The sequence below is a fragment of the Parafrankia sp. EUN1f genome (assembly GCF_000177675.1).
Lineage (GTDB): Bacteria > Actinomycetota > Actinomycetes > Frankiales > Frankiaceae > Parafrankia.
On the sequence record NZ_ADGX01000016.1, the window covers coordinates 1 to 56,330 of the forward strand.

General features: G+C 72.2%; 51 protein-coding genes and 1 pseudogene (1 of these 52 running past the window's edge). 30 read left to right on the plus strand and 22 right to left on the minus strand.

Annotated features, from left to right (window positions below; translation table 11 throughout):
- Positions 1-1,109: hypothetical protein (locus FREUN1FDRAFT_RS39535; RefSeq protein WP_006539231.1), on the plus strand; the 1,109-nt coding region annotated here is incomplete at its 5' end.
- Between the two features lie 209 nt (positions 1,110-1,318).
- Positions 1,319-2,086 carry a hypothetical protein gene (locus FREUN1FDRAFT_RS06750; protein ID WP_006539232.1) on the plus strand — a complete coding sequence of 256 codons (768 nt, stop codon included), beginning with the start codon at positions 1,319-1,321 and terminating at the stop codon, positions 2,084-2,086.
- Between the two features lie 398 nt (positions 2,087-2,484).
- On the opposite strand, the gene FREUN1FDRAFT_RS06755 is transcribed toward FREUN1FDRAFT_RS06750, so the two are convergent.
- A complete protein-coding gene (locus tag FREUN1FDRAFT_RS06755; RefSeq protein ID WP_006539233.1) occupies positions 2,485-3,126 on the minus strand; it encodes a response regulator transcription factor in 642 nt (213 codons plus the stop codon).
- A gap of 208 nt (positions 3,127-3,334) precedes the next feature.
- Positions 3,335-4,705: an aminotransferase class V-fold PLP-dependent enzyme gene (locus tag FREUN1FDRAFT_RS06760; protein ID WP_006539234.1), complete on the minus strand. Its 1,371-nt coding sequence runs from the start codon at positions 4,703-4,705 to the stop codon at positions 3,335-3,337.
- Between the two features lie 234 nt (positions 4,706-4,939).
- On the opposite strand from FREUN1FDRAFT_RS06760, the gene FREUN1FDRAFT_RS06765 reads away from it, so the two are divergent.
- Positions 4,940-6,052, plus strand: a complete 1,113-nt coding sequence (locus FREUN1FDRAFT_RS06765; RefSeq protein ID WP_006539235.1) for a 2-dehydropantoate 2-reductase — start codon at positions 4,940-4,942, stop codon at positions 6,050-6,052.
- Here the strand turns inward: FREUN1FDRAFT_RS06765 and FREUN1FDRAFT_RS06770 are convergent.
- Both FREUN1FDRAFT_RS06770 and FREUN1FDRAFT_RS06775 read right to left on the minus strand, forming a co-directional pair.
- On the minus strand, positions 5,978-7,261 hold the full coding sequence (locus FREUN1FDRAFT_RS06770) for an L-2-hydroxyglutarate oxidase (protein WP_006539236.1): 1,284 nt from the start codon (positions 7,259-7,261) through the stop codon (positions 5,978-5,980). The genes FREUN1FDRAFT_RS06765 and FREUN1FDRAFT_RS06770 overlap by 75 nt on opposite strands.
- A 199-nt stretch (positions 7,262-7,460) precedes the next feature.
- Complete coding sequence (locus FREUN1FDRAFT_RS06775; RefSeq protein ID WP_006539237.1) at positions 7,461-9,350, minus strand: glycoside hydrolase family 15 protein; 1,890 nt, start codon at positions 9,348-9,350, stop codon at positions 7,461-7,463.
- 212 nt (positions 9,351-9,562) lie between these two features.
- Between FREUN1FDRAFT_RS06775 and FREUN1FDRAFT_RS06780 the strand changes: the two genes are divergently transcribed.
- Positions 9,563-9,964: a hypothetical protein gene (locus FREUN1FDRAFT_RS06780; RefSeq protein WP_006539238.1), complete on the plus strand. Its 402-nt coding sequence runs from the start codon at positions 9,563-9,565 to the stop codon at positions 9,962-9,964.
- Here the strand turns inward: FREUN1FDRAFT_RS06780 and FREUN1FDRAFT_RS06785 are convergent.
- The gene (locus FREUN1FDRAFT_RS06785) at positions 9,958-10,488 is read right to left on the minus strand and encodes a PGPGW domain-containing protein (RefSeq protein WP_050795765.1); all 531 of its coding nucleotides are present in this window, start codon (positions 10,486-10,488) and stop codon (positions 9,958-9,960) included. The two genes, FREUN1FDRAFT_RS06780 and FREUN1FDRAFT_RS06785, sit on opposite strands and share 7 nt — an antisense overlap.
- A 438-nt stretch (positions 10,489-10,926) precedes the next feature.
- On the opposite strand from FREUN1FDRAFT_RS06785, the gene FREUN1FDRAFT_RS06790 reads away from it, so the two are divergent.
- The 3 genes from FREUN1FDRAFT_RS06790 to fabI all read left to right on the plus strand — a co-directional run bounded on the left by FREUN1FDRAFT_RS06790 (position 10,927) and on the right by fabI (position 13,489).
- Positions 10,927-11,409, plus strand: a complete 483-nt coding sequence (locus FREUN1FDRAFT_RS06790; protein WP_006539240.1) for a cation:proton antiporter regulatory subunit — start codon at positions 10,927-10,929, stop codon at positions 11,407-11,409.
- A gap of 23 nt (positions 11,410-11,432) precedes the next feature.
- Positions 11,433-12,647, plus strand: a complete 1,215-nt coding sequence (locus FREUN1FDRAFT_RS06795) for a cation:proton antiporter (protein WP_006539241.1) — start codon at positions 11,433-11,435, stop codon at positions 12,645-12,647.
- A 68-nt stretch (positions 12,648-12,715) separates the two neighbouring features.
- Positions 12,716-13,489 carry an enoyl-ACP reductase FabI gene (fabI, locus tag FREUN1FDRAFT_RS06800; RefSeq protein WP_006539242.1) on the plus strand — a complete coding sequence of 258 codons (774 nt, stop codon included), beginning with the start codon at positions 12,716-12,718 and terminating at the stop codon, positions 13,487-13,489.
- Positions 13,490-13,622: 133 nt separating this feature from the next.
- Here the strand turns inward: fabI and FREUN1FDRAFT_RS06805 are convergent, their stop codons facing one another.
- From FREUN1FDRAFT_RS06805 to FREUN1FDRAFT_RS06815, 3 genes are all read right to left on the minus strand, one after another.
- A complete protein-coding gene (locus FREUN1FDRAFT_RS06805; RefSeq protein ID WP_006539243.1) occupies positions 13,623-14,348 on the minus strand; it encodes a DUF5701 family protein in 726 nt (241 codons plus the stop codon).
- 228 nt (positions 14,349-14,576) lie between these two features.
- Positions 14,577-17,513, minus strand: coding sequence for a hypothetical protein (locus FREUN1FDRAFT_RS06810; RefSeq protein ID WP_006539244.1), 2,937 nt, complete (start codon positions 17,511-17,513; stop codon positions 14,577-14,579).
- Between the two features lie 30 nt (positions 17,514-17,543).
- Entirely contained in the window at positions 17,544-17,852 is a 309-nt protein-coding gene (locus FREUN1FDRAFT_RS06815) for a DUF167 domain-containing protein (RefSeq protein WP_035950451.1), read from the minus strand.
- 96 nt (positions 17,853-17,948) lie between these two features.
- Here FREUN1FDRAFT_RS06815 and fabG point away from each other — a divergent pair, with 96 nt between their 5' ends.
- The 4 genes from fabG (at position 17,949) to FREUN1FDRAFT_RS06835 (ending at position 21,283) form a co-directional block, all read left to right on the plus strand.
- Positions 17,949-18,665: a 3-oxoacyl-ACP reductase FabG gene (gene fabG / locus FREUN1FDRAFT_RS06820; protein WP_006539246.1), complete on the plus strand. Its 717-nt coding sequence runs from the start codon at positions 17,949-17,951 to the stop codon at positions 18,663-18,665.
- 368 nt (positions 18,666-19,033) lie between these two features.
- On the plus strand, positions 19,034-19,339 hold the full coding sequence (locus FREUN1FDRAFT_RS06825) for a hypothetical protein (RefSeq protein ID WP_006539247.1): 306 nt from the start codon (positions 19,034-19,036) through the stop codon (positions 19,337-19,339).
- A 42-nt stretch (positions 19,340-19,381) separates the two neighbouring features.
- Positions 19,382-20,749, plus strand: a complete 1,368-nt coding sequence (locus FREUN1FDRAFT_RS06830; RefSeq protein WP_006539248.1) for a ferrochelatase — start codon at positions 19,382-19,384, stop codon at positions 20,747-20,749.
- An 18-nt stretch (positions 20,750-20,767) separates the two neighbouring features.
- Positions 20,768-21,283 (plus strand): DUF3090 family protein, encoded by a 516-nt coding sequence (locus FREUN1FDRAFT_RS06835; RefSeq protein ID WP_006539249.1) that lies wholly within the window; start codon positions 20,768-20,770, stop codon positions 21,281-21,283.
- A 7-nt stretch (positions 21,284-21,290) separates the two neighbouring features.
- Here the strand turns inward: FREUN1FDRAFT_RS06835 and FREUN1FDRAFT_RS06840 are convergent, their stop codons facing one another.
- The 4 genes from FREUN1FDRAFT_RS06840 to FREUN1FDRAFT_RS06855 are packed head-to-tail and all read right to left on the minus strand — an operon-like array spanning position 21,291 to position 25,411.
- Entirely contained in the window at positions 21,291-22,058 is a 768-nt protein-coding gene (locus FREUN1FDRAFT_RS06840; RefSeq protein ID WP_006539250.1) for a hypothetical protein, read from the minus strand.
- 30 nt (positions 22,059-22,088) lie between these two features.
- Positions 22,089-23,057 carry an SGNH/GDSL hydrolase family protein gene (locus FREUN1FDRAFT_RS06845; RefSeq protein ID WP_006539251.1) on the minus strand — a complete coding sequence of 323 codons (969 nt, stop codon included), beginning with the start codon at positions 23,055-23,057 and terminating at the stop codon, positions 22,089-22,091.
- 12 nt (positions 23,058-23,069) lie between these two features.
- Positions 23,070-24,257, minus strand: a complete 1,188-nt coding sequence (locus FREUN1FDRAFT_RS06850) for a glycosyltransferase (protein WP_006539252.1) — start codon at positions 24,255-24,257, stop codon at positions 23,070-23,072.
- Positions 24,254-25,411, minus strand: coding sequence for a glycosyltransferase family 1 protein (locus tag FREUN1FDRAFT_RS06855; protein ID WP_198144256.1), 1,158 nt, complete (start codon positions 25,409-25,411; stop codon positions 24,254-24,256). Before FREUN1FDRAFT_RS06855 ends, FREUN1FDRAFT_RS06850 begins: the two co-directional genes overlap by 4 nt.
- Before the next feature lie 308 nt (positions 25,412-25,719).
- On the opposite strand from FREUN1FDRAFT_RS06855, the gene FREUN1FDRAFT_RS45940 reads away from it, so the two are divergent.
- Both FREUN1FDRAFT_RS45940 and FREUN1FDRAFT_RS06865 read left to right on the plus strand, forming a co-directional pair.
- Positions 25,720-26,334, plus strand: a complete 615-nt coding sequence (locus FREUN1FDRAFT_RS45940) for a DUF3099 domain-containing protein (RefSeq protein ID WP_006539254.1) — start codon at positions 25,720-25,722, stop codon at positions 26,332-26,334.
- A 356-nt stretch (positions 26,335-26,690) separates the two neighbouring features.
- A complete protein-coding gene (locus FREUN1FDRAFT_RS06865; RefSeq protein WP_006539255.1) occupies positions 26,691-27,872 on the plus strand; it encodes a CaiB/BaiF CoA-transferase family protein in 1,182 nt (393 codons plus the stop codon).
- A 120-nt stretch (positions 27,873-27,992) separates the two neighbouring features.
- Here the strand turns inward: FREUN1FDRAFT_RS06865 and pucL are convergent, their stop codons facing one another.
- Positions 27,993-28,901: a factor-independent urate hydroxylase gene (gene pucL, locus FREUN1FDRAFT_RS06870; protein WP_006539256.1), complete on the minus strand. Its 909-nt coding sequence runs from the start codon at positions 28,899-28,901 to the stop codon at positions 27,993-27,995.
- An 840-nt stretch (positions 28,902-29,741) separates the two neighbouring features.
- On the opposite strand from pucL, the gene FREUN1FDRAFT_RS06875 reads away from it, so the two are divergent.
- From FREUN1FDRAFT_RS06875 to FREUN1FDRAFT_RS06900, 7 genes are all read left to right on the plus strand, one after another.
- Entirely contained in the window at positions 29,742-31,076 is a 1,335-nt protein-coding gene (locus FREUN1FDRAFT_RS06875) for an Ig-like domain-containing protein (protein ID WP_006539258.1), read from the plus strand.
- A 235-nt stretch (positions 31,077-31,311) separates the two neighbouring features.
- Positions 31,312-32,349 (plus strand): phosphatase PAP2 family protein, encoded by a 1,038-nt coding sequence (locus FREUN1FDRAFT_RS06880; protein WP_006539259.1) that lies wholly within the window; start codon positions 31,312-31,314, stop codon positions 32,347-32,349.
- Between the two features lie 149 nt (positions 32,350-32,498).
- A complete protein-coding gene (locus FREUN1FDRAFT_RS06885) occupies positions 32,499-33,728 on the plus strand; it encodes an OmpA family protein (protein WP_006539260.1) in 1,230 nt (409 codons plus the stop codon).
- A gap of 563 nt (positions 33,729-34,291) precedes the next feature.
- Positions 34,292-34,486, plus strand: coding sequence for a bacterioferritin-associated ferredoxin (locus FREUN1FDRAFT_RS41135; protein WP_076830741.1), 195 nt, complete (start codon positions 34,292-34,294; stop codon positions 34,484-34,486).
- A 181-nt stretch (positions 34,487-34,667) separates the two neighbouring features.
- Positions 34,668-35,147 (plus strand): bacterioferritin, encoded by a 480-nt coding sequence (gene bfr, locus FREUN1FDRAFT_RS06890; protein ID WP_006539261.1) that lies wholly within the window; start codon positions 34,668-34,670, stop codon positions 35,145-35,147.
- 199 nt (positions 35,148-35,346) lie between these two features.
- Positions 35,347-37,908 carry an MMPL family transporter gene (locus FREUN1FDRAFT_RS06895; protein WP_006539262.1) on the plus strand — a complete coding sequence of 854 codons (2,562 nt, stop codon included), beginning with the start codon at positions 35,347-35,349 and terminating at the stop codon, positions 37,906-37,908.
- A gap of 115 nt (positions 37,909-38,023) precedes the next feature.
- The gene (locus FREUN1FDRAFT_RS06900; RefSeq protein ID WP_006539263.1) at positions 38,024-38,269 is read left to right on the plus strand and encodes a DUF2630 family protein; all 246 of its coding nucleotides are present in this window, start codon (positions 38,024-38,026) and stop codon (positions 38,267-38,269) included.
- 31 nt (positions 38,270-38,300) lie between these two features.
- Here the strand turns inward: FREUN1FDRAFT_RS06900 and FREUN1FDRAFT_RS06905 are convergent, their stop codons facing one another.
- Positions 38,301-39,758: an MFS transporter gene (locus FREUN1FDRAFT_RS06905; protein ID WP_006539264.1), complete on the minus strand. Its 1,458-nt coding sequence runs from the start codon at positions 39,756-39,758 to the stop codon at positions 38,301-38,303.
- Positions 39,759-39,869: 111 nt separating this feature from the next.
- Here FREUN1FDRAFT_RS06905 and FREUN1FDRAFT_RS06910 point away from each other — a divergent pair, with 111 nt between their 5' ends.
- Positions 39,870-40,280, plus strand: a complete 411-nt coding sequence (locus FREUN1FDRAFT_RS06910) for a helix-turn-helix domain-containing protein (RefSeq protein ID WP_006539265.1) — start codon at positions 39,870-39,872, stop codon at positions 40,278-40,280.
- Positions 40,281-40,300: 20 nt separating this feature from the next.
- Here FREUN1FDRAFT_RS06910 and FREUN1FDRAFT_RS06915 read toward each other — a convergent pair whose 3' ends face one another.
- The 3 genes from FREUN1FDRAFT_RS06915 to FREUN1FDRAFT_RS06925 all read right to left on the minus strand — a co-directional run bounded on the left by FREUN1FDRAFT_RS06915 (position 40,301) and on the right by FREUN1FDRAFT_RS06925 (position 44,330).
- Positions 40,301-41,764 (minus strand): ATP-binding protein, encoded by a 1,464-nt coding sequence (locus FREUN1FDRAFT_RS06915; protein ID WP_006539266.1) that lies wholly within the window; start codon positions 41,762-41,764, stop codon positions 40,301-40,303.
- A 20-nt stretch (positions 41,765-41,784) separates the two neighbouring features.
- Positions 41,785-43,431, minus strand: a complete 1,647-nt coding sequence (locus FREUN1FDRAFT_RS06920; protein ID WP_006539267.1) for an FAD-dependent oxidoreductase — start codon at positions 43,429-43,431, stop codon at positions 41,785-41,787.
- Between the two features lie 269 nt (positions 43,432-43,700).
- The gene (locus tag FREUN1FDRAFT_RS06925; RefSeq protein ID WP_006539268.1) at positions 43,701-44,330 is read right to left on the minus strand and encodes a hypothetical protein; all 630 of its coding nucleotides are present in this window, start codon (positions 44,328-44,330) and stop codon (positions 43,701-43,703) included.
- 206 nt (positions 44,331-44,536) lie between these two features.
- Between FREUN1FDRAFT_RS06925 and FREUN1FDRAFT_RS41140 the strand changes: the two genes are divergently transcribed.
- The 4 genes from FREUN1FDRAFT_RS41140 to FREUN1FDRAFT_RS06945 all read left to right on the plus strand — a co-directional run bounded on the left by FREUN1FDRAFT_RS41140 (position 44,537) and on the right by FREUN1FDRAFT_RS06945 (position 47,038).
- On the plus strand, positions 44,537-45,139 hold the full coding sequence (locus FREUN1FDRAFT_RS41140) for a MerR family transcriptional regulator (RefSeq protein WP_006539269.1): 603 nt from the start codon (positions 44,537-44,539) through the stop codon (positions 45,137-45,139).
- 202 nt (positions 45,140-45,341) lie between these two features.
- Positions 45,342-45,716 (plus strand): co-chaperone YbbN, encoded by a 375-nt coding sequence (locus FREUN1FDRAFT_RS06935; protein WP_006539270.1) that lies wholly within the window; start codon positions 45,342-45,344, stop codon positions 45,714-45,716.
- 141 nt (positions 45,717-45,857) lie between these two features.
- Complete coding sequence (locus tag FREUN1FDRAFT_RS06940) at positions 45,858-46,568, plus strand: MBL fold metallo-hydrolase (protein WP_006539271.1); 711 nt, start codon at positions 45,858-45,860, stop codon at positions 46,566-46,568.
- Between the two features lie 134 nt (positions 46,569-46,702).
- Positions 46,703-47,038 (plus strand): SelT/SelW/SelH family protein, encoded by a 336-nt coding sequence (locus FREUN1FDRAFT_RS06945; RefSeq protein WP_369809774.1) that lies wholly within the window; start codon positions 46,703-46,705, stop codon positions 47,036-47,038.
- Positions 47,039-47,130: 92 nt separating this feature from the next.
- On the opposite strand, the gene FREUN1FDRAFT_RS06950 is transcribed toward FREUN1FDRAFT_RS06945, so the two are convergent.
- From FREUN1FDRAFT_RS06950 to modA, 4 genes are all read right to left on the minus strand, one after another.
- Entirely contained in the window at positions 47,131-47,922 is a 792-nt protein-coding gene (locus FREUN1FDRAFT_RS06950; protein ID WP_006539273.1) for a CAP domain-containing protein, read from the minus strand.
- A gap of 109 nt (positions 47,923-48,031) precedes the next feature.
- Entirely contained in the window at positions 48,032-49,168 is a 1,137-nt protein-coding gene (locus FREUN1FDRAFT_RS06955) for an ABC transporter ATP-binding protein (protein ID WP_006539274.1), read from the minus strand.
- Positions 49,165-49,986: an ABC transporter permease gene (locus FREUN1FDRAFT_RS06960; protein ID WP_006539275.1), complete on the minus strand. Its 822-nt coding sequence runs from the start codon at positions 49,984-49,986 to the stop codon at positions 49,165-49,167. Before FREUN1FDRAFT_RS06960 ends, FREUN1FDRAFT_RS06955 begins: the two co-directional genes overlap by 4 nt.
- A 41-nt stretch (positions 49,987-50,027) precedes the next feature.
- Positions 50,028-50,855 carry a molybdate ABC transporter substrate-binding protein gene (gene modA / locus FREUN1FDRAFT_RS06965; protein WP_006539276.1) on the minus strand — a complete coding sequence of 276 codons (828 nt, stop codon included), beginning with the start codon at positions 50,853-50,855 and terminating at the stop codon, positions 50,028-50,030.
- Between the two features lie 105 nt (positions 50,856-50,960).
- Here modA and FREUN1FDRAFT_RS45950 point away from each other — a divergent pair.
- The 5 genes and pseudogenes from FREUN1FDRAFT_RS45950 to FREUN1FDRAFT_RS06985 form a co-directional block, all read left to right on the plus strand.
- Positions 50,961-51,086: pseudogene (locus tag FREUN1FDRAFT_RS45950) on the plus strand (pyridoxamine 5'-phosphate oxidase family protein); the annotation flags it as partial.
- Positions 51,087-51,335: 249 nt separating this feature from the next.
- The gene (locus FREUN1FDRAFT_RS45955; RefSeq protein WP_232295076.1) at positions 51,336-51,527 is read left to right on the plus strand and encodes a hypothetical protein; all 192 of its coding nucleotides are present in this window, start codon (positions 51,336-51,338) and stop codon (positions 51,525-51,527) included.
- Positions 51,528-51,742: 215 nt separating this feature from the next.
- A complete protein-coding gene (locus tag FREUN1FDRAFT_RS06975; protein ID WP_006539278.1) occupies positions 51,743-53,656 on the plus strand; it encodes a bifunctional diguanylate cyclase/phosphodiesterase in 1,914 nt (637 codons plus the stop codon).
- A 251-nt stretch (positions 53,657-53,907) separates the two neighbouring features.
- Entirely contained in the window at positions 53,908-55,074 is a 1,167-nt protein-coding gene (locus FREUN1FDRAFT_RS06980; protein WP_006539279.1) for a serine aminopeptidase domain-containing protein, read from the plus strand.
- 435 nt (positions 55,075-55,509) lie between these two features.
- Positions 55,510-55,890, plus strand: coding sequence for a hypothetical protein (locus tag FREUN1FDRAFT_RS06985; RefSeq protein ID WP_232295074.1), 381 nt, complete (start codon positions 55,510-55,512; stop codon positions 55,888-55,890).
- Here the strand turns inward: FREUN1FDRAFT_RS06985 and FREUN1FDRAFT_RS06990 are convergent.
- Positions 55,836-56,330 carry the 3' portion of a hypothetical protein gene (locus FREUN1FDRAFT_RS06990; protein WP_006539281.1) on the minus strand. 144 nt of this gene lie beyond the right edge of the window, so the window shows 495 of its 639 coding nt (coding positions 145-639); its start codon lies beyond the right edge, outside the window; the stop codon is at positions 55,836-55,838. The two genes, FREUN1FDRAFT_RS06985 and FREUN1FDRAFT_RS06990, sit on opposite strands and share 55 nt — an antisense overlap.

Here is a 56,330-nt window from a genome sequence, read left to right on the forward strand (position 1 = left end):
CGTGGTTCGAGCGCACCGGTACGGGCACGCCCGGCGCGGCAGCGGGTGCGGGCGCGGGCGCGGCACATAATCGGCCGCCAGCGGCGTCGGGTGGCGGCAGGCCGGCGCCCGCGGCGGAGCCCGGGTCGGCACCGCTGCCCGGGGCCAGTGCGGTCGACCCTCCGACGATGCGGGTGGACCTGCGTCGCGTCAGCGCCCGCCGCCCGGATGCCACGCCCGCCGCTGTCGAGCCGGGTGCGGTCCCGGTACCCGAACAGCCCGGCATCGGCGCCAGCAGGGGCGGCGCCGGCAACGGCGGCGGGAGCGGCGCTGGCGAGACGGGTGCGGACGCGCCGCCCACGACCGGCGTTCCACGTGCCGTCGTCAGCCGGGACGCTGTTGCCCATTCGTGGCATCACACCGAGGCGACCGCGGCCGATCCCGTCCCGTCGCGGCCCGTCGAGCAGCCGCGGCCCGTAGAGCAACTGCGGACCGTGGAGCGGCCGCGGCCGGTGGAGCGGCCGGCGGTTCGGACGCGACCCGATCCGACCACGAAGACCGCCGACGCCTTCGACGATCCATCCGAGTCCGCCGAGGTAGAGCCGCGTTCCGACCAGACCCGTCCGGGGCCGGCCCACGCCAGGACCTCGCCACCACCGTCCCGGCGGCGAGAAGGGGGCCTGCTGCTTCTCGCCGGTGGCGCGTCCGCCGTGGCGGCGTTTCTGCCGTGGAGCACCCTGACGGGCGGCGACGAGACGCGAACCTTCGACGGTGTGACGGCCGGTGACGGCCGGCTTTCCCTCGTCGCGGGGCTTGTGCTCATCGCTGTCGGTGTCAGCTGGCTGCGCGGCGCTGCGCGTCAGGGGACGGGACGTCCGGGGGCGGGATGGCTGGGCGACGGGAGTTCGGCCGGAACCGCGATGGCCCGGTTGGCGGCCCTGCTGATCGTCGCTGTGTCCGGTTTTGACCTGGCGTTCGGCCCGCCGCCGTTGGCGTCCTTCCGGGGGATATCGGCTGATGTGTTTGAGCTCCGCCCGGAACTGGGCGTGGGTGTCACGCTGGTTGCCGGTCTTGTCGCACTGTTCGCGTCGACCCGCCGCGGTCGAGGCGGGCGCGCGAAGCGTCGCTGACCCACTCGTCCATCGCGCCGGCGTCTGGTCGCGTTACGTGGTACCACCATCGCGGGCGGTGGAGCCGCCCGGCCGGTCGCGGCCGGGGGCCGCGGCCGATCCACGGTCGCGCCCGGGTGCTCACTGCGCTGCGGGGTGATTCGGGGTCGGAACCGGTTGAGATAGCCGCCTGGCGGGCACGCCGGTTCCGCGTCGATGGGGGAGGAACGGTGGGTGAGCAGCAGCAGGCGAGTCCCTGGGCCCGCCCGGCCGGGGCACAGCGGGCGGTTCCGATGGAGGCGGCTCAGGTGGGGGAGGCGCCGGAGAGCGACGGTCGCCTGGCCGCCTGGCGAGCCGCGGCGGCCGCCACGGCCGATCCCCGGTGGGCGAAACAACCGGGTGAGCCTGAGCTCTCGCTCCCTGAGTGGGAGTGGCAGCCGGCGGGCGATGACCGCCGTCCCGGCGCAGCGCACGTTTCCGAAGGAGAGCGCGGAGCACCGGTCGGGGACGAGATCGATCCGGCGCCGGTCCGGTCCGCTCACCGGGCGAGACACACCTTCGCGGCGCTGTGCCCGCCGCTGGTCGTTGTCGCCGGTGGAGCGGCGGTCATCGGCTCGACGATGACCTGGGCGACGGTGCACGCGTTCGGCCTGATGGAGTTCGCCGTCCGGGGGACGGATCCGGACCAGCATGGCCACCTCACGATTCTGCTGGGCATCCTCGCGATGGCGGCGGGCCTGCTGCTGGCCGGGCGGCGGGTCGACTGGGGGCGGATGCTGGCCGCGGTCGCGGGTCTGATGCTGGCGGTCACCGCCGTCGTCGACGTGGCCCGGCTGCGCGCGGGCGGGGTGCTCGTCGGCTCGGGGATCGACGCCACCGTCGATCTGGGCCCGGGTCTGTTCGTGGTCGGTGCCAGCGGGGTGGTGCTGGTCCTCGCGGGGGTGTTGGTGCGTTACACGGCGCTGGTACGCAGGGCCGACGCGCCGACCGACAACTGACCGGCCGCGTGCGCGCAGGGGAACCCGGGGCCGCGCACCCAGGGTTGCCCCCACCCGCATGACCCCCGAACAGGGGTCCGGTGGGGGCCGGATTTGGGTCATGACGGCGTGGGGCTGATCGGGAAGACTTCATATCAAGGCACACGGGTGACGGGGGAATCGGAGTTTCGGGCCTGGGGGGGATTCGGGCTCTGATCACACTCGTGGGCCTCGGGCGCGCACTCTGTCGGGCAGAGGGGGGCGCGAGGCATGCGCCGGACGCGGGGATCCGGCGTGCGCCAGGTGGTGGGCACCGGCTGCCCGAGCCGGTGCCCAGCACACATCCACCTGCACGTGGACACGTCTGCACGTTGACAACGCAGAGCCAACGAGGTCGGCTGAGGCTGGGGGCTGGCTGGTCAGGTTCCGTCGAGGTGACCGTCCTCGACCGCGAGGCGGTAGAGATCGACCTTCGTGTCGGCGTGGCGGCCGGCCCGGCGATACTTCATCCGTACCCGGTCGATGTACTGCTTCGCGGTCTCCGGGGAGACGTCCATCTTGCGGGCGACGGTCTTGAGCGGCATCCCGGTGGCGTAGAGCCGGAGGGCCTCCAGTTCCTGCGGTGAGAGCTGCGGCCGATCGGGTGCCTTGTCGGTGAGCAGCATGAAGGCCAGCTGGGGCGAGACCCAGCCATTGCCCTCGCTGGCCGCGCGGATCGCCGTTCCTAGTTCCTCGACGTCATCGGTCTTCGTCACGAAGCCGCACGCGCCGGCGCGCATCGCGGCGCGGACGCCGTCCGGATCGGCCAGCGCGCTGAAGACGATCACCGCGGTGCCGGCCTGGATGAGGCGCCGGATGTTGTCAGGTGCCTGCGACCCGTCGCCCAGATCGAGGTCGAGCAGGACGACGGCGGCGTCGCGGCCGGGGCCCGCCAGCAGCGCGCGGATCGACGTCGCCGTTGCCACGAGCTCCAGGCCCTCGACGCCCGCGAGGACGTCGGCGAGGCCGCGCAGCACGATGGGGTGATCGTCGACCGCCGCGACGGGGACGATCGTGCTCACCGCGCCGCCGCTTCCTGCTTCGCCGCTCTGTGGATCACGATCCCTCCATGGTTCTACCCGATCGCGGCATTAGGCATGACGTGTCCGCACCCCCCCACAGAGGTCCGCCACCGGACACCATGTCCGTAGGGGAGTCATTTCAGCAGATCTCCGCTGGATGCCGCCAGCAGGTTCCTGGGCGCCATCGCTGCCGAGACGGTTTGAAATGCTACGGGGAGATTTGTCGCACGGAGGTTGTCTCCAGGGTGGCTTCCCGGTCGCTGTCCGGGCGGCCCCACCGGTCGAGCGCCTCGGCGAGCTGATCGATCTCGGCGGGAATGGTGTCGACATGGGCGCTGATCCGCAGCACGGGCCCGGTCAGCTCCGGCGCCCGGCCGACCGGGATCGGGCCGGTCAGTATCCGTGCCCGGCGGTACAGAGCCTGCGAGGTGGCGAGTGGGTCCGCGTTCGGCGGCGGCCGCAGCGTGACGATCCCGCAGGGGGAGTCGGCCTCCTCCCCGAGCCGCCAGCCGGCGACCCCGTCCAGTGCCCGGCGTGCGTGCCGGGCGAGCGCGGCGATCCGGGTGCGCATCGCCGAAAGGTCCTCGGTGAACAGCTCCGAGAGCGCGGTGGCCAGCCCGACCCGGCTCGCCACCGAGGCCTCCCCCACCGAGAGCCTGGCCATGCCCGCCAACGGACGCCCGGCTGCCTCGGGGCGCCCGCCGGGATCCCACAGGTCCACCGGGTGCGCGGAGTACAGGCTGGGGGCTCCGACGCCCAGCCGTTCGACGACCTCGGGTCGCACCGCGACGAAGCCCGCGCCACGCGGGCCGCACAGCCATTTGCGCGAGGTGCCCGTCCAGGCTGACGCCGCGATCCCGGTGACATCGACCTGGCCGAGTGACTGCGCGACATCGAGAACCAGATCGACTCCGGCCGCCGCGCAGCGGGCCGCCACCTCCGCCGCCGGCTGGACCACCCCACGCTGGCTGGGAACCTGCGGGAACGTCACCAGGGCAAGATCCTCGAGGCCGGCACGCCAGCGACCGGCGGCACCGCCGCCCGGCGGGTGCAGCCCCGCGCGGTCGAGCCGGCCGAGGTCGATCCGCCCCAGCTCGTCGACCGGCAGCTCGAGCAGCTCCAGCCCGTCCCGGGCTGCCCGGGACGCGAGCAGCAGCAGGTTGGCGCCGTAGTCACCGGGCACGACGCCGATCCGTGATCCGGGCGGCAGCGGCCACGCGGCGAGCAGTGCCCCGAAACCCGTCGTGGCCGAATACTGGAAGGCCACATCGTCGGCCGTGAGCCCGGGCCCCAGCAGCGCGGCGAGGCGGGCACGTGCCCCCGCCAGGGCCTCGGCGGCCTCCATCTCGGCGACATACGCGCCGGCCAGGACCTCCCGGCGCAGATGGTCCACCTGGGCGGTGATCGTGGCGATGCTCGGCCGGCTGGCCGCCGCCGCATCCAGGTGGACGACGCCATCCTGCGCCCGGGCGGCACGCCATCGCCGGCCGAGCTCTGCCTGCGGCACCAGCGGCGTCGCGCTGTCCGGCCGGCCGGTCGGGGCAGCCGCGACGTCCGGTTCGGGTGGCGTCTGATCCACCCCGTCAGTCTCGCAGCCGTCCGCGTGGCCGCAAAGCCATTACGTCGGCGCTGTCCGTGGCGGCCGGTGGGTTCGCCACCCAGGTCGCCCGCGGGCGACGGCGCGGGCGAATCGGAGCCCGGAGCTCCGTTATTCTGCGCGGATGTCTGTCTGTGTCCGGCCCGGATCGCCGTACCGCCTCGGGGCGGAGACCACCACGCCGCCGGCGGGGCTCCTCGGGCGGGGGCGGGCGGTATGACAGCGACGGCGCCAGGGCGGGACGCCGCCGTGTTCCAGGGGCGGGTGGTGCCGGGCGACCGGCCGGGAAACGGGCCGGAGCGCCCGCAGGAGGAGCGTCTGAAGGCGAAGCGGCCGCGGCCGGCGCGGGTGGCGGTCGTGGGGGCCGGTGCGGTCGGCACCTACCTCGCCGCACGCGCCAGCGAGGCCGGCGCCCAGGTGGTGCTCTGTGCCCGCCGCGGTGGCTTCGAGCGGATTCAGGTCGTCAGCGCGCCGGGCGGCCCGGCCGCCGAGCGGCCGATGAGGGTGATCACGGATCCCGCCGAGCTGGGCCAAACGGTCGACTGGGTGGTGGTGGCGACCAAGGCGCACCAGACCCCCGCCGCCCTGGGCTGGCTGCACGCGGCCCTGGAGCTTCGTCGCGACGTCGGCGTGGTCGTCGCGCAGAACGGTGTGCGCCAGGCCGATCAGGTCAGCCCGCCGGTGCCCCACGACTGCGTGTTGCCCGCCGTGGTCTACATCAACGCGGAGCTGGCCGGGCCGGGCGTCGTGCGGCATCTGGCGTACGGCGTGCTCCAGGTGCCCGACTGCGCGCTCGGTGAGCGGTTCGCCCGGGTCCTGCCGGTGGGCGACGTCCGCCTCGTCGACGATGTCGTCACCGCCGCCTGGTCGAAGCTGCTCAGCAACAGCGCGGCCAACTCCCTGACCGCCCTGACCAGCCGTGGCCTGGAGGTGATGCGGCGTCCCGACGTCGGCGCGCTCGCGCTGGCGGTGATGCGGGAGACCGCCGCGGTGGGCCGCGCGGACGGCGCACGGCTGCCCGCGGACGCCCCCGAACGCACCCTGGACCGGATCTGCAACCAGCCGGCGGGCGCGGGGACCTCGATGCTGCGTGACCGGCTGGCGGGGCGCCCGCTGGAGCATGAGGCGCTGATCGGCGCCGTCGTCCGCATCGGTGAGGAGGTCGGGGTGGCGACCCCGACCTGCTCCACGTTGCTGCCCCTGCTCGCCGCCATCAACGTGGCCGCCAGCCCCGACGTCAGGCGGGGAGAGGCGTCAGGAGGCGCGCTCGGGGACGGCGTCGGCGACGATGTGCTCGGCGATGGCCAGCGACGCGGTGGCGCCCGGTGACGGCGCGTTGCGCACGTGGACGACGCGCCCGCGCACCGCGAGCACGAAGTCGTCGACGAGGCTGCCGTCCCGCGCGACCGCCTGGGCACGGACGCCGGCGGGCCCGCGCACCACGTCGGCGGACCGCAGCTCGGGCACGTACCGCCGTGCTTCGGCGACGAACGCCCGCTTGCTCGCGGTGCGCAGCATCTCCTTGGCGCCGGTGCGCCAGTGCGTCCGCGCCATCTTCTGGAAGCCCGGCCACGCCAGGGTCTGGCGCAGGTCGCCCCGGTCGAAGGTGCCCAGGGTGTAGCCCTCCCGGGCGGTGGCGAGGACGGCGTTCGGGCCGACCAGGATCTCCCCGTCCACCCGCTTGGTCAGGTGGATGCCCAGGAACGGGTAGCGCGGATCGGGCACCGGGTAGATCAGGCCACGCACCAGGCCACGACGCTCGGGCCGCAGCAGCCAGTAGTCACCCCGGAAGGGAATGATCCGCGGCGAGCTGTCCTCGCCGGTGAGCGCGGCGACCTCGTCCGAGTGCAGGCCCGCGCACGAGATCAGCAGGTCGAACGGCCCGACCGACTCGGAGACCGTCTCAACCAGGCCGTTGTCGGTGGTGGCCGTGTGCCGGGTGCCGTTCGGCCTGATCGACGCCTTGCCCCGGACCCGCACCCGCAGCCGCACACCGGCCGCGCCGTCGTCGACGCCGATCACCTCCGCGCCGGTGCGGACCGTGCCACCGGCGTCGAGGATGTCCGCGCGCAGGGCCCGCGCGACGGCCGGGTAGTCGACGATCGCGGTGGTGGGGGAGTGCAGCGCGGCGACGCCCCGGGCATGCGGCTCGATCGCGCGCAGCTCGGCCGCGTCCAGCATGCGGGTGTCGGGCACACCGTTCGCCTCCGCGCGCCCGGCGATGTCCGCGAGCCGGTCGAGCTCGCTGTCATCGACAGCGACCACGACCTTGCCGCACTCGTCGTAGCGGATGCCGCGGGACTCGCAGTACTCGCGAAGCATCCCCACCCCGCGCCGGCACAGCGTCGCCTTGAGCGAGCCCGGCTTGTAGTACAGGCCGGCGTGCACGACGCCGCTGTTGCGCCCGGTCTGGTGCTGGGCGACGTCGTGCTCCTTCTCGAACACGGTGACCGTCGATCCGGGCACGACCTGCCCGAGCCGGCGGGCAACTGCCAGGCCCAGGATCCCGCCGCCGATGACCGCGATCCGCTCCGCCACCCGTGCCGCCTCCACTCGTCCCACTCACTGCCACTGCCGCTGCCATGCCACCGCCCGGTGCCCCGGTGCCGGGCCCGACCTCGGTCCAGTATCGCGGTGCACCCTGCGTGACCGTCCCCGGCTGCCGCCTCCGTGAGGCTTTTTCGTCTCACGGCCCACCGCAGACACGCCGGGGGTCCGAGCCGACGGCGGAGAAGGCTCAGCCGAAGAAGTGGCCCGGCGGGTGCGCGCGGTCGGCGCGGGAACGGGGCCGCCCGCGCAGCGCCTCGGTGAGCGTCCGCGCGGTGTTGACCAGCGGGACGTGGCTGAACGCCTGGGGGAAGTTGCCGGTCATGCGCCCCAGCTTCGGGTCGTACTCCTCGGCGAGCAGCCCGACGTCGTTGCGCAGCGACAGCAGGCGCTCGAACAGCTCCTGGGCCTCGTGCACCCGGCCGGACAGGGCGTAGTTGTCGGCGAGCCAGAAGGTGCAGGCGAGGAAGGCCCCCTCGCCGGCGGGCAGGCCGTCCACGGCACCGTCCTCGGCGGTCGGGTAGCGCATCACGAACCCGTCCTCCATCAGCTCACGCTCGATCGCCGCGACGGTGCCGACGACCCGCGGGTCGGTCGCCGGCAGGAAGCCGACCAGCGACATGTAGAGCAGCGCGGCGTCGAGCTCCTGCGAGCCGTAGTACTGGGTGAAGGTGTTGCGGTCGCTGTCGAAGCCGCGTGCGCACACCTCGTGGTGGATCTCGTCGCGCAGCGCGGACCAGCGGTCGACCGGCCCGGGCAGCCCGGACTCGATGATCCCCCGCACCGCGCGGTCGGCGGCGACCCAGGCCATGATCTTCGAGTGGACGAAGTGCCGGCGGGGCCCCCGCACCTCCCAGATGCCCTCGTCGGTCTTGCGCCAACCGGTCTCCAGGAAGTCCATGAGCTTGGTCTGCAGCTGCCAGGAGTCGTCCCGGCCGTTCTCCTCGGGTGAGTGGATCCCGGAGAGGAACAGGTCCCGGGCGGAGCCCGGCCGGCGGTTGGCGACCGCCATCCGGGCCACGTGCAGGGCGTCCAGGACCTCCCCGTAGACGTCCAGCTGGAACTGGTCGACGGCGGCGTTGCCCACCCGCACGGGGGAGGAGTTCTCGTAGCCCGGCAGCCACGGGACCTCGTACTCGGGCAGCCGGCGCTCGCCCGCGACCCCGTACATGATCTGCACCCGCGACGGATCGCCGGCCACCGCCCGCAGCAGCCACTCCCGCCAGGCGGTCGCCTCGCTGGTGAAACCGGCGTCGAGCAGCGCGAGCAGGGTGATCGTGGCGTCGCGCAGCCAGCAGTAGCGGTAGTCCCAGTTGCGGACGCCGCCGATGTGCTCGGGCAGCGAGGTGGTGACCGCGGCGACGATCCCCCCGGTGGGCGCGTAGGTGAGCGCCTTGAGCGTGATCAGCGACCGGCGCACGGCCGGCTGCCACTGGCCGTCGTAGGTGCAGCCTGCCATCCAGTCCGACCACCAGGCCTCGGTCTGGCTGATCATTCGCCGGATGTCCTGCGGCGCGGGCGCCGGTTCGTGCGAGGGCCGCCAGGTCAGCGAGAACGGGACGGACTGCCCCGCCGACACGCTGAACTCGGCGTAGGTGGCCATGTCGTGCCCCTCCATCGGGGCGGTGGTCCACAGCGTCACCGAATCGGGCCCGGCGATGGCGGCGACGGAGTGCTCGTCGAGCCGGCGCACCCAGGGCACGATCGAGCCGTAGTCGAACCGGAAACGCGTCTCCGAACGCATCCGGACGGTGCCCTCCAGGCACTCCACCAGGCGCAGGACGACGTGCGCGCCCGCCCGGGGGAACATCGCGTCGACGATGCGGACCGTGCCCGACGCCGTGGTCATGTCGGTTTCCAGCACCAGCGTGTCGCCCCGGTAGCGACGGCTGATCCCCAGCACCGGCTCGGCCGGCGCGATCCGCCAGTGGCCGGACTCGTTGTCACCGAGCAGCGCCGCGAAGCAGGCCGGTGAGTCGAACCGAGGCAGGCACAGCCAGTCGATCGAGCCGTCGCGCGAGACCAGCGCCGCCGAATGTGTGTCTCCTATCAGCGCGTAATCCTCGATCAGGGATGGCACGGCTTGTTCTCCTAGCTCGGGTCGGTACCTCGGTTGTCTGACGGTCGTGACCGGGTTACGCCAGGTGGGGGGAACTGGCTGCCAGTGCTACGCCGCACAAGGTCGTTCACCTTACGGACCCCGCGCACGGTTTACGTTGGGGGTACCGGTGTCCGCCACCGAGAGACTTCACCGGACCAGAATTCGTGCCCCGTGGTGACAGGAACCGCCTGATGACGACGACCTCCCGTCCGACCTGGATTCGCCAGACGCTGGACTATCTGGCGGACCCGCGCCGCCGAACGGCGGTGGTGCTGGGCGCGCTGGCAACCGCCGGCCTGGTGGCCTTCGGTGTCTACGCCGTCGTGGCCGGCCCGCCGCCGCAGGTGGAGGCGGTCGTCGTCTTCGACCCGGAGGCGACCACCGCGGAGAAGGAGGCCGTGCGGGCCGCCTGCCCGACGGTGGGCAAGGCGATCCAGGAGCCACCGGACAGGAACGGTCTCGCGACCAGCCGGGTCTATCCGCTGCGCTATGACATCTCACAGGCCTCCTCGGTGGACCGCGCGGCGATCTACCGCTGTGTGCAGGCGCAGCCGAAGGTGACGGGTATGAGCGAGTTCACGCAGGGTCAGTAGCCGGCCCGCCCGCCGGCCCGCCCGCCGGCCGGCTCGTGGCCGTGCCTGGTCTCGTGCTCGGCCTGCTCTCGTTCCCGCTCGCGCTGGTCGAGCAGCTCGGCGGGGGTCGGCAGCCCGGCCTCCCGGGCCTGCCTGGCCTGCCAGAGGCTCACGATCATGGTCGCCAGCACCACCAGGCCGGAGAAGATCAGGCTGCCGCCCGACCAGGGTGACGAGGCGGGCAGCGTGTCGACGGCGATCCAGGCGACCCCCGCGGCGACCATGCCGAGCCCGAACACGATGGTGAAGGCGCTGGACAGCGCGTTGGCGGCGGCCTGGTCCGCCAGGTCGGCCGCCTTCTGGCGCGCCTGCTCGAACCGGTGCCGGGCCCATTCGTACTCGAGGCTGAGGATGAAGAAGCCGAGGGCGATGATGAGGAAGCCGGGGCCGGGCAGCGCGAGCATCGCCACACCGAGCCCGAGAACCGCCAGACCGACCACCGTCAGGACGATCCGCCGGATCAGCCGGCCGCTTCGATTGAGCACGATGGCGTCCCCTTCGGCCCGGGTGACGGGCCTGTGTCTCACGCCCGCGTGCGCGGGCTCCCCGGATCAACGGCTCGTCCCGGGTGCGGCGTTCCCGCATCCTGGCTGGTTGCCGGGTTGTCCTCAGTGAAGTGTGCGCGATGGCGCCCCCTGGCGGGGAGTGGATTCGGTCGCGCGGCTTGTCGGTCGCGCGACTGCGGCGCTGCGTCCGGTGGGTCCGCCAACCCGGTTCGCCGGACCCACCGGGCTAATCTGACGGCGGGTGGAACTCACGGCCATGGTGTCTGCGTCACTCATGCAGAGGTGCCCGTGATGTCACCGGTGTCGTGGATGCCTTGAAGGTCGTGGACGCCCGCGCGACGGTGGAGCGGGGGCCGGACATCGCCCCGGGCATCGGGTGCACCCGGAGCCCAACGTCAGTGCTGACGGAGGAAATGAGTGGACGTCGAGGAGACCCCGCTGCCGGGAATCGGGCTGCGGCACGACTTCAGTACCCGATCGGGGCGCCGGCTCGGTGTCGTGACTCGCCATGACGGGCGTCGTGACCTGGTCATCTACGATGCCGAGGACCCGGACGCATCCCGCGAATCGATCACGCTCACCGCGGAGGAGGGAGACGTTCTCTCCGAGCTGCTCGGCGCCCCGCACATCGTGGAGAAGCTCGCGGACATCTCGCGGGCGTTCGCCGGGCTCGTCGGTGACCAGATCCAGATCCTCGCCGGCTCGCCGTACGCCAACCGCCTCCTGGGCGACACGCAGGCACGAACCCGAACCGGTGCGTCCATCGTCGCCGTCGTCCGGGACCACCAGGTGCTCGCCTCCCCGCGCCCGGACTTCCGGTTCAGCGTGGGGGACGTGGTGGTCGTCGTCGGCACCCCGGAGAACACCACGGCCGTCGGCCGACTGCTACGCGAGGGCTGACCGAAGGGAGCAACCGCAGACCCGTGCACGACACCGCGACGACCTTCCTGGAGCTGGGCGCCGTCCTGTTCGTGCTCGGAGTGCTGGGTCACCTCGCGTCCCGCTTCAGCATCTCGCCGATCCCGCTCTACCTCGTCGCCGGCCTGGCGTTCGGGCACGGCGGCCTGCTGCCGCTGGGCGCGAGCGAGGAGTTCATCGAGATCGGCGCCGAGCTCGGCGTCATCCTGCTGCTGCTCACCCTCGGGCTGGAGTACACCGCCGAGGAACTGCTGTACGGCCTGCGCAGACAGGCCTCCGCCGGGGTGCTGGACCTGACGGTCAACGCCGTGCCCGGTGTGGTCGCGGCATTCGTGCTCGGCTGGGGGCCGCTGGCCGCGGTGGTCATGGGCGGGGTGACCGCGATCTCGTCGTCCGGGATCATCGCCAAGGTGCTGGGAGACCTCGGCCGCATCGGTAACCGGGAGACGCCGGTGGTGCTCTCGGTGCTGGTGCTGGAGGACCTGGCCATGGCCGCGTACCTGCCGGTGCTCACCGCGCTGCTGGCCCATCACACGCTCGCCCGCGGCTCGCTGACCGTCGCGGTGGCGCTCGGCGCCCTCGTCGCCGTCCTCTACATCGCGCTGCGGCACAGCGAGAAGGTGACCCTGCTGGTCTACAGCGCGCGGTCCGACCGCAACGACGAGGTGCTGCTGCTGCGGTCGCTGGGCCTGACCATGTTCGTGGCTGGGGTCGCCCAGCGGATGCAGGTCTCGGCCGCGGTCGGGGCGTTCCTGGTGGGTATCGCGCTGTCCGGGCCGGTCGCCGAGGGCGCCCGGGAGGTGCTGACACCGCTGCGTGACCTGTTCGCCGCGGTCTTCTTCGTCTTCTTCGGCCTGCAGACCGACCCGGCGCACATCCCGTCGGCGCTGCCCGCCGCCTCGCTGCTCGCCGTGTCCGGCGTGATCACCAAGGTCGCCACCGGCTGGTGGGCGGCCCGCCGCGCCGGCATCGCGTCGATGGGCCGGTACCGGGCCGGTGCGGCGCTCGTCGCCCGGGGTGAGTTCTCGATCGTCATCGCCGGTCTCGCCGTCGTCGCCGGGGTGAACGCGAAGCTCGGCCCGCTGGCGGCCTGTTATGTGCTGTTGATGGCGGTCCTCGGCCCGCTCGCCGCCCGGTTCGTGGAGCCGACGGTTCGGACCTTCCGCCGCTGGTCACAGAGGCGGCAGCCGTCGGGACCCACCGTCACCGGCGACGTCTGAGGAAATCGGCGGCGCAACTTCGCCCCGGTGGCGGGAACCGCCCGCGATGTTTGGCAGGATGACGTTCCATGAGCGGACTTCTCGAAGGCAAGCGCGTTCTCGTCACCGGTGTCCTGACCGAGGCGTCGATCGCGTTCAGTGTCGCCCGCATCGCCCAGGAACAGGGCGCCTCGGTGGTGCTCACCGGTTTCGGCCGCGGCCTGTCGCTCACCCGCCGCATCGCGCGCCGCCTGCCCGTCGAGGCTCCCGTCATCGAGCTCGACGTGACGGACGAGGAGCACCTGGCCGGGCTCTCCGCGAAGGTCCTCGAACACGTCGACGGGCTCGACGGCGTGCTGCACGCGATCGGGTTCGCGCCGGAGTCCGTCCTGGGCGGGAAGCCGTTCGTCGAGGCGGCCTGGTCCGAGGTCGGAACCGCCCTGCAGGTGTCCACCTGGTCGATCGCGTCACTGACCCGGGCGACCCTGCCGCTGTTCGGTGAGCGGGCCAGCATCGTCGGCCTGGACTTCGACGCCACCGTCGCCTGGCCGTCGTACGACTGGATGGGCGTCGCCAAGGCCGGCCTCGCCTCCGCCACCCGCTATCTCGCGCGTGACCTCGGGCCGCGCGGGGTCCGGGTCAACCTGGTCTCGGCCGGCCCGCTGCGCACCATGGCGGCGAAGAGCATCCCCGGCTTCGGCCAGTTCGAGGAGGTCTGGGGCACCCGCGCGCCGCTCGGCTGGGACATCCAGGACACGACGCCGGCCGCGCAGGCCTGCGTCGCGCTCCTGTCGGACTGGTTCCCCGCGACCACCGGTGAGATCGTGCACGTCGACGGTGGCTTCCACGCCGTGGGGGTGTGACCGGGCCGTCCACCCGTGCGTGCGCCGTGCCGCGGCCGGCACGGGTGGACGGGCCGAGTGGATCAGGTGGGCTGAGTAGGTCGGGCGGGCCGAGTTGGATCAGGTTCGCGCGGTGCTCCGATGTGGGCGGTGATCAGGCGTGCCGGGCGGCGGCGGAGGCTGTCCCCAGCCAGGTGTGGGGGTTGCCCTCCCAGCACCAGCCCAGCTTCGGTGCCCGCCCGGAGATCCACATCGCCGGCACCCTCCGGTCCCCCCGCCGTGATCCGGAGAGCATGAAGCAGTTGTTCTTCTCCAGCACCTCCGGGAAATGGGTGACCAGGGCGATGCCCTCGTGGATCGTCAGCGGTGTGCGCCTGCGTTCCAGCACGGCGGGCAGCGCGTCCGCGGGTCGGATCCCGCGGAACTCCTCACCGCGTTCGACGTCGGTCAGCAGATAGACGTCCGAACGCGGCAGGTTGAGGATCGGCAGTGGTCGGTAGGGCGCGAGTCCTCCCTCACCGTGGTTGCGGTCCACGGTCCCGGCGTCGGCCCGGCCGGAGAGGGTGAGCAACGGCACGATGTCCTCGGCCCGGACGAGCTCCTCCGACACGACCAGGACGAACGGAACCCAGGAACGGGTCGCGGGGCGGTAGGGGCCGGGCATGGCGGCGTGGGCCACGGTCCGCAGCGGCTCGCAGAGCGCCTCGAAGTCCGTGGCCTCCAGGCCGGTCAGCGCCGGGTACCCCAACCGCACCAGACCCGCTACCTGCCTGTTGAACGCCTGGTCGAGCGGATCGGCCCAGGCGGCGGATCCATCCGCGCCCGGATCGAACGTGGCGCTTCGCGCGGCGGTGCTCAACGTCGCAGCGCGGCTCGGCATGCGGCATCCCCTCGGTTTCCCTGGACGATCTGTGGCGGTGTGAGACGCCGGTCACCGGCATGGAACCCAGGTCGGTGACCGGACGTCCCACCCACAACGCCGAGTGTTCCCAGGGGGTTCCGGCGGTTGTCGGGATGGGCAGCCACGGAAAGGGGTGGCGCCGCTGCATGCCGTGTCGGAAACACGGCCCGGCCGCGGCGGGCGGCCCGGTCGCGTCGGGCGGCGCGATCAGCCGGTGGCGGCCTCGTCGATCAGGTCGAGGGCCGCTCCCACGATCGTCGCCGTGTCCACCGGAACCCGACCGCCGGCGGATGAGCCACCGGGGAAACCGGGCGACGGCGCCGGATACGCCACCGGCCTGGCCGAGCCGAGCGTCGTGATGTGCTCCCCGTGCACGCCGGCCAGGAAGCCCAGCACCCTGGGGTCACCGTCGACGACCGTCAGCAGCGGGCCACGCCGGCCGGGTGGGAACAGCTCGGTGAGGATCGCGTCGTCGGCGTCCGCCAGCCCGCGCCGCGCCGAGAGCGCGTCGAACAGCAGGTCGGGCGAGGTCACGCAGACCACGCCGATCTCCCGGCGCAGGCCCGCGCTGAGCTCGTCCGCGGCCCGGAGCACTTCCGGCATGACAGCGCCCATCCCGACCAGGGTCAGCGGAGCCGCCGGCTCCCCGTCCCGCAGCCGGTAGCCGCCAGCCAGCACACCCGCGCGCCGCCGCCACCAGACCGTGGGGTCGGTGGACAGGCCGGCCAGCCGCTGGTCCACCACCCGTGCGCTGAGCCGGACCAGGCTGGACGCGCCGTCGACGCGCCCGAGCCGGCCCAGGGCCTCCAACAGGCACCAGACCAGATCCTGGGCGAACGCCGGTTCCCAGCAGGTGATGCCCTCGACGCCGACCAGGCCGTGACGCCAGCCGCCCGGCCGGACCGGGTCCACCCCGGTGTCCGCGACGGCCAGCAACGATCGCCCGTCACCGGCGCTGCTGGTCGACCAGCCCGGCAGCACCCGCGGGGCCGCCATCTCGTCGGCCACACCGATCGGCAGCAGCGGCAGGCCGAGCCTGCTCCAGGCGACACCGAGGGAGGCCAGCACACCACCGAACGCCGTCGCCGACAGCCCGCCGGCGACATGGCGCCCGCCACCCGCGCCACCCGCGCCGGTGGGGTCGGTCGTTCCGCGCAGGACCGGCGAGGCGGGGTTCTCACCGTTCTCGTCGCCGTTCTCGGCTGTCGCGTCGATCCAGCCGGTCAGGACGTGGTCGGCCTCGCGGGTCGAGACCGTCACCACCGCCGCGGCGGCCTCCGGCGCCAGCGCCGGCAGATCCCGCAGCGTGGCGCCGAAGACCTCCTGGGTCGACCGGTGCCCCAGAAACGGACGTCCGGTGTCGACCGGCAGCGTCGCGGGGGTGGCGAGGGCCGGCGGAACGCGGTCGAGGTACGCCGCCACGTGCCGGGCGAGGCGACCACCCGGTGAGGCCGGGGGCAGCGACACGACCGGCCAGCGACCCGGTCCCGGGACCAGGTCACGGCCCGGTCCCACCGGCGCGTCGCCGGGATGCGCCGTGGAGGACTGCGCGTCCCAGGACGACAGCGCGTCCTGCGCCTGGGAGAACTGCGCGTGCTGCGCCTGGGAGGGCTGCGTGTGCTGCGCCTGGGAGGGCTGCGTGTGCTGCGCCTCCCAGGAGGGCCGCGCGTCCTGGACGGGCTGCGGGGCCGGCGGGCGCGCCGGGCTCGGCAACGGACCGGTGAAGGCGAAGAGCACGGTGGGGCGGTCGGCGGCGACCTCGTCGAAGGCGTCGATGATCAGCGGCAGGTCGTGGCCACCGAGGTCACGAAGCGCCGACAGGATCTCCTCGTCGCTGAGTGCGTCGAGCAGGCGGCTCACCCCGACGCCACCGGCCCCCGGCCCGGCGAGCCGGCGCCGCAGCTCGGCACCCTCGAGGAGAAGCAGCGAAAGGTACTCGCCGGGCGGCATCGCGTCGAGGCGGGCACGCAGCGCCGCACCGCCCGGGGCGCGGAAGAGCGCGCTGAGCCGGCGGCCGTACCGCAGCGTCAGCACCTGCCAGCCGGCCGCCTCGAACATCCGTGCCGCGCGCGCGGGTGTCCCGACCCCGCCGGCCGGCGCGGTCGGCTCGGTGAATCCGGCGTCGCCGCCGCTGCCGGCGGCGGTCGGGGCGCCGGTGACGAGAACCACCCAGAACAGCTCGCCCAGGTGGGAGATCCGTTCGTCGGCGATCGCCTCCCAGACCGCGGGGTCGCGCAGCTCCGCGAAGTCGATCAGGCAGATCTGTCGCCCGTGTGGGGCCCGGTCGAAACGCTGACCGGCGAAGCGGCCGGCCAGCGCCGACCAGATCGTCCCGTTCGGCCCGATGTTGCCGACGCCGGTCGCGCGTGGTGACTTCCTGGCAGCCGTGGGCATGGCAGGGGGTGCCGTACCGGCTGCGCCGCCTGCGCTGCCGGCGCTTTGGGTGCTGCCTGTGCTGTGGGTGCTGCCTGTGCTGTCGACGGTGGCGCCCCGCAGCACCTGGTGGACGGCGCCGAGCAGCGGCCCGGCATGCGGTGTGACGGAAACCCTGTCCTCGACCCGGAGGGTGTCGAACCACAGCGCCGTGGCGATCGTGGCGGCGGCCGCGCACATCGCTCGGTCGGCGTCGGCTCCGCGTGGCCCGCGTGAGCCGGTCGCGACCGCGTGGTCGATGCCGGCCGCGGTGAGCGCGCGCAGGCGCTCCTCGATGGCGGCCAGGGCCCCCAGGTCGAGCACACCGCCGGGAGGCCCAGGAACGATCTCCGCCGCCCCGGACGGATCATCGGGCCGCGCCAGGTCGCCGACGGATCCGCCGTCGACCGCGTGGGCGCCGACTGGGCCGCCGGAGACGCCGGCCCCGGTTTCCCGAACGCCGCCCGGCATTCCTCCGGGAACGCCCAGGGGCCCGGTTCCGGGGGTGGCCCCGCTCTCGGGAACGGCTCCGGGCCTGGTTTCGGGCCTGGTTTCAGCGGCGGCCTCGTTCCCGGGAACGGCGCCGTTCCCGGGAACGGCGACGCGGCGGGACCCGGTCTCGTCGTCGACAGCGCCGGCGGGCCGCGGTGGACCCTCCGCGCCGAGTGTCACCTCGTCACGCCCGCCGTAGCCGTACCCGTGCTCCCCGGCCCGGACGTCCGTCCTGCGCAATCCTCGTCTCCGTCCCATCGCGTCGACGAACTACCGGGAGTCCAGACGTGCAGGCGGAGTGGAATGTTGCGCGAGTTCCGCGACTCTCGCGGCGACGATGTCGTCCGGCGCGTCCACGGCCACGAACTTGACCCTCCCGATCGAGCGGCTCAGCGTCACATCGGCTCGCCGCACTCCCAGCGCCTGCGCGATCGCGCGCAGCGCGGCCTCGTTCGCGCGCCCCTCGACCGCGGGTTCCCGTACCCGCACGACCAGCAGCTGGCCGTGGATCGGGTCGGCGGTCACCGGACCCACAGCGGTCCGGTCGGAGGCGGGACGAACCCGGATGGCAACGTGCACCCGGCTATCGTCCCTGACGCGTCCGTGCACGGGGAGCGCGAGTGTCACCGGCGCCACCTGCCGCTTGCTTCCCGCCTGACGGTTACGATCCGGCCCATGGTCGAGAACGAAGGTCGAGTGGCACTGGTGACCGGCGGCAACCGCGGGATCGGGGCGGCCTGCGCGGCGGCGCTCGCCGCGTCGGGCGACCGGGTCGCGGTGGCCAGCCGCGGTGGCGAGGCGCCGGCCGGGATGTTCGGCGTCCGGCTCGACGTCACGAGCGCGGACAGTGTCGACAAGGCCTTCGCCGAGGTCGAGGCGGAGCTGGGCCCCGTCGAGATCCTCGTCTCGAACGCGGGCCTGGTGCGTGACACGCTGCTGCCGATGATGTCCGAGGAGGCCTTCCAGGACGTCGTCGACACCAACCTGCTCGGCGCCTACCGGGTGGCCAAGCGCGCCTCCCGCTCCATGATCCGCAAGCGCTCCGGCCGGCTGATCTTCGTCTCGTCGGTGGTGGGGCTTTCGGGCGGTCCCGGGCAGTCGAACTACGCCGCCTCCAAGGCCGGCCTGGTCGGCTTCGCGCGGTCGCTGGCGCGCGAGCTCGGCGGGCGTGGGATCACGTCCAACGTGATCGCCCCCGGCCCGATTCGCACCGACATGACCGATGCGCTGACGGACGCCCAGCGTGAGTACCTCGTGTCCGCCACCCCCGCCAAGCGGATGGGCGAGCCGGCGGAGGTCGCCGCGGCGGTGGTGTTCCTCGCCTCACCCGGCGCCGCCTACATCAACGGTGCGGTGCTCCCGGTCGACGGCGGCGCGGGCATGGGCCACTGACCCCTTCCGCACCTCACCACCGCCCGACCACCACCCGGACCCATCCGGGGCACGGCCCCCTGTCACCGCCCCGCTCGTTCCGCCGGCCGGCTGGCCACCGTGAGCTACCCAGGTCATCCAGGCCAGCCGAGCCGAACAGCTGAGCATCCGGCCGACCCGCCCGCGCGGTCGTCGACGGGCCGGTTGACGGGTCGTCGGCCGGTGTCGATGACCGGATGGTGGCAGTTCCTTGCACGGGCACAGATCTGTCGGGGCCAGCGGTCGACGCGGCGTGCAGGATAGGCCACGGTGGTAAGCGGCGAGACGGCTGGAAAGCCGGCGCCACCGGCGGGGTTGGCCGGGCGACACGCGGATGCTCGGAGGTGGCGATGAGTGTGATCAAGGTCGAACCGGCGGGCGGCCGTGGTTACCAGGTGGAGGTCGCGGAGGAGACGGCGCCCGGGGTGCACGGGCTCACCTTCTCCTATCGCGTGCGGGTGGACGACGACGTGATCACGGCCCTGGAGCTCGACCCCGACGATGACGCGGCGCTGGTCGCGCTGGTGCGGGAATCCTTCGGCTACCTGCTCGCCCGTGAGCCGGCGACCGCGATCCTCCAGGCCTTCGACCTCTCGACGATCTCCCGGTACTTCCCGTCCTATCTGGAGGAGATCCGGGAGCGGGTGCCACGCTGACCGAGGGCCGGTGACCATCGCAGGAGCGGGAAGGAGGACAGGGTGACGAACGGCGCGGGTGCTGACCGCGGCGGGCCGGGTGGGCTGAGCGGGCCGGGTGGGCTGGACGTGGACGCGCTGCTCCTCGTCTCCTTCGGGGGCCCCGAGGGGCCTGGCGACGTCATGCCCTTCCTGCGGAACGTGACGCGCGGCCGGGCCGTACCCGAGCTTCGCCTCGCCGAGGTCGCCGCGCACTACGATCACTTCGATGGGCGCAGCCCCATCAACGACCAGAACCGGGCGCTGCTCGCCGCGCTGCGCGAACGTCTCGCGCCGCTGCCCGTGTACTGGGGCAACCGCAACTGGGCGCCCTACCTGGCCGACACGGTGGCTCGCATGCGCGCCGACGGCGTGCGCCGGGCGGCCTGCTTCGTCACGGCGGCGTTCGCGTCGTACTCGGGCTGCCGGCAGTACCGCGAGGACCTGGCCGAGGCGCTGCGGCAGGTGGGCCCGGGCGCACCCGACTTCGTGAAGCTGCGGCTGTTCTTCGACCACCCCGGCTTCGTCGAACCGATGGTCGATCACTGCGTCCGGGCGGTCGGGTCGCTGCCCGCCGCGGTCCGGGACGGCGCCCGGCTGGTTTTCACGGCCCATGCGCTACCGCTCGAGCAGGCCGTGGTGAGCGGTCCCGACGGTGGCGCGTACGAACGCCAGCTGCGGGCGACCGCGGAGGTGATCGCCGCTCGGGTCGGCGCGCGGCTCGGTCGTTCGCATCCGTGGCAGCTCGCCTTCTGCAGCCGCAGCGGCCCACCCGGTGTGCCCTGGCTGGAGCCGGACATCAACGACGCCCTGGCGGCGCTCGCCGAGGACGGCGAGCGGGCCGCCGTGATCGTGCCGGTCGGCTTCGTCAGCGACCACATGGAGGTCGTCTACGACCTGGATGTGGAGGCGGTCCGCACCGCCGGGGAGCACGGCATCGCCGTGGCCCGCGCCGGCACCGTCGGGACGGACCCGCGCTTCGTCGACATGGTGGCCGACCTCCTCGCCGAGCGGCGGCATCCTGACTGGGATCGACCGGCGTTGAGCGAGCAGGGCCCCGCGCACGACGTCTGCCCGCTGCACTGCTGTGACCCGGCCGGGCCGCTCGCGTTCTGGGCGAGGACGGGGGTGAACGGCTCCCGGGTGGTGATGACGGGCGGCGCGGGCACCCGCGCGCACGGCCGGCCGGGTGTGAGGCGCCCGGCAGCCGCCGGTGTTCCCGCGGATCTGTGCGGGCGGGGGCACGGGCGTTCCGGTCTGTCGGAACCCGGGCTCTGCGGGCAGCCGAACGACCCGGGGCCCGCGGATGGTGGACCCCGCGGTGAAGCGACGATACTGGTGGAGGAGCGGGCAAGCGTCGCGCGGCCCGACTCACCTCCCGCAGGCGAATAAGACGGAGCGATCCGAGACATGCAGCGATTTGTGTTCGACCCGCCGGAGCGGTTCGTGGTCGGAACCGTCGGGCAGCCCGGGGACCGTTCGTTCTTCCTCCAGGCCGCGGCCCGCGGCCAGCTCGTCACGGTGGGGCTTGAGAAGACCGAGGTGACCGCACTCGCCGAAGGGCTGACCGCGCTGCTCGGCCAGGTGGGCCAGACGCAGGGGATCCCGCTGCCCACCGCCGCCGAGGTCGAGGTCGACCTCGCCCCGCTGGACGCACCGTTCGAGGAGGACTTCCACCTCGGCCAGCTCACCGTCTCGTGGGACGGTCACCGGGTCTTCGTCGAGGCGGCCGGTCTGGCGGCTGGGGAGGCCCGGGTCGCGGAGGGCGAGAGCGAGGTCGACTCGCTGCGTGTCGGCATGTCGATCGAGCAGACGAAGGCCTTCATCGAACGGGCCCGCAGCATCGTCGCCGCCGGGCGCCCGCCGTGCGTGCTGTGCGGGCGGCCCGACGATCCGTCCGGGCACTTCTGCCCCCGTCTGAACTGACCGCCGCTCAGCGGGTGGCGTAGGCGGGGTCGAAGGCGTCGTACGCGGCCTCGTAGGCCCGGCGGACGGCGGCGGACAGCCCGCGCAGCACGTCGGAGCGGCGGCTGATCTCGCTCGCGGTGACGGCGGCGCCGTCGTCGAGCGCGGCGAGCTCCAGCAGCTTCGCGAGCCGCTCGGCGCGCGCGAGCAGGGCATGCGCGTTCGGCGGGTAGCCGGGGCCCAGCCCGGGCCCGGGCTCGGATTCGCCCCGATCCCGCAGCAGCGCGAGCACCTGGGGCCGCGCGCTGGCGATGTCCAGATCGACGAGTGCCGCCGTGGTCTGCCTGATCGCCACCGAGAGCTCATGATCGGCGGCCCGCAGGCCCGCCGGCGGCGGGGGGACGCGCGCGGCCCGCAGCACCCGCCAGTGGACGGATTCCATCACGCCCTCGACGGCCGGGCCGTGCACGACGACCGACGGGACGAGCGCCAGCGGCGGGTTCGGCCCGATCACCAGCAGTGCCTCCCCGGCGGTCAGCGCGTCCTGGTTGAGGTCGGACGGGCCAGGCAGGCTGCTGACATCGCCGGGCACGGGCAGAACCAGGCGCAACCGCTCGGCCCCGACGCGGCGCAGGGCACCGAGGCCGAGCACCAGCGGCTCGTCGCCGAGCGTGTGCGGTGCACCGCTGCCCAGGGCCTCGTGCACCCGGGTGATCACGTCGTCGAGGCCGACGAGTCCAGCCAGCCAGGCATTGCCCCATCCAGCGAGGACACCTGAGCGAGGGGAGGCGGGCATGTCGGCAAGCACATGCCTACCGTAGGGAATTCACCGGCCCGACGCGGTGCCGAGCCGCCGGAAACCGTGGTTTCTTGCCGGTGGATCTCGCCGAATGACCCGCGTGCGACCCGCCAGCCAGGGAATCCCGATCGTGACGACCCAGTGGAGATGGTCCAGGGTCCCCGGTGGTGGGGGCTCATGGTGCGGATCCGGCAGGTCGGCGAGGATCATCCCGCTCTCCCGCAGTTTCTCCGCGAATGCCCGTGCGATGAGCCGATGTCCGTGCGGCCCCGGATGCACCCGGTCGACGTCGAACGTCGACCGGCGGTGGATGGCGGGATGCTGGCCGAGGTCGACCACGAGCACCCCGGGGTCCCGCGCCGCGGCCGCGTCGATCGCGGCGTTGAGGTGCCCGACGCGTTCGGTGAGCAACCGTGCGAAGGGGCCCGGAAGGGGGAGCAGGCCACCCGGGTCGGGCAGTTTCGCGGTCAGCACGACCACTCCGGCGGCACGCAGCCGGCCGATGCTCCACACCAGGTCCTGGCGCAGCCGAAGCGGGTCGAACGTCGGCTTGAAGACGTCGTTCATGCCGGCGACCACGCACGCCAGCGCGGGCCGCAGGGCCAGCGCGACCGGGAGCTGGCGGACGCGGACCTCTCGGGCCGTGGCGCCCGTCCGGGCCAGGTTCTCGTAGTGCACATGCCCCGGTGGGGCCAGGGTGGCCGCGAGCAGCGCGGCGAAGCCCCGGCCGGCGAGGGCGGCCGGGGCCCGGTCGCGGCCCATGCTGACGCCGTCGCCCAGACCGGCGGTGAGGCTGTCGCCCAGTGCCACGAAGCGCAGCAACCCGTTCGTGGCGCCCGCCGCGCCGCCAGCGGGCGACCCGGCTGTGCTGCTGGCGGGGCTGCCAGCGGAGCCGCTGGACGGGCCGCCGAACGGGCCGCCGGCGGGGCTGAGCCGCCGCGTGTCGTGGGTGTGGACGGTGATGTCGGCGCCGGCGGCGCGCCCGGTCTCGGTCACGACGTGAGGACGTCAGGCGGCGAGCGGGTCGCGCGTCGGGGCCGGCTCGCTGGCCGGGGGAGCGGGCGCCTCGGCGTCGTGGCACCGCAGGAAGCCGGTGATGGTCGCCTCCCAGGGGAACTGCTCCGCCCGGCTGCGGGCGGCCGCACGGCGGTGGTCGGGGTCGAGAGCGAGCAGCTCCATCGCGGCGTCGGCGAAGGTGAACCCCGTCCCGGCGGCGCTCAGACCGGCGACCTGGCCGTCGCCCGTCCCGGCGACCATCTCGGCCAGCGCGCTGGAGTGGTTCACGACCGGCGCGGTGCCGCTCGCCATCGCCTCCAGCGCGGCCAGACCGAAGGTCTCGATCGGGCCGGGCGCGAACGCCAGGTCGGCGGTCGCGAGCAGGCCGGCGAGGCGGGCCGGGTCCGCGACGAACCCGAGGAAGGTCACCGGCAGCCCGGTCGCCATCCGCTCCAGGCGCCCGCGACTGGAACCGTCGCCGGCGATGACGAGCCGGACCGGCACCGCGCGGCGCACCAGCTCGGCCACCGCGGACAGCGCGATGTCGACCCGCTTCTCCGGCGAGAGACGGGTCGCCGCGACGATGAGGATCTCCCGGTCGCGGGCGAACGCGCGCCGCAGCGTGCGGTCGTGGTTGGCGGGGGTGAACCGCTCGAGCTCGACCCCCAGCGGCACCTGGACCAGGTTCTCGGCGCCGATGCGGACGAACTCGGTGGCGGCCCAGCGGGTCGTGGCGACCACCGTGTCGAACGCGGCGGCGAGCGCGCGGTTGGAATGGTCGGCCGCAGAGCTGACGGGCAGCACCCCGCGCAGCGGCGCGGGCGTCCACAGGCTCAGCAGCCGGTCGAGCCGCTCGTGGCTGACCACGAGCGAACGGACGCCGGCCTTGCGGGCCCACCGGCCGAGTGGGCGCAGCGTCGCCCGGTCGTGGATCTCGATCCGGTCCGCGCCGACCTGTTCGGCCACCGCGGCCACCCGCCGCGGGTCGGCCAGGATCCGGTAGCCGGTCCGCGGCAGGAACGGCGCGCGCAGGGTGATGATCCGCGCGTGTGGCGTGCGCTCCTCGTTGTCCGCTGCTCCCGGAACGATCTGCACCACCTCGTGGCCGGCGGCGGTGTACCCCGTCGCGAGGTGCCGCAGGGTCGTCCGGATCCCGCCGGAGGCGGGCGCGACGAAGCTCGCCGCCTGAACAATCCTCATCGTCGCCACCTGTCGCTCGTCGTGTTCGTGGGGAGCCGGGTGCCCAGGACGTCCCGGTAGTGCCCGAGCAGCTCCTCGCCGATCGCGTGCCAGGTGCAGCCCGCGACCGAGGCCCGCGCCGCCGTCGAGAGCCGGGTCCGCAGCTCGGCGTCCTCTACGAGGCGGAGCACCTCGCGGCGCATGGAGACCGGGTCCCCGGGGGCGTAGTGCAGGCCGGTCCGCTCGTGGTCGATGACGTCGAGCAGGCCGCCGGCCGCCGGGCCGACCACCGCGACGCCGCTGGCCTTCGCCTCCTGCGCGGCCTGGCAGAACGTCTCGTTGATCCCGGTATGCACGAAGACGTCCAGGCTGGCGATGGCGGCCGACAGCTCGGTGCCGGTGCGGAAGCCGAGGAAGGCCGCCTCCGGCAGTGCCCGGGCCAGCGCCGGCCGGCACGGGCCGTCGCCGACGACGACCAGCCGGGCGCCGGGCATGCCGGCGGCTCCCACGAGCAGCTCGACCCGCTTCTCCCGGGCCAGCCGCCCCACATAGCCGACGAGGACCTCCCCGTTGGGTGCGAGCCTCGCCCGCAGCGCCTCGTCCCGGTGCTCGGGGTTGAAGCGCTCGAGGTCGACGCCACGGCTCCACCGGGCGACCCGCTGCACGCCCTCGGACAGCAGCGTGTCGACGGCATCCCACGACGGCGCCAGCGTGCGGCTGGCGAGCCGATGGACGGTCGCCAGCCAGCGCCAGATCGTCCGCTCGGCCAGCGCCAGCCCGTAGCGGGTCGCGAAGGCGGCGATGTCCGTCTGGTAGACGGCGATGCTCGGCACCCCGAGCCGCCGCGCGGCGTAGGCCGCCTGGGCCCCCAGACCCGCCGGCGCGGCCAGATGGACGACGTCCGGACGGAACTCGCGCAGCGCCGCCGGCAGCCCCGTCCACGGCGTCGCGAAGCGGAACTCGGGGTAGCCCGGCATCGGCGCGGACGGGCTCCACAGCACGGGCGCCCCGGCATAGCTGCGCGGCGCGGTGCGGCGAGCCGCCGGCGCCGGCGCCGGCGCGATGACGAGGGCCTCGTGACCGGTGTCGCGCAGATGCTCCAGCACCCGGCACACGGAGTTCGTCACACCGTCGATCTGAGGCAGGAACGACTCACTTACCACCGCGACTCGCACACGAGCACGGTGGCAGCGACCGGCGCCCACGTGAGGACTACAATCCGTCCGTCGCGTAAACATTCGGACACGACTTGGTGCGACGGGAACTTATGGCCGGGTCCGGCGCCCGTGATCCCGCCGGGTGTCCGATCTCGCGCCACGGATCGTTGAATCGCACGGGCGCGAGTGGGCAGGATGTTGGGGAGGCACGGGCCACTCCGGGCCTGCTGGCCTTGCCGGCGCCGGGCGGCTGGCCTGGCCCCGGTGGCGTGATCGGTCGACATGGGCAGGCGGCGGTTGACGTGAGGTGGCGACGAGGCGAGCCCGTGCTGATCACTTCGGCGGCCGAGGCCAGGCCGGAGGAGATCCGCCGTCGCGAGCAGCGCTACGTCCTCACGATGCTGGTCCGGGTGGTCTGCTTCGTGCTGGCCGTCGTCGCGTTCTCCGGCTGGCTGCGCATCGTCGCGGTGGCTCTCGCCGTGATCCTGCCCTGGATCGCGGTCGTGGTCGCCAACGGCGGGCCGGCACCGTCCGACCGCCGCCAGGCGGGCTTCGTCCCGAAGGACCCGACCGTCACCGAGCCGCACGCCCTGGCCGCCGGCCACACCGTCGTCGACGCCACGGTCGTCGACGGGGAGTGGTCGGCCGACCCGCCGCCCGCCGCCGGCCCGGACTCGGCGGATCATGATGGCAGCGCGGGCAGCGCGGGCAGCGCGGGCAGCGCGGGCAGTGCGGGCAGCGCGCCCGCCGGGCCCGGCGGGCGCGCGGAGCCCGGCGGTGCAGACGACGTCGGTCCGGGACCTGGGTGGCGCGACACGGGCGCCACCGCCGACGCGGGGATGATCATCGATGCGGTCGTCGTCGCATCAACTTTCGCGGACGACACACGGGCGGGCCAGGAGTCGGACGCCGGGCCCGCGGCCGACCGCGCTGATCGCTGAGACCTGGGCGATCTGGTCGAATTTGTGGAATATCTTCCTGTTGCCTAGGCGCCGGTCGCGGAATCCCGATCCTCGGGCCTCCGCTGTCGCCGCTGCCTCCGAGTAAGAAGTGAGGATTTCGGCTGCTGCTGCAGCGACCGAAATCCTGACTTCTTGCGGATTGTCGGCCAGTCCCCTACCCGCACTCGGCTTCGGCTGCGGATCCACTCCTCGACCCGCCGCCTGAGGTCGTCGGTGGGCGATCTGGCCGAGTTTCCGCCGCTGCATCTGACAGGTACCCCTCTGCGCCGTGAAGGGTGCATCCACCTGCATCGATCCGCGCCCTGGCGGGTGGGGTCGGCGCTAGCCTGACCTGCGTGCTTCCGCTTGAGGGTGTGACCGTCGTCAGTCTGGAACATGCCGTGGCCCTGCCGTTCGCGACCCGGCACCTCGCCGAGCTGGGTGCGCGGGTGATCAAGGTCGAGCGTCCGGGGCGTGGTGACTTCGCGCGGGACTACGACCGGGCGGTGCGCGGCGGGATGTCGGCGCACTTCTCCTGGCTCAACCGCTCGAAGGAGTCGCTGACGCTGGACCTGAAGGTGCCGCGCGCCCGCGAGGTGCTGGACCTGCTGGTCGCCCGGGCCGACGTCGTCGCTCAGAACCTCGGGCCGGGTGCCGCCGCCCGCCTCGGGCTGGACGCGCAGACCCTCGTCGGCCGCCACCCGGCGCTGGTCGCCGTGAACGTGTCCGGCTACGGTCCGGCCGGGCCGTACCGGGCCCGCAAGGCCTACGACATGCTCGTGCAGGCCGAGTCGGGGCTGATCGCGGTCACGGGCAGCCCGCAGCAGCCGGCGAAGGCCGGCTTCGCCGCCGGGGACGTCGCCGCGGGCAGCTACGTCATCCAGGCCGTGCTGGCCGCGCTGCTGCGGCGGGCGCGCTCCGGTGCCGGCGCGGCGCTGGACGTCGCGATGCTCGACGCGCTGACGGAGTGGATGGGCTACCCGATGCAGACCGTGGAGCACACCGGGCAGGAGATGGCCCGGTCGGGCATCAGCCACCAGTCGATCGCGCCCTACGACGCCTACCGCACGGCGGACGGTGACGACGTCCTGATCGGCGTGCAGAACGACGGGGAGTGGCGCCGGCTGGCCGAGGGCCCGCTCGCCCGCCCGGAGCTCGTCGACGACCCCGCGTTCGCGACGAACCTGGCCAGGGTGCGCAACCGGGAGGGGACCGACGCCGTGGTCGCCGCGGAGGTCGCGAAGCTGGGCACCGCCGAGCTGGAGGCGGGCCTGGACGCCGCGGGCATCGCCTACGCGCGGGTCAACACGGTCGCGGGCGTGCTCGCACATCCCCAGCTCGCGGCCCGTGAACGCTGGGTGGAGGTCGGCTCGCCGGTGGGCCCGGTCCGGCAGTCCCGCCCGGTGGTCGAGTTCCCGGGGGAGAACGCCCGCCTGGACCCGGTTCCGGCGCTGGGAGAGCACACCGACACCATCCTGCGCGAGCTCGATCTCTCCACCGAGGAGATCGCCGGTCTGCGCGCCGACGGCGCGATCTGAGGGGCTGATGGCCACGCCGCGCTGGCCACCCGGGACGGGGACGCGGCGCGTGCGCTGGGGCTGGGGGGGCGACCGCCGGGCGACCGGGTGGTGATCACACCGGCCTGACCGGCCCGGATGTCAGCAGAACCCCGGGGTGGCCTCCCAGGCGATCGGCGCGGCCGGAACGTCGTCCCGCAGGACCGTGCCCTCGATGCGGCCGTAGGGGCGGTCCGCCGCGAGGTAGACGCTGTCGGGGTTGTCCAGGCCGAACGGTGCCAGATCGACCAGGAAATGATGCTTGTTCGGCATCGACATGCGGATCTCGGCAACCTCCGGGAAGGCCGCCAGCACCTTTTCGCCCATGTGGTAAAGGGTCTGTTGCAGGGCGAGGCTGTGCAGGTCCGCGAACGTCTCGACCAGCGTGCGCGGGATCTCCGTGGCCAGTCGCGCGAAATCAGCGCCGGTGATCCCACCGTCGGTGGCGGTGTAGCGCCACCGTGCCGTGACCTCGGTGGCGAGGATCCGGTCGGAGGTTTCCGCCAGTGTTGTGTGGCGGTCCCGGGGAAATCCGTGGAACTCCGAGCCGGTCGTCTTGAGCACGACCAGCCCGGCGATTCCGGAGACGACGTGCACGTCGTCGGCGTCGATGGTGACCACCGTGGTTCGCCGGCTCTGCCCGGACCGGATGAAGGAGTGGTCGTGGGCCTGCCCGGCGATGTCGATCCGGTCCCACGCGAACTGCTCTATCTCGACCCGTGCGCCGGTGATCCAGTCGTACGCGGCGGTGAAATGCCGGCCCAGCCGGATCCCGAACTGTTCGATCTCGCCGACACCCCCTTCGCGAGCGAAGGCGTAGACGACGTTTTTCTGGGTGTCCGTCGCGAGCACGTGGCTGTTATCACCCTGGATGTGGGCCGCGGTGAAGTCGCCGCGCAGCGCGGTGGACACATTCAGGTCGCTGATCCGGTGGACCGGGGTGGATCGGTCGACGTGGACGAGGCGCACCTCGGCCTTGCCGTACTGGTTCGGTCCGAGAACGATGGGCATGAGCACCTTTCGGGTCGGCGGCGGCTGGCCCGCCCGAGGCAGCCGGCTGGTGGCCAGACGATCCCGGCTCCCGGCGCCGGCGCACCCGGCGAGGAAGCCCCATTCTGGGGTGCCCGGCCGCGCCGACCTGTTGTGGTGGCGTTTCGCCTCTGTTTCCGGCGTGAGGTTCCGGAGGGGGCTGACCGGTCGGCACTTCGGTGCCCTGTCGGTTCCGCGATCGGATGGCGCCGGCCTGAAGTCGGTACATCACTTCCGGGGGGCGGTGTTCGGCACGCTCGGGCGCTTTCCGGCGCCTTCGACGGTCGGAGTGCCCGGGGGCGTCCGGGCGCGTGGTCGGCCGAAATCCGAGCACGCGAATCCGTACGGCACCAAGGCGCGACTGCGCTGCGTGCAATATCTGGCACGTCTGGTAGTGGTAAGTGTCTACTCGCGGACAAATCCGGTACTGGCCCCGGTGCGGCTTCTCCTCGGCGCGCAACTTTGTATATGAGTCGTGCGTCGGACGAATCGGCGCTGGGAGGGGTTTATGGCGGTGGGCCGGGGAGTGTCACTCTCCGAGATCGGAATATTAGCGGCGGGTAGTTGTTCTGCGGGTGTGGCCGGGTTTTCCTATGATCGACGGGACGTCGTTCGCGGTCGTGGGTACGGTCCGCTCGTGGGTGGTCGAGCATGTGCACTTTCTGTTTCTGGCCGATCCCTTTCGGTGAGGCCGTTGCGGTTCGTCGCCGCGTCGCGGCGCCCGGTGGTCACCGGCCCTGGTGATCCGGTGCCGGGCGATCCGCGAGCCGACGGAAGGCCCTACACCTCGTCGTTGCTCCGGTCTTCGGAAGAAGGCATCGCATGTCCCGCTCGATGATGAGCCCGGCTCGATTTCTCCGTGGCGGTCTGCTGCCCGCCTCCCGTTCCGTCCGCCAGCGTGGCGGCGGGGTCGCCGCCCTCCTGCTCGCCGTGGCGCTGCTGGCGTCGTGCTCGTCCGGTGGCGGTGGTGGCGACGAGGCGGCGCCGCAGACCTCGCCCCCGCCGGCGACACCGACGCTGACCGTCACCCCGGCTGACGGCGCGGCCGGCATCGCGCTGACCGAGGCGGTCGTGGTGACGAGCAACGCGCCGCTCGCGTCGGTCACGGTCGCGCGGGGCGCGAGCGCCAAGGAGAAGACCGAACCGGGCACGCTGGAGGGAACCTTCTCCGCGGACCACCGGACGTGGACCTCGGCGAGCGGGCTGTTCTCCGACAGCCGCTACGACATCCAGGCCACCACCGCCCAGACGGCGGGCCTGACCGGCACGAAGAGCATCACGTCGAGCTTCACCACCGGCATCCCGGACAAGGCGTTCAAGGTGTCCTGGGAGCCGGTGGCCGGCCAGACCGTCGGGGTGGGCGCTCCGATCAGCCTCACCTTCAGCGCGCCGGTGACGGACCGTGCCGCGGTGCAGCGTCGCCTCGCGGTCAGCGCCGACCCGCCGGTGCTCGGCGCCTGGCGCTGGATGTCGGACCGCCTGGTGATGTGGCGGCCCCAGGAGTACTGGGCGCCCGGGACCAAGGTGCACGTGGCGGCGAACCTGGCCGGCTACGACTCCGGCACCGGCTGGATCGGCGTCAAGGACCGCACGATGGACTTCACCATCGGTGCCGCCCAGGTCAGCGAGGTCGACGCGTCGACCCACAGAATGCAGGTCTACCAGAACGGGCAGCTGGTCCGGACCATGCTGATCAGCGGCGGCAAGCCGGGCTCACTGACCATGGAAGGCCCGCACAACGTGCTCGGCAAGGCCCCCATGGTGATCATGGACTCGGCCACGGTGGGCATTCCGGTGGGCAGCCCCGACTACTACCGCGAGGAGGTGCAGTGGGCCGTCCACTACACCAGCGGTGGGCAGTACGTGCACTCCGCGCCGTGGTCGGTGCCCTCACAGGGGCGGGCGAACGTCTCGCACGGGTGCGTGAACGCGTCGCCCGCTGATGCGGAGTGGTTCTACAACTTCAGTCAGTTTGGCGACATCATCAATATCAAGAACACCGGGCGGCCGGCCGACACGTCGCAGCTCGGGAACGAGTGGTCCGTCCCGTGGGCGACCTGGAAGGCCGGCAGCGCCCTGCCCGTCGACGAGTCGTCGGACAGCTCCACGCTGGCCGGGGGCTCCTCCGGTGCAGGTGCCTCGGCCGGCGGCGCCTGACGTGCCTGACCGCTTCGGCGGCGCGGGTGAGGCTCCGGGGCGGGATTCCTCGGATCGCGGGGCCATGAAGGGTGGGTGACACCCGGTGCGGTGACGGGCGGGTGGTCACGGAGACGTCTCTCGGTGGCCACCCGCCCTTGCGCTCGAGAACGGCTGCCCATGATTGGCTTGTCGGCGCAAGCTGGACGAAGAGAGTCGGACACGGCGAGCCGCGGGACGGACCGGGAGTCGAGGCGTGGTGGATCAGACGAACCGGGACAGTCGGAACGACCTGGGTGGCGAGGCCCTCCGGTCGACGCAGACCGGCCAGGCCGGGCCGGGTGGGTCGAGTGCCCCCGGAGGGCAGGGCGGGCCCAGCGGCGGGCGATGGTGGCGGCGGCTGCGAAACCCGGCTACCGGCCTGCCGAAGCTGTGGGTCGAGGCCGTCCTGCTGGTGTCGCTCTACTACGTCTACACGGCGACCAGAGGCGCGGCCGACGCCTCCGCCGCGGATGCGAACCGACTCGGCTGGGACATCCTGCACCTGCAGGAACGGCTGCACATCAACATCGAGCTGAGCCTCAACAGCTGGCTGCAGAGCGTGCCGGCGCTGGCGGTCATCTGCTGCTACTACTACGCGACCCTGCACTTCGTGGTCACACCCTCGCTGCTGGTCTGGATGTACCGGCGCAACCCGGGGCGGTATGTCCGCGCCCGGTGGACCCTGGTCTTCACCACGCTGATCGCGCTGTGCGGCTTCTTCCTGTTCCCCACCACCCCGCCGCGCCTGCTGCCCGGGACGTCCTACGTCGACACGATGTCCCATTTCGAGGGCTGGGGCTGGTGGAGCGGAAGCGCGAGTGCCGCTCCGGACGGTCTGGAGGGGCTGGCCAACCAGTACGCCGCGATGCCCTCGCTGCACTGCGCGTGGGCCCTGTGGTCGGGCTTCCTGCTCGCCCGGTTCGCCCGCCGGCCGGTCGTGCGGGTGCTCGGCTGCCTGTATCCGGCGGCGACGGTCTTCATCGTGATGGCGACGTCGAACCACTACATCCTGGACGCGGTGGCCGGCTGGGCCGTGCTCGGTGTGAGCACGCTGCTCGCTTTCGCGATCACGGTCCGCCACCGCAGCCGGCGGGCCGCGGACGTCCCGCCTGCCACCCCCGCGGACGCCGAGGCGGGGGTGACGACGGCGGAGGTGGCCGCGCGGGAGGAAGCCGCGGCGGGTACGGCGGCGGCGGGCACGGCCGTGGGCACGACGGCGGCGGTTTCGCGCACCCGCGTCAGCGAGGCGTGACGGGGCTGGCCGCGGCGGTTCCTGTGCTGGCGTGAGCCTTCCCCCGGTGTGATGCCGATGTCGGGCATATGGGAAAGTTTCCGTACGCTGCGGTGTCTCGCAGTGTCCCCATCGCGTATCCCCCCTTGAGTAGGGAGCACGGAGTATCCATGTCCTCGCTGTCGGTGGCGCTTTTTCGGCGCCCCCGTCCGGTCGCGTTCGTCGTCTCGCTGCTGGTCGCCTGGGTGCTGCTGGGGCTGCTGGCGCTCTGGCTGCGGCGTGGCCCGATCGAGGACGACCTGGGTACCCGGGCGGCGGACGCGGTCCGCGCGGCCGGTGTCAGCCGGGCGCGGGTCAGCGTCGAAGGCCGTGACATCGTCCTGCACGGCCGTTTCGAGAGCCCGCAGGAGGCCCGGGAAGCCCAGCGGGTGGCAGCGGTGTCCGGCAGTACCTCCGTGCGGCTGTCCGGGGACGCGGTCGTCGCCACCGAGCCGTCCCGGCCGATCGTCATCGGGGTGAGTGGTACCGGCGGCACACCGGCCGACCTGGCCTTCAGTGCCACCGTTCCGGACAGCGCGACGCGGGCCCAGCTGCTCGGCGCGGCAGCGGATGTCTCCGGCGGTTCCGTCTCGGCGACCGTCACCGTTGATCCCAAGGTGGCGACACCGGCGCTGGAGTCCTTCGGTGACGTGGCCAGGGCGCTCGGAAGGCAGCCGGGTGTCCGGTCCGTGACGATCGACGGTTCGTCGCTGGTGCTCCAGGGCACGGTCGCGGATCGGGCCGCGGGCACCGTGATCGGGGCGGAGGTGCTGGCGGCCGTCCGGCACCGGGTTCCGGACGCCTCGCTCGACAATCGGCTGACGGTCGGTGCCGAGGTGGACCTCGACCCGGCCACGGGTGCGGTCAGCCCCGTCGCGGCCGATTCCACGAGCGACGATTCGGCGGCCCCCGGTTCGTCGGTCACTGCTCCGTCGGTCACTGCTCCGTCGGCTCCTGATCCGTCAGCCACTGGTTCCGCCGGTGCTGTTCCCGAGGCCGGGCGTACCCAGGGCGCGCTGCAGGCCGCGCTCGAGGGAACCAGCCTGACTTTCGCGGTAGGGGAGTCGACCCTCGACGCGTCCGTGCGGGCGGGTCTGGACAAGGTCGCCCAGGCCCTGCTGCCGGGAGACCTCACCGTGCTGGTCGGCGGGCATACGGACAGCACCGGCCCGCTGGCCTTCAACCAGGCGCTGTCGATGGACCGGGCCAGGGCCGCCCGTGAATACCTGGTGCAGCGGGGCGTGCCTGCCGAGCGGGTGCGGGTGGCCGGCTTCGGACCGGAGCGCCCGGTCGCGGACAACGCGACCGTGGCAGGTCGCGCCGCCAATCGCCGGGTGGACGTGACCGCGGTCACGGGCTGAGAAGTCGGCGGCCGGCACCTTCGGCCCGGGTAGTACTTCCGACGTCCTGTCGAGTGGCGGCGCGGCCTTCGGGTCCGAACAGCAAACGCGGATTCTCGGCGGCGGGCGGGGGTGACCCTGCGGCCTCGCCTTCCCGGCCCGCCGGGGCTCGTGGGGCCCCGCCGCGACCGCCTGGGAGCCGCTGGCCCGTCTGGCATCCCCCTCGGCACCTGCTGGCATCCGTCGAGATCCGCCGGCGCTCGCAGGGACCCGCGGTGAGGCTGTGCCTGCTGCGCGTGCGGTGCTTCCAGAAGGGCGATGTCGCTCGTCGTGTGGTGACTCGGATGCGACCGAGAGTGGTTTTCGTCGCCGAAGCCGCTGGGGGTTGTCACCCTGCGCATCGGGGGTTTGCGGTCGGTGTGTGGCGTAGGTAAGGCTGTCTTGCGTCTGCCGCCCACTCCGTGGCACTCTAGCGATTAGGGAAGCCTTAGCTAAGCCTGAGCCTCGGCGCGAAGGGATCCCGGAACGGTAACGACAACCTCTCGGCGCTTCGGCGTCGACATCTCCGGGCGTGGTGAGGTGCGGTGCTCGTCTGTTCGTGCTTTGCTGTCTCCGATCGGACGCTACGTAGCGTGATCGCATCGGGTGCGTGTGATGCAGAGGAGATCGGTGCGAGGTGTGACGCCGGCACGGGGTGCGGCGGATGCCTCGAGGAGATCGACGAGATGCTCGATGCGGCGGTGCCGCTTCGCCGTCGTCCGGTCGCCAGATCAGCCTAGGGACCCACCGGGGCCTCCGGGAGTGATCTCGGTGGGTCGGAGCGGAAACCCGCTGCCGTCTGCGGGATCCGCTTGTTCGCGCGGTATTCTGGCACGCCGGTCAAGGGCTTCGTGATGCCTTCGCGCGCCCGCCGAGTCGCCCGTGGAGGTTTCCGGGCGAAATTGGTGGAGGTAGTCGGCGATGCGTGGCGACGAACAGATCGTCGAGCGGCTGAACGCAGTTCTGACAAATGAGCTGACCGCGGTCAACCAGTATTTCCTGCATTCCAGGATGCAGCGGAACTGGGGATACAAGCACATCTCCGAGCACTACTACCATGAGTCGATCGACGAGATGAAGCACGCCGATCGACTCATCCATCGAGTTCTCTACCTGGGCGGTCTTCCGAACCTGCAGCGCCTGAACACGCTCCGCATCGGGGAGACGGTTCCCGAGCAGCTGGAGCTCGACCGCCAGCATGAATCCGAGGCCGTCGACGTTCTCCGCGAGGCGATCGCCCTGTTCCGGTCAAAGGGCGACATCGGCTCCGCGGTCCTGCTGGAGGACATTCTGACCTCCGAGGAGGAGCACATCGACTGGTTGGACGCCCAGCTCGAGCTCATCTCCCAGCTCGGCGCCACCGAGTACCTCTCGCAGCAGATCCACGAACACGACGACTAGGGAGAGACCGGGGTACGGCTCACGGGGCCGAACGGCCCGCGGATCGGTCGTACCCCGACCGGGAGGATTCGGAGGCTCGTTCCGCCGGCGGGGCACTCGGCCCGCTGCGCCAGTCATGCGCGACAATATCGGGGACAATCACCTGGGTACCCGGTGAACGTGGGTGCTCTGTTGGCCCACGCGCACCGAGGGACGCCAGATGACCGACAGCGGCGGCGGCTCGCCGACCGACAGCGACGGCTCCACAGTTCCGAGCCCACGTGAGGAAACACAGTCCGACCCGGCCGTCGTCGCCTCCGGTGTTCCGCCGGAGGACGCATCCGCCGAATCCGGCTCCAGCACGTCCACGGCGCCCGCGGTGCCGTCCGCGAGATCGGCGCCGGACGCCCCGCCCAGGCCCGTCGGGCTCGAGACCTCTGAGGCCGAGCGGCAGCTTCTTCTCGGCCATCCGCCGGCGCCGGCGCCGTCCACGGTAGTGGCAGCTGCGCTGTCCGGCGGTGGTGTCAGCAGCGGCGGTGTGGGTGGTGGCGGTGTGGGTGGGGGCGGTGGCGGTGTCGGAGGGGGAGTGGAGCCTGCTGCGGCGGTGCACCGGCCGGCTCGGAAGATCCTGTATCTCCTTGTTGGCCTCGCGGTGATCCTTTTCCTGCTCGGTGGGTTCGGCGGCCAGTTCCAGGCCAGGCTGGCGGAGGTCCAGAAGAACGACAACGCCGCGTTCCTGCCCGGGTCGGCCGAGTCGACCCGGGTGGACAAGGAGGCGGAGAGGTTCCGCTCCGAGCAGACGCTGCCCGGTTTCATCGTCTATCAGCGCGTGGGCGGGCTGACGCAGGAGGATCGCGCGAAGATCGCCGCGGATGCGCGGGCCTTCCGGTCCATCGCGGGTGTCGACCCGAACCAGATCGCCGCGCCCCAGTTCTCGCAGGACGGCAGCGTTGCGAACGTGGCGGTGCCGCTCATCGGCAAGAGGGGCGACGTCGAGGTTCCGGGCGATGAGCTGGTAGACGTCGAGAAGGATGTCGTCGAGCTGGCGAAGTCGGACGTGCCGGACGGCCTGATCGTGCACAGCGCGGGCCCCGGTGGCCTTCTTGTGGCCTTCATCGAGGCGTTCGAGGGCATTGACGGTGTGCTCCTGCTGGCCGCCGGCCTGGTTGTGATCGTCATCCTTCTGGTGGTCTACCGCAGCCCGGTGCTGTGGTTCTTTCCGCTGTTCAGCGCCGTCATCGCGCTGGGGGTCTCGGTCCTGATCGTCTACCCGTTGGCCAAGCACGATGTGCTGACCCTCAACGGGCAGAGCCAGGGCATCCTCTTCGTGCTGGTCATCGGCGCCGGAACCGACTACGCGCTGCTGCTCATCAGCCGCTATCGCGAGGAACTGCACGCCTACCCCGCAAGACTGGACGCGATGATCGCGGCCTGGCGGGGCGCCGCACCCGCGATCGCTGCCTCGGCGATCACGGTCGTGCTCGGGCTGCTCTGCCTCGCGCTCGGCGAACTCAACTCGAACAAGAGCCTCGGCCCCGTCACCGCGATCGGTATCGCCTGCACCGCGCTCGTGATGCTCACCTTCCTGCCGGTGTTCCTGGTGCTGTTCGGCCGGTGGGTCTTCTGGCCGCGGATTCCACGCGTCGACCGGCAGGCCGACCTGGCCACGCACGGTGCGTGGGCGCGGTTCGCCGCCAGGCTCGCCGGCCGGCCGCGGCTGGCCTGGGTCTCGACCGCTGTCATCCTGTTGGCCTGCGCCGGCGCGATGACGACGCTGAAGGTCGACGGCCTGTCGACGACGGACAGCTTCACCAGCGAGCCGGACGCGATCCTCGGCCAGCGGATCTATGACGCCCACTTCAGCCAGGGAGCCGGCGCACCGGCGGTGATCATCGCGAACCTGGACCGTCAGGACGAGGTCGTCGCGGCCGCGTCGAAGGTTCCGGGCGTCGCGACCGGCCCCGGCTCCGTGTGCGTCCAGGTCGACTACGCGAAGCTGGCGCGGGCGTTCGCCGCCGACAGCACGTCGATCAGGCCGGGTGCGGACGGTTGCCTGCCGCCCGCGCTGCAGGTCACGGCCGCCGATGGCCGCATCGCCATCGATGCCGGCCTCACCCACCGCTACGACACACCCGAGGCCTTCGAGACGGTCCGGGCGCTGCGCGACGCGCTCCACCCCATTGCAGGGGCCGATGCCCTGGTGGGTGGCGCGTCGGCGATCAACTACGACACGCAGCGGGCGTCCGCGCACGACCGGAACCTGATCATTCCCATCGTCCTCGTGGTCATCCTGATCGTGCTCGGCGTGCTGCTGCGGGCGCTCATGGCCCCGCTGCTGCTGATCGCGACGGTGGTCCTGTCCTTCGCGGCGACGCTCGGTGTCAGCGCGGTGTTCTTCAACCACGTCTTCGGCTTCGCCGACTCCGATCCGGGTTTCCCGCTCTTCGCGTTCGTCTTCCTGGTCGCTCTCGGCATCGACTACAACATCTTCCTGATGACCCGGGTGCGGGAGGAGACGCTCGAACACGGGACCCGTGCGGGGATCGTCCGTGGCCTGTCGGTGACCGGCGGCGTGATCACCTCGGCGGGGGTCGTGCTGGCGGCGACCTTCGCGGTCCTCGGTGTTCTCCCGCTGGTCTTCCTCGCCGAGGTGGGCTTCGCCGTGGCCTTCGGCGTCCTGCTTGACACGATCATCGTGCGTTCCGTCCTGGTACCCGCGCTCAGCCACGACATCGGAAAGAAGATCTGGTGGCCGTCCGCCCTGGCGAAGGGCGTGGACTGATCCGGGGCCCTGCCCGACTCGGCCCTGCCAGGCCGGCCGACTCGACCCTGCCAGGCCGGCCGACCCGGCCTGGCAGGCTGGAACGCCGCCCGGGCGACGTGCTTTGCTGGGGCGGATGGACGACACGAAGATCTTCGAGCGCATCGACACCCTGGTGGCGGAGGAACACAGCCTGCGGCTGCGCCGATCCCAGGGGGACATCGACTCGGACGCCGAGCGCGACCGTCTCGTCGAGCTGGAGCAGACCCTCGACCAGTGCTGGGATCTGCTCCGCCGGCGCCGCGCGGCCCGCTCCGTCGGAGCGGACCCGGACGACACGCACGCCGGCTCCGGCAACCAGGTCGAGGGCTACCTGCAGTGAGGCGCAGGTAGCACGGTGAGGTGCGGGCGGCTCAGTTGGTCGAGGGGCGGCGCGGCCTGAGCAGTCCCGCCGTGACAGCGATGCTGACCACCATCAGGGCCGCGCCTCCGAGCCACGTCGCGTGGTAGCCGGCCGTGAGGTCGTGTGCGTTCAGCGCACCGGCGCCCGCCGCGCTCTCGGTGCGCCACGCCGCGAGCGTCGTCAGGGCGGCCAGTCCCAGCGCCCCGCCTACCTGCAGCGTCGTGTTGCTCAGCCCGGAGGCCAGGCCGGCGTCATCCTCGGGCACTCCCGACATGGTGAGCTGCGTGAACGCCGGCAGCGCCAGGCCGCCCCCGCAGCCGAGAATGATCGCCGCCGGCAGGATGTCCAGCGCGTACGAGGCGTCGGGCGAGAGGCGTGCCAGCAGCAGGAGGCCGACAGCCAGCAGTCCCAGGCCCGGCAGCGCGACCAGCCCTGGACCGAGATGCTCGGCGAGCCAGCCGGTGAGTCCCAGCGAGAACACACCGATCGTGATCGCCACGGGCAGGAAGGCCAGGCCGGTCGCCGCCGCGCCGTAGCCGAGGACGCGCTGGAGGAAGAGCGCGAGGGTGAACTGGAACGCGAACAGCCCGCCGGTCATCAACAGCTGCGCCACGTTCCCCACGGCCAGCGGCCGGGAGGAGAACAACCGGGGTGGTAGGAGGGGCTGCCGGGTCCGCAGCTGCCGGGCCGCGAACCCGACCAGCAGCCCCAGCGAGAGGAAGCCGAGTCCGAGCGTGCAGGCGGACGTCCAGCCGGCGTCGTCGCTGCCCACGATCGTGAAGATGCCGATCATGAGGCCGCCGGTGACGAGTACGGCGCCGAGTGCGTCCGCTCCGGCGGCGAGGCCCAGGCCACGGTCCTGCGGCAGGACCCGCAGGGACAGACCGACCGCGACCAGGCCGACCGGCACGTTCACGAAGAAGACCCAGTGCCAGGTGAGCACCTCGATCAGGAGGCCGCCGGCGAGCAGTCCGATCGAGGCTCCGGCGGCACCGACGAAGCTCGACACCCCGAGTGCCCGAGCCTGAGCCCGAGGTTCGGGGAAGGTCACCACGATCATTCCGAGGACGACCGACGAGGCGAGTGCACCCCCGACTCCCTGGATGAACCGTGCGATGAGCAGCATCTCGGGGCTTGCGGCCAGCCCGCAGAACAGCGACGCGACGGTGAACAGGGCGAGACCGCCGACGAAGACCCGCCGTCGACCGACGAGGTCGCCGATCCGCCCGGCCAGCAGAAGCAGCCCGCCGAAGGCCACCAGGTAGGCGTTGACCACCCAGGCCAGTCCGGATTCCGAGAAGCCCAGATCGTCCTGGATGGCGGACAGTGCGACGGTGACGATGGTGCCGTCGAGGATGACCATGAGCATGGCGGCGCACAGGACGATCAGTGCGAGCCAGCGGGGTGGACCTGGTTCGGCCGCCTCGGGGCGTGTCTGGACCGGCGCCGGGAGCATGAGCTCGGACATGTGTGAACTCCAAAGGGGCACCTTTTGTTACAGGGCCCACTACTTGTTGCGGGGGGAACGGTCAGTGACCATGCTGGGGGAGCGTTCACACCGGCGGAAGAAGGCACTTTCATGTCCCAGCGGAACATCGATGTGACGGCTGGCGGCCTCACCGTGGATCAGGCCGTCATCGAGGCCTGCCCGATCATGGAGGTGCTCGACCAGGTCAGCGGCAAGTGGAGCGTCAGCATCCTGATCGCGGCCGCGCACGGCCCGGTCCGCTTCACCGAGCTGGAACGCGGTATCGACGGCATCAGCCGGCGCATGCTGACCCTGACCCTGCGCCGGCTGGAACGAGACGGGCTGCTGACTCGCAAGGTCTATCCGACCGTGCCACCGAAGACGGAGTACACCGCCACGAGCGTGGCGCGTGAGCTTTTCGCGCCGCTTTCCGCGCTCCGCGACTGGGCGGAGCGCCACCAGATGACCATTGCCTCAGCCCGGCACGAGTACGACCACCGGGCGGCGGAAACCGGGAGCTGAGAGCGGGAGCCGAGGGCGAGTCAGCCCTGCTCGGCGGCCTCCACGGCGGGTGCCGGGGGGCTCGTGACATCGGGACGTATCGGCAGGGAGACCCGGAACCGGGTGTCGCCGGGCACCGAGGTCACCGTCAGGTTGCCGTGGTGGCGGTTGACGACGATGCGCCATGAGATGTCCAGGCCCAGCCCGGTTCCCTCGCCGACCGGCTTGGTCGTGAAGAACGGCTCGAAGATCCGGTCCCGGATGTCCGCCGGGACACCCGGGCCGCTGTCCCGGATCTCGACCACCAGGTCGTCGTGGTCCGCGGCGGTGACGACGGTGAGGGTGCCCGCGCCCCCCATCGCCGCCGCGGCGTTGTCGATGAGGTTCGTCCACACCTGGTTGAGCTCGGCGGCATGGACCGGGATCTCCGGCAGCGCCCGGTCGTATTCACGCACGATCCGCACACCTGCGAGCTTCGCGCCCAGCATGGCCAACGTGCTGTCCAGCAGCTCGTGGACGTCCGCCTGCCGGTAGGGCGCCCGGTCGAGCTGGGAGTACTGCTTGGTCGCGGCGAGCAGGCCGGAGATCCGGTTCGTGGAGTCCTCGATCTCCTTCATCAGCAGCTCGCTCTCGACGGTGTACATCAGCCAGCGGACCGCGCCCTCCAGGATCTGCGGGGGCACGGTGCCCGCGACCCGTTCCAGCCAGTCGACGTCGAAGCCGGCCTGGACGAAGGTGGGCGCCAGCTGCCAGCCGCCCGCGATGCCCTGATCGTCGAGCCAGTCCGAGATGCTGTCCTCCCGGTCGCTGGTCTCCATCGGCGTGAGCGTCGGCGCCTTGCCGACCCGTTCCGCCGCCTCCTCCTGCAGGGCGATCAGCGCTTCCAGCGCCGGGCGGTCGTACGGTCCGGCGGCGATGAGGCCCAGCTTGTGCCGCATGCCGGCGACCCGTTCGCGCAGCGACGCCGTCGCCCGCACCGCGGCGGCGGCCGGGTTGTTGAGCTCGTGGGTCAGGCCCGCCGACAGCGAGCCGAGCGCCAGGAGGCGCTCGCGCTGGCCGGTCTGCTGCTGCAGGTTCTGCAGCCCGAAGAACAGCCCTTCGAGCATGTGGACGGCCATCGGGAACCACTCGCGCATGAGCTGCGCCAGCGCAACCCCATCGAGCACGACGAAGCGTGACGGGGACGTCACTCGCATCGAGTTGGTGTACTGCTGCGGCACCCGGTCGCCCAGGTAGGCGAACCAGGCGCCGGCGTAGACCCCGCGCTGGTCGGTGCGGGTGACCTCGACGTCGTCGTCGCCGATCCGCCGGGTGAGCACCAGCGAGCCCTCGACCAGCACGTAGAAGCAGGTGGCCGGTTCACCCTCACGGAACACCGGGCCGGGCTCGATGAGCTCGACGTGGCCGTTGCGGCAGATCCAGTCAAGCTGCTCGTCGGTGAGCTTCTCGAACAGGAACAAGGTGCGCAGCTCGTCGATGTCGCAGGGCAGCCTGCCACCCGTCATGTCAGCCTCCCCGTGGCCGATCAGCGCCCGGCCAGATAACGATGCACCAGCGCGACCGCCATCGCGCCCTCACCCACGGCCGACGCGACCCGTTTGACCGACTCGGCGCGCGCGTCGCCGGCCACGAACACACCCGGCAGGCTGCTCTCGAGGTGGTACGGATCCCGGTCCGGGGCCCAGCCGGCCGGACGCCGGCCGTCGACGATGAGATCCGGCCCGGCCAGCACGAACCCGTGCTCGTCGCGGGTGACGACCCCGTCGAGCCAGTCGGTGCGGGGCGCGGCACCGATGAAGACGAACAACCAGTGGGTGTCGACCTTCTCCGTCTGGCCCGTCGAACTGTCCCGCAGCACGAGGCCTTCGAGATGGTCGGTGCCGTGCGCCGACACGACCTCGGTGCAGGTCCGGACCGTGATGTTCGCGACGGCCGCGATCTGCTCGATGAGGTAGTGCGACATCGAGGCCTCAAGCCCGGAACCCCGGACGAGCATCGTGACCGACCGGGCGTGCCGGGCGAAGTACATCGCCGCCTGCCCGGCGGAGTTCGCCCCACCCACGATGTAGACGTCCTCGCCGCTGCAGCTCGGAGCCTCCGTGAGCGCCGAACCGTAGAAGACGCCCTGGCCGGTCAGGTCGCCGAGGCCCGGGGCGTTGAGCTGGCGGTAGGAGACACCGGTCGCGAGGATGACCGCGTGGGCGTCGATCCGGCCACCGTCACCGAGCACCAGCCGCCGGGCGGGGCCGGCGGTCTCCAGGGCGACCGCGTCGGCGGTGGTCAGCAGCTCCGCGCCGAACTTGAGCGCCTGGCGGCGGGCCCGGTCGGTGAGCTGCGAACCGGAGACACCGTCGGGGAACCCCAGATAGTTCTCGATCCGGGAGCTCTGCCCGGCCTGGCCGCCGGTCGCGTGCCGTTCGACGAGGAGCGTCCGCAGACCCTCGGAGGCTCCGTACACCGCCGCGCCGAGGCCCGCCGGCCCGCCGCCGACCACGATCAGGTCGTAGAAGTCGCCGGCCGGCGCCGTCGCGAGCCCGACCTGGTTCGCGAGCTCGACGTCGCTCGGGTTGACGAGCGCGGTGCCGTCGGTGGTGATCACGCACGGGATCGAGTCGGGTTCCGCACCGGCCGCGGCCAGCAGCCGCTCGCCCTCCGGCTCGTCCGCCAGGTACCAGCGGTACGGCACGTGGTTGCGGGCCAGGAAGTCACGCACCTCGTAGGAACGGGCCGACCAGCGGTGCCCGACCACCCTGGTCTCGGCGACGGGCTGACGGTCCGCCGCCCGCCAGGCCTCGAGCAGCGCGTCCAGAACCGGGTAGAGCTTCTCCTCCGGCGGATCCCAGGGCTTGAGCAGGTAATGGTCGAGATCGATGACGTTGATCGCGTCGATCGCCGCGTTGGTGTCCGCGTAGGCGGTCAGCAGGACGCGACGGGCCGCGGGGAACAGGTCCATCGCCTGCTCCAGGAACTCGATGCCGTTCATGCCCGGCATCCGGTAGTCCGCCAGGATGACGGCCACCTCGCCCCCACGCAGCTTGATCTCGCGCAGTGCCTCCAGCGCCTGGGACCCGGACTCGGCCCGCACGATCCGCCACGACCCGCCGTAACGCCGGCGCAGGTCACGGGCGACCGCCCGCGAGACGTTCACGTCGTCGTCGACCGTCAGCAGCACAGGCCGATCCCCGCCCCGCCCGGCCGAGGCGGCATCGCCGGTGCCGGTGCCGGTGCCGGGCGCCGGATGTGCCGACGTCTCGGTGGCAGTCACCGCTGTGCCGGGGAGGCTGCTGGGTGAGCTGGCTGGCGGGCCACAGGTGGTCGACGGCGTTCGGTCACGGGCTCAGTCTAGGTTGCTCACCCGCATCAGCCGGCCGGTCCGGGGCCAACGCCCTGGAAAGGGGCGTAGTGGGTGGACGACGTGGCGCGACGCCGGTGCCAGGATGATCAATGCTCCCGGTGCTCGAGAGCCTCCTGCCGGCCCAGGAACCGGCGGATCTGATCGCTCGCGGACGCACCGGCGGGCCGGATGCCGCCCGCCCGCGCCGGGCCCTCTTCTCGGTCCCCGCCCGCGGCTCCCGACGATCGCCCGGCCTTGCCACCGCCGCCCGCCGGCGTGGAACTCGGGGGAATACCGCCGGGCAGGTGCCCGACCAGCACCGTGTCGACCGGGACGAGCGGAACGATGCCGTCGAGAATCAGCTGGCCCGGCGCGCGGTCTCCCTCCCAGGCGCCGCCGGGCCGTTGGACGAAGAGCTCCTGCCCGTACACCGCGAAGCGCAGCGACACCGGCCCCGGCCGGGCGGAGCGCGCAGGCGCACCCGTGCCCCGGCCCGCGGCGATTCCCACGTCCTGTTGTCCGGCACCGAGATCGGCACCGACTCTCAGGCGTTCCGCGGCCGCCCTTATCCGCCGTGGGCTCAGACCGGCGCGGCGCAGCGCGGCCACGGCTCTGGCCTGGGTCAGCTCGCCACGCCCCGGACGTACCAGGCCGGAGCGACGCCAGTAGGCCAGCTGGCTGGGCGTGACGTGGCCGGTGTCGGAGGATTCCGGAGCAGGCCTGGCCGTTCGGCGCATCCTGTCCGTCACCCGGCGAATGTAACCGCCGGGGTCATATCAGGCTCGTCCGAGGTGCTGCCACGCTTCCCGCGCCGGCGACAGCGGGGCAAAGTGGCGCCGGTACTGGTCCGGGCGGACGGTCGGCTCCGAATCAGGCTGGCCTTGACGCCGACGTGAACGTCTAGCGTCGACGATGACGCGGCACGACGGCGAAGGAGACACGGATGCGCATCGGTGAGTTGGCACGGCTCGCCGGCACCAGTCCTCGGGCACTGCGGTACTACGAGGAACACGGGCTGCTCCCAGCCAGGCGGATGTCCAACGGCTACCGGGACTACGACGCCGCGGACCTCCGCGCGGTCGAGGAGATCAGGGCCCGGGTCGCCGAGGGCTTCGCGCTCGCCGAGACGCGCCCCTTCGTCGAATGCCTCCGGGCCGGGCACGGGAGCGGTGACGCCTGCCCGGATTCCATCGACGGCTACCGACGCCGGATCGCCGAGATCGACGACGAGGTGGCTCGCCTTCTCCAGGCGCGGGAGCGGCTCGCCGCACGACTGGAGTCGGCTCACCGCGCCGGCGGGGCACCACCGGCTCCGATGTCCGCCGAAGCAAGCATTCCCGGCCCCTGGCGGGATTTCCGAGGTCTCGATGCCTCCGCCGAGCGGCCGGGGTGCGCGCTGTTCCCGCCTGGCGCGCAGCGCGACAACGGGCCGCCCGGTCACCCATCGGATCGGCCGGAGACCACGGGCGGCCCGCTTTGGATGGACGAGGTGCACGCGGTCATCAACGCCCGCCGCCGCGCAGCGCCAGAAATTCGCCCTCAATAGGAACAAACAGGGCGCGGAGCCATCTGGCAATCGGCAAGAAGTGAGGATTTCGGTTGCTACAGCAGCTAAATCCTCCACTTCTTGCTTGGAAGCAGCGGGCAGCGGGCAGCGGGCGGCGGAAGTTCGAGGCTCGGGATTCCGCAACGGGCTCCATGAACGCCGAATTCCCATGACGACACCGACGCGAGGGAGTTTTCAGCTCATGAACACATCTGACGTCCTGGGCCGCCCGGATCTGGTGGAGGACGACGCCGAGGCCGCGGTGCGGCACGCGGACGATGAGACGTTCGGCCAGATCGTGCTGGGTTCCCCGGTGCCCGTTCTCGTCGACTTCCACGCGGACTGGTGCCCGCCGTGCCGGCTGATGCGGCCGATCCTCGGGCAGATCGCGGCCGAGCTGGCGGGGCGCCTGCGAGTGGTCGAGGTGGATGTCGACGCCAGCCCGAAAACGGCCTTGGCCTACGGCGTGCTGGCGATGCCGACCATGGTCGTGGTCCGGGACGGCGTCCAGATGGCGACCATGGTGGGAGCGCGCAGCCGACGGCGCCTGCTGGAGGACCTCGCCCCGCACCTGTAGGGCATGTGGGTTCGTGGCGACCCCGCCGGCGAGGTACCCGCGGCAGGGCGTGCCCGGGCCGCGAGGCGTGACCACCAGCAATCTGGCGCTCTCATGCAACGGTTCTGGAGCGTTGGGGCGGTGGCTCCGTAGGCTCGCGGTGTGAGCGAGCGCCTGTACTTCCGTCAGCTTCTGTCCGGTCGTGACTTCGCGGTGGGGGATCCCGCCGCGACGCAGATGGTCAACTTCGTCTACCTCATCGGTGATCGGGAGACCCGCGAAGCTGTCGTCGTCGACCCGGCCTACCGGGTCGGGGACCTGCTCGACATCCTCGCCGCCGACGACATGCGGCTGACCGGGGCGCTGGTGACGCATCACCACGCCGACCACGTGGGTGGCACGGCCTTCGGCATCGAGCTGGAGGGCATCCGTGAGCTGCTCGAACGCACCTCGGTGCCGATCCACCTGCAGCGGGACGAGGCGGAGTGGGTGCGCCGGGGGACCGGTGTGGGCCAGGCGGAGCTCGTCGAGCACTCCGACGACGACGTCGTCACCGTCGGCGCGGTCGACATCCGGCTGCTGCACACTCCGGGGCACACTCCGGGGAGCCAGTGCTTCCTGGTCGACGGGCGCCTCGTCGCGGGGGACACGCTGTTCCTCGAAGGATGCGGGCGGATGGACTTCCCCGGTGGCGACGCCGCCGCGATGTACGACAGCCTGCGCCGGCTCGGTGCCCTGGCGGACGACGTGACCGTCTACCCGGGCCACCGGTACTCGGCGGAGTCCTCCGCCGAGCTGAGCGTCGTGCGCAAGATGAACTACGTCTTCCGGCCGACGAGTTCGAAGCAGTGGCTCGCGATGCTCGGTGCCTGACGGCCGGGGCCTGGATGCCCGATGCCTGGACGGCCCGGCCTGGACCAGTTGACGTCGCGGCTGTGAGGCCGGACCTTGGGGCTGGCGGGCGTGACGGGGCTGGTGCGGGTGACGCGGCTGTTGGGGTGATGGAGATGGTGGCAGTGGGTGCTGCATCCGAGCCGGCGGCTGGGGTCGGCTCCGACGAGCTGGGTGGTCCGGGCCGGCCCTGCGTGGAGATCGAGTACTGCACCCGCTGCCGATGGCTTCCACGCGCCGCGTGGCTGGCCCAGGAGCTGCTCACGACCTTCGAAACCGATCTCGGCTCGGTCGCGCTCGTGCCGGGTAGTGGCGGCGTGTTCACCGTCCGGCTCGATGGTGAGGTGCTGTGGGACCGGCGTGAGCAGGGCTTTCCCGAACCGTCCGCGGTCAAGCGCGCCCTGCGTGACAGGGTCGCGCCGGGGCGCCCGCTGGGGCACGTCGAGCACTGACCGCGGCGGTCACATCGGGCCTTGCGACCAGTGCCGACGTCTCCCGTCGTCGGGTGCCCCCTGTTTCGACATGTTCGTCGATCCGGGCCCGGTCAGCGTGTTCCGAACACCTGCGTCCAGTAGTAGCGGTAGGAGCCGCCTTCGGCGTAGCCGACGCCGATGTGGGTGTAGGCGCAGTTGAGGATGTTGGCGCGGTGACCCGAGCTGCCCATCCACATCTGGATGGTGGCTGCCGGGGTTGCCGAACCGGCCGCGATGTTCTCGCCGACGTAGGTGGACGGGAAGCCGGCAGCCCGGGCCCGGTCGCCCGCCGAGGTGCCGTCGAGGCCGGAGTGGCTGAAGTAGTTGTTCGCGGCCATGTCCGCGGAGTGGGCCTGGGCCGCGGCGGACAGGCTGGCGTCGACGGCGAGCGGTCCGCATCCGGCCGCCTGCCGCTCGACGTTGGTCAGCCGGACGACCTCGTCCTGCCGGGTGCCCGCCGCCGGGGCCGGTGCCGGTGCCGTGGATGGTGCCGGGACCGGTCGCGGCGATGGGCTCGGCGGGGTCGTCGCGGGCCTGGTGGTCGTGGGCGGCGGTACCGGTGCTGGGACCTGCGCCTGGGTGGTCGCCGGCGCCGGGATCGGTCCGGCGGGGGCGGTGGATGTGGCCGGAGCCGAGGCTGTCGGTGTCGCCGCGGCCGCGGTCGTGGTTGGCGCTGTCGGTGTGGCCGGTGCAGGCCCGGCCGGCGTCGCCGTGGCGGGTGAGGCGCTCGGCGTCGCTGTGGCTGTCGTCGGCCGGCCGCCGTTGTCGGCCAGGTCGATCGGATCGGTACGGCAGGATGAGACGGCCGCGACAAGGGCGGCGGCGACTGCTGCGCTGGCGACGGTCTTACGAACCGGGGCCATTGGAGACTCCTTTGGCGATCTCCCCCCTCGCAACGCCTCGAACTGTAGCGAACCGGACAAACGCCTGCCGCGTCGGGTGGCCGCTTCCAGGCCGGGCTGGTCCGGGGTTCTACAGCCCGGGCTTGGTCTGGCTGTAGACCTCGACGTGCTTGCGGTCGATCGTGAGCCACACGGTCGTGCCGCGGACGAGCCGCAGCTCCGCCAGCCGCCGGGCCGGAATCTCGGCACGCACCACGGGTGCGGTGGAGATCTGCACCCGTACCTGGTCGCCCAGCTGCTCCACGGACGTCACCGGTCCGGTGAGGACCAGGACGCCTTCCGCGCGCAGGGGCTCCTCGATGTGCACACCGACATCCGACGGGCGCAGCGCGACGAGGACCTTCCCGGCCGGCGCGTCGGAAGGCCCCAGGAGCGTGACCGGCGCTCCACTGCCACCGCCTTCGCCACCGCCACCACTGCCTGTGTCGAGGGTGACCACGCCGCCCGAGCTGGTGCCGGGGAACAGGTTCAGCCCGGCCAGCCGTGCGACGTACGGCGTGTGCGGGCGAGTGATCACCTCGACCGGGGTGCCGCGCTGCACCACCCGGCCGCGTTCGAGCACGGCGACGTCGTCGGCCAGGGTCAACGCGTCCACCGGGTCGTGGGTGACCAGGACGACGGGGACGTCCAGGGTGGGCAGCAGCGCCCGGATCTCGGCGCGGACCTCCAGGCGGGTGCCCGCGTCAAGCGCCGCGAGCGGTTCGTCCAGCAGGAGGAGGCCCGGGTCGGGGGCCAGTGCGCGCGCGAGCGCGACCCGTTGCGCCTGCCCGCCGGACAGCGCGTTCGGGCGCAGGTGCGCGACCTCCGTGAGGCCGAGCCGAGCGAGCCACTGCCGGGCGGCGGCGCGGGCCGCCCCCCGGCGGACCCGATGACGTACCCGCGGTCCGAACGCGACGTTGTCGATGGCGTTCAGATGCGGGAAGAGCAGATAGTCCTGGAAGACGTACCCGGTTCCGCGGTGCTCGGGCGAGACGAAGTGCCGGTTCTCGGGCTGGTCGAGGACGACTCCGTTCAGCACGATCTGCCCGGACCGCAGCGGAACGAGCCCGGCGAGGGCGCGCAGCAGGGTGCTCTTGCCGGCGCCGTTGGGACCGAGGACGGCGAGGGTGCGCCCCGGCTGGACGGCCAGCTCGGCGTCGAGGTCCAGCGTGCCCAGCTCGATGCCGATGCGGGCGACGAGGCCGGTCCCGTCGGATTTTATGATCACACGATCCCCTGGGCCTGTCGGCTGTTCCACCAGCGGCCGCGCAGGGCGACGAGCACGACGATGCTGACGCTCAGCAGCACGAGGGACAACGCGATGGCCTTCTCCGGATCTACCTCCATGGCCAGGTAGACGGCGAGTGGCATGGTCTGGGTGGTCTTCGGGAAGTTGCCGGCGAACGTGATCGTCGCGCCGAACTCGCCGAGCGCCCGGGCCCAGCACAGAACGGCACCAGCCCCGATCGCGGGAAGGATCATGGGCAGGGTCACGCGGCGGAAGGTCGTCACCCGGCTGGCGCCCAGCGTCGCCGCGGCCTCCTCGAAGCGCTGGTCGGCGGCGCTCAGCGCGCCCTCGACCGACAGGACGAGGAAAGGCATGGCGACGAAGATCTGCGCGAGGATCACCGCGTCGGTGGTGAACGGGATGGTGAGCCCGAACCAGTTGTCGAGGTGGCGGCCGACGATGCCACGCCGCCCCAGCACGAGCAACAACGAGACACCGCCCACGACGGGCGGGAGGACCAGCGGAATGGTCACCAGTGCGTGGATCAGGTCTCGCCCCGGGAAGGACGCGCGGGACAGCGCCCACGCGAGCGGGACGCCGAACACCATGCAGATGGCCGTGGCGATGGTGGCTGTCCGCACCGAGAGCCACAGCGCATGCCGGGTCGACGGGTCGGTGAGCAGATCGGGCAGTGACTCCCACGGCGCCCTGATGATCAGGGCGAGCAGCGGGAACAGCAGAAAGACGGTGGCGAGCGCCGCCGGCACGGCGAGCGGCCAGGGAGCGCGGACCCGTGCCTCGCGGCGTGCGCGGGTCACAGGCCGCGTGCGGGCTGCTCGCCGTGCCGGGCGGCGGGTGGTCACTTCGCCGGGCCGAAGCCGGCTTCGGTGAGCACCTTGGTGCCGTCGGCGGACAGGACGTAGTCAACGAAGGCCTTCGCGGTCTCCGCGTCCTTCGACTCCTTCAGCGCCACGATCGGGTAGCTGGTCTTCGCGTTGACGTCGGCCGGGATCTCGACGCCGATGACCTTCTTCGGGTCGGCCGAGGCGACATCGGTCCGGTAGACGAGGCCGGCGTCGACCTCACCGAGGCTGACGGAGGTCAGGACGGCCTTCACGTCGGCGCCGTAGGTCACCGGGGTGACCTTTTCGCCGGCCTTGTCGAGAACCGTGGTGGCGGCCACGCCGCACGGTACCTGCGCCTCGCACAGCGCGACCTTCACGCCGGCCTCGTCGAGGTCACCGATCTCGTCGATCTTGGCCGGGTTGTCCGCCGGCACCGCGATCTCGAGCGAGTTCGTGGCGAAGGTCGTCGGACCGGTGGCGTTGCCCGCGTCGACGACCTCGGTCATGTTCTTCGCGCTCGCGGAGGCGAACACGTCCGCCGGCGCGCCCGAGTTGATCTGCTGCGCCAGGGCCGAGCTGGCGGCGAAGGAGAACGTGACGGTCGTGCCGGGGTGGGCCGCCTCGAACTGCTTGCCCAGCGTGGTGAACGTCTCGGTCAGCGAGGCCGCGGCGAGAACGGTGATCTTGTGAGGCTCCGCCGACGCGGTGGCGCTGGCGGAGGGAGCGGCGGTGGCCGTGTCGTCATCGGACCCGCAGCCCGCCGCGAGGAGCGCGAGGGCGGGGACCAGGACGAGGGGAACGGCGAGGCGAGAGACACGGGCTTTGCGCCCTGTACGGATCATCGACACGGATGCACGATACAGCCGCAATCGCGGAATCTGTCTGCTTCTTCAGTCCGCGTTTACGGATCGGTAACCGCCTGCCTGTGCGCATGGGAGGCTGGCTCCATGACGGTTGATCTCAGCGGGCGCGGTGCGGCCTTCCTCGAGTTCTGGCGGGAGCGGCATCTGTGCAGCCTGACCACGGTGCGTCCCGACGGTACGGCCCACGTCGTACCGGTCGGTGTGACGCTGGAGCCGGCGGCCGGCCTGGCCAGGGTGATCACATTTCGGCGTTCACGCAAGGTTGCACTGATAATGGGTCGTGATGGGGTCACGGTGGGTGAGCGTTTCGCCGAGGCGGGGTCGGCTGCGGTGTCATTCGGCGACGAAACCGACCCCTTTGATGGTGAATTGTCCAAAATTGAAGTGCGTGCTGGCGCTATTGCCGCCTCGGAGCATGCGTCGGGTCGGGTTGCGTCACGGCCGGGATCGGCGCCGGGCGTGCCCGTGGCGGTGTGTCAGATCGACGGGCCTCGGTGGTCGACCCTCGAAGGGCTGGCGGTCGTCCGGGACGACCCGGCCGCGGTCGCCGAGGCGGTGCGTCGTTACGCCGAGCGGTACCGAACCCCGCGGGTGAACCCGGAACGCGTCGTCCTGGAGATCTCGATAACCCGGGTTCTCGGCACGCTCTGACCAGGAGTTTCGACGTTCTATCCCTGGAGAAACCGTGATGCGGATCACGGCATCTGTTACGGGCGGGTTACGCGCGGAGTGGCCTGGTGGCGATCACTGATGACTCGAACCAGCGGGTGGATCGCGGCGATGGCCGACACGGCGCGGTGACCGACAGACCGGGCTGTTGCGGACATTAGACTTCGCACTCCGGGCGGCGCGGTACGGGAGGTGCGGTGATCGCTGGGGTTGCGGGCCTGGCCGCGGCTGCGTCATCGGTCGGGATGCTGATCGTCACCGCCGACGGCCGGGTGGCGTGGGTCAACGACGCGCTCGTCGAGCTGGTCACCGGTACGCGTGACCCGGACTCGCCGTTCGAGTCCCGCCTCGCGGTCGCCGAAGCCGGGCTGCCGCTCACCGGGCTGCACCCAGGTGCCCCACCGGTGGTCCTCGACTGGATCGCGGTCGACGGAACGTCGCATCTGCTGCGGATCACCTGCCGTGACATGAGCGCGGGCCAGCCCTCGGAGCTGCTGCTCTTCGAGATCGTGGATCTGGCGGACGAGGCGGTGGCGAGCAGCCTCGGCCTGCTGCCCGGATCTGTCGGCGCGGCCGTCGACGCCACGCCGGTTGTTCCGACGCGGGATCCGGATGATCCGGCGGAAGGCACCGACCTGCCGGGCGGCGCCGCGGCGCCGGGCGGTGCAGGCGGGCTGGGCGGTGCAGGCGGGCTGAGCGACGGAGCCGGGTCGTCCGGTGATGTGGTGTTGCCCGGTGAAGACGCGGTGGTGCCGTCGGACGGACCCGCGCCGGATGGCGGAGCGGTTGCCGAGGTCGGGGCAGCGGCGGCGGCCGGGGTGTCCACCGATCCGCTGACCGGGCTGCTCACCCGGTACGCGATGGCGGAGGACCTGGAGATCCGGACGACAGGCGTCCAGACAGCGGTGGGCTCGCTGCTTCTGCTTGACGTCGATCATCTTGCCGATGTCAACGATCTGCAGGGCTACTCGGTGGGCGACGCTGTGCTCCGGGCCGTGGCCGGCCTGCTGCGGGAGGAACTGCCGGCGGACACCGTGCTCGGGCGCCTCGGTGGGGACGAGTTCGCCGTCCTCCTGCGCGAGGGCGGGGGAGACGAGGGCCTCGCGATCGCCGAACGTCTGTGCGCCGCGGTCGCCGCCCGCACCGCCGCGGCCGAGGAGGTCGCGGTGCAGGCCACCGTCAGCATCGGCGTGGTCCCGCTGGAGCTTGCGGCCGGCAGCGAGGCCGCCTTCGCCTGGGCGGACCTCGCGCTGCGGGAGGCCAAGCGGGTGGGGCGCAACCGGGCCCGGCTGTTCACCCGTGAGCAGTACGACGAGGCGGCGTTGCGGGTCACGGTGACCAGCAGGGTGGCGGCGGCGCTCGACAACGGCCAGATGTCGCTGGACGTCCTGCCCGTCGTCGACCTCGCGAGCCGCGAGGTGATCGGCTTCGAGCTGCTCTCCCGGCTGCGGGACGGGATCTGGCCCGAGCTGGGCCCGCGCGGCTTCCTGGCTGCCGCCGAGCACACCGACCTCGGTCTGCACCTCGATCGCTGGGTCGTGCTGCGCGCCGTGAACGCACTGCTCAGCGGACTGTCCGGGCGGCTCTACGTGAACCTCGCGGCCCGCTCACTGCGGGATCCGGCCTTCGGCGACTTCGTCCTCTCGACCTTGCGGGATGGTCGTGTCGACCCCTCCCGCCTGGGCCTGGAGATCTCAGAGAGTGCCGCGGTGGCGAATCCGGACGCCGCGCGGCGCCTCGCCGAGCAGCTCGGCGCGGCCGGCTGCGCCGTCCTGCTCGACGACTTCGGGATGACCACCGGGGCGGTGACGGCGCTGCGGAACCTTCCGCTGTGGGCGGTGAAGATCGATACGGGGCTTGTTCGCACCATCGACACCAGTCCGCGTGATCGGGCCCTGGTCGAGGCGGTCGTTCAGATCGCACGGTCGGCAGGAATGATCGTGATCGCCGAGGGCGTCGATCGTGCCACGCTGCCGCCGACGCTGCTCGACATCGGTGTCGGGATTGCGCAGGGTTATCACGTCGGACGTCCACGGCGCCTGACCGAGCTGCTCGGTGGTCCGGACGGGGATGACGTCACGACGGTGATGAGCCTGGGTGGCCGTCGCTGACCAGGCCACCACGGCCTCGCGGGACCGTTCGCGGCCGCTTCGAACCGCTCTGGAACATGCACGGGTTTCGCTGATCCGGTCGCTCCGGAGTGGTCGCTGTGCGTAGTGTCAGAGCTGTGGTTGGGGCGTCGGGGTCGGCGCCGTCGCGGCGCGCCCGGCTGGGCTCCCGGGCGTTTTCCGCGCGTGGGGGTCGCCCGTTCCGATGGCCGCCCTCGACGGGGTCGCTCTGGTCAGGGGCAGCGGCAGCCGCGGTGCTGGGGGGAACACTGCTGGCCACCTTCGGGCCGCCGCCCGCCGGTGACAGCGCGCCGGAGGGCCATCCTCCGCCGGCTGCCGCGGCGGCTGTGCCGTCGCGACCCGACCAGGTGCCGCCCGACGAGGCGCCGCCCCCCGACCAACCAGGGCCGTATGCGGTGGGCTACCAGACCCTGATCGTGCCGAACCCCGACCGCCCCGACCGCACCCTGACGACGTCGGTCTGGTATCCGACCTGGAAGGGGCCGACGCGTGCCGGTGAAAGGCCGCAGGACGGCGCCGCACGCTACCCGGTGGCGTCCGACATCGCGGTGCCGTCGCGAGTCGCCCAGCAGGGGAGGTCGATCGCGCCCGGCCGTTTCCCGCTGGTGGTGATCTCGCACGGCAGCGCGGGCAGCCGGGTGCAGCTCGCCTATCTCGCCGAGGCGCTGGCGACGCACGGCTTTGTCGTGGCCGCGCCGGACCATCCGGGCGACACCATGATCGAGGCTGCCGAGGGTCGGCAGGCACCACTGGTGGAGCTGGCCAGCGACCGGCTGGTGGATGTCTCGAACGTCATCAGCGCGTTCACCGATGACGACTGCCCGCTCTCCAGCATCGTCCGGGCCGATGAGATCGGGGTGGTCGGCTTCTCCTTCGGTGGTCTGACCTCGGTCGTCTCCACGGTCGGATTCCTGCGCGCCCCGGCCGACCCTCGGGTGCGGGCCGTCGTCGGCATCGCCCCGGCCACCGAGGTCGTCCCGGCGCGGCTGCTCGGCCGTGTTCGGGTACCGGCCCTGCTGATCGGCGGTCGCCTGGACGGTGCGGTTCCGTTTGAGCGCAACGCGAGACGTGCGTTCGACGAGCTCACCGGCGCGCGCCCGCGCTACCTGGTCACGGTGGCGGGCGGGACGCACAACTCGTTCACCGAGATCTGCGCGCAGGCCGCGGCGGCCCGCGGGCACGACGTCGAGGACGGAGTGCGCGTTCGGCTGGAGGTGACGGAGGAGCTGACCTGCCGACCACCAGCCATCGACATCGACCGTGCGCAAGGCCTGGCTACCTACTACACGGTGGCTTTCCTCGAGAGCCGGCTGGCCGGCGTGCCGGGCTACGACAGCTATCTCACCGTGGCGGCGGCGGCAGAACGCCACCCCGAAGGCGAGCTCCGCGTGGCGAGCTGAGCCCGGCAGGAAACGTCTGTGGTCTGATCAGCCGCTACGCTGCCGTTCACCTGCGATGACGCGTCGAGTGACGGCGATGCCACCGTCGTGGACGGCCAATCAGATGACCGCCCCCGATCACGGCGGCTACGGTTGCCCGACCGGCCGGTGCCGACTCTCCCGGCGGCTGGCCGGCCGTCGCCGGTGTGGCGGGCAGCGTCCAGCGGTACGGCGATGTGACCCGCGAGGAGGTCGACCAGCATGTCCGCTCGCCAGATCCGGCGGTTTCACCTGGAGCGAGAGGTAGATGTGTCCGGAGTCTCGGGCACCGGGGCGGTGGCATACGGAGTGCAGGCTCCGGACGGTACCTGCGTGTTGTGGTGGAACTCCGACCACGGGTCCGTCGCCATCTACCCGTCGATGCAATCACTTTTGGCGATACACGGCCACGGAGGGATGACCAACGCCGTGTACATCGACGGCCCGGAGGCGGCCGGCCGGGCCGCTGCCCTCGCGCCACCCGAGCCCGGTGCGACCGAACTGACCGACGCGGTCGGCGCGACCGGCGCGACCGCGCATGACGCGCCCAGGTCGTCGGTGGGTGCGCCGCGTGCCAGGCGGGTACCCGCAGCCGCCAGGGTCGGCGGCGGGCGGGGCGCGGTGGCACGCGGCGCCGGCCGGAACGGGCGTGGGCGCATCGCCAAGCCCTCCTGGGGAGCAACCGCCGGCCTGATCATCGGGCGGGCGGCCACGCGGGGTGGTGCCGCCCGGGCCCTGCCTGTTCAGGCCAGCGGGCGGAAGCACGGCGCGGTCGGGCCATCCGGGTCGATGGTGTAGAGGGCAAGCGTGCCGGCCATGTCCTGAGGGTCGACTCCGATCATTCGCATGTCATCGGCGAGGCTGGCCATCACGCCGAGGGCATGGCGCAGCATGACGGCGGCCATGCCGCGCGGGCTGTCGACCTGGGCGCGGAACTCGACCGCGGAACCGGCGTCGGACGTCAGCGCCGCCAGCGTGCCCAACCTGATTCGATCGGTCAACGTCTCCCAGACCCGCTCCGACTCCGGAGCCTCCGGGCTACGCCATACCTGGCGATAGGTCATCGCGGCGACCACCGCGGCCGGGGGGCGCCCCGTCCGCAGGTGGATCGTGACCGTCCACATCGCCAGCAGCCAGGACAGTGCTGTCATCGTGCGATGGGGGTCATCCTCCACTCGTTCGACGAGCTGTTGCTCGGCGGCAAATCTGGTCTGAACTGACAGCCATGCCACGACGAG

Coding starts and splice junctions, on each gene's coding strand:
- FREUN1FDRAFT_RS06885 (WP_006539260.1), top strand. CDS start 32,499: ATGTCCTCGCTGTCGGTGGCGCTTTTTCGGCGCCCCCGTCCGGTCGCG.
- FREUN1FDRAFT_RS06835 (WP_006539249.1), top strand. CDS start 20,768: ATGCAGCGATTTGTGTTCGACCCGCCGGAGCGGTTCGTGGTCGGAACC.
- FREUN1FDRAFT_RS06950 (WP_006539273.1), bottom strand. CDS start 47,922: ATGGCCCCGGTTCGTAAGACCGTCGCCAGCGCAGCAGTCGCCGCCGCC.
- FREUN1FDRAFT_RS06945 (WP_369809774.1), top strand. CDS start 46,703: ATGGTGGCAGTGGGTGCTGCATCCGAGCCGGCGGCTGGGGTCGGCTCC.
- modA (WP_006539276.1), bottom strand. CDS start 50,855: ATGATCCGTACAGGGCGCAAAGCCCGTGTCTCTCGCCTCGCCGTTCCC.
- FREUN1FDRAFT_RS06850 (WP_006539252.1), bottom strand. CDS start 24,257: ATGAGGATTGTTCAGGCGGCGAGCTTCGTCGCGCCCGCCTCCGGCGGG.
- FREUN1FDRAFT_RS06925 (WP_006539268.1), bottom strand. CDS start 44,330: ATGCGCCGAACGGCCAGGCCTGCTCCGGAATCCTCCGACACCGGCCAC.
- bfr (WP_006539261.1), top strand. CDS start 34,668: ATGCGTGGCGACGAACAGATCGTCGAGCGGCTGAACGCAGTTCTGACA.
- FREUN1FDRAFT_RS06805 (WP_006539243.1), bottom strand. CDS start 14,348: ATGCCGAGCCGCGCTGCGACGTTGAGCACCGCCGCGCGAAGCGCCACG.
- FREUN1FDRAFT_RS06905 (WP_006539264.1), bottom strand. CDS start 39,758: ATGTCCGAGCTCATGCTCCCGGCGCCGGTCCAGACACGCCCCGAGGCG.
- FREUN1FDRAFT_RS06875 (WP_006539258.1), top strand. CDS start 29,742: ATGTCCCGCTCGATGATGAGCCCGGCTCGATTTCTCCGTGGCGGTCTG.
- FREUN1FDRAFT_RS06895 (WP_006539262.1), top strand. CDS start 35,347: ATGACCGACAGCGGCGGCGGCTCGCCGACCGACAGCGACGGCTCCACA.
- FREUN1FDRAFT_RS06985 (WP_232295074.1), top strand. CDS start 55,510: ATGACCAACGCCGTGTACATCGACGGCCCGGAGGCGGCCGGCCGGGCC.
- FREUN1FDRAFT_RS06910 (WP_006539265.1), top strand. CDS start 39,870: ATGTCCCAGCGGAACATCGATGTGACGGCTGGCGGCCTCACCGTGGAT.
- pucL (WP_006539256.1), bottom strand. CDS start 28,901: ATGCCCATCGTTCTCGGACCGAACCAGTACGGCAAGGCCGAGGTGCGC.
- FREUN1FDRAFT_RS06915 (WP_006539266.1), bottom strand. CDS start 41,764: ATGACGGGTGGCAGGCTGCCCTGCGACATCGACGAGCTGCGCACCTTG.
- FREUN1FDRAFT_RS06840 (WP_006539250.1), bottom strand. CDS start 22,058: ATGCCCGCCTCCCCTCGCTCAGGTGTCCTCGCTGGATGGGGCAATGCC.
- FREUN1FDRAFT_RS06900 (WP_006539263.1), top strand. CDS start 38,024: ATGGACGACACGAAGATCTTCGAGCGCATCGACACCCTGGTGGCGGAG.
- FREUN1FDRAFT_RS06825 (WP_006539247.1), top strand. CDS start 19,034: ATGAGTGTGATCAAGGTCGAACCGGCGGGCGGCCGTGGTTACCAGGTG.
- FREUN1FDRAFT_RS06780 (WP_006539238.1), top strand. CDS start 9,563: ATGACGACGACCTCCCGTCCGACCTGGATTCGCCAGACGCTGGACTAT.
- fabG (WP_006539246.1), top strand. CDS start 17,949: ATGGTCGAGAACGAAGGTCGAGTGGCACTGGTGACCGGCGGCAACCGC.
- FREUN1FDRAFT_RS41140 (WP_006539269.1), top strand. CDS start 44,537: ATGCGCATCGGTGAGTTGGCACGGCTCGCCGGCACCAGTCCTCGGGCA.
- FREUN1FDRAFT_RS06935 (WP_006539270.1), top strand. CDS start 45,342: ATGAACACATCTGACGTCCTGGGCCGCCCGGATCTGGTGGAGGACGAC.
- fabI (WP_006539242.1), top strand. CDS start 12,716: ATGAGCGGACTTCTCGAAGGCAAGCGCGTTCTCGTCACCGGTGTCCTG.
- FREUN1FDRAFT_RS06765 (WP_006539235.1), top strand. CDS start 4,940: ATGACAGCGACGGCGCCAGGGCGGGACGCCGCCGTGTTCCAGGGGCGG.